General features: G+C 29.8%; 51 protein-coding genes (1 of these 51 running past the window's edge). 8 read left to right on the forward strand and 43 right to left on the reverse strand.

Annotation, left to right across the window (positions count from 1 at the left end; genetic code table 11):
- The 3 genes from BR69_RS22240 to BR69_RS0118845 all read right to left on the reverse strand — a co-directional run.
- Nucleotides 1-209, reverse strand: a 209-nt coding sequence (locus tag BR69_RS22240; RefSeq protein ID WP_423219695.1) for a rubredoxin-like domain-containing protein, incomplete at its 3' end; no start/stop codon positions are given.
- Between the two features lie 185 nt (nt 210-394).
- Nucleotides 395-2,023 (reverse strand): chaperonin GroEL, encoded by a 1,629-nt coding sequence (groL, locus tag BR69_RS0118840; protein ID WP_027634584.1) that lies wholly within the window; start codon nt 2,021-2,023, stop codon nt 395-397.
- Nucleotides 2,024-2,059: 36 nt separating this feature from the next.
- Nucleotides 2,060-2,329 carry a co-chaperone GroES gene (locus BR69_RS0118845; RefSeq protein ID WP_027634585.1) on the reverse strand — a complete coding sequence of 90 codons (270 nt, stop codon included), beginning with the start codon at nt 2,327-2,329 and terminating at the stop codon, nt 2,060-2,062.
- A gap of 362 nt (nt 2,330-2,691) precedes the next feature.
- On the opposite strand from BR69_RS0118845, the gene BR69_RS0118850 reads away from it, so the two are divergent.
- On the forward strand, nt 2,692-3,336 hold the full coding sequence (locus BR69_RS0118850; RefSeq protein ID WP_027634586.1) for a TIGR01906 family membrane protein: 645 nt from the start codon (nt 2,692-2,694) through the stop codon (nt 3,334-3,336).
- Between the two features lie 334 nt (nt 3,337-3,670).
- Here BR69_RS0118850 and BR69_RS0118855 read toward each other — a convergent pair whose 3' ends face one another.
- From BR69_RS0118855 to BR69_RS0118875, 5 genes are all read right to left on the reverse strand, one after another.
- Nucleotides 3,671-5,170 carry a 4Fe-4S dicluster domain-containing protein gene (locus BR69_RS0118855; protein WP_027634587.1) on the reverse strand — a complete coding sequence of 500 codons (1,500 nt, stop codon included), beginning with the start codon at nt 5,168-5,170 and terminating at the stop codon, nt 3,671-3,673.
- 314 nt (nt 5,171-5,484) lie between these two features.
- Complete coding sequence (locus BR69_RS0118860; RefSeq protein ID WP_027634588.1) at nt 5,485-6,408, reverse strand: DNA-3-methyladenine glycosylase family protein; 924 nt, start codon at nt 6,406-6,408, stop codon at nt 5,485-5,487.
- A 403-nt stretch (nt 6,409-6,811) separates the two neighbouring features.
- Nucleotides 6,812-8,194, reverse strand: a complete 1,383-nt coding sequence (gltA, locus tag BR69_RS0118865; protein WP_027634589.1) for an NADPH-dependent glutamate synthase — start codon at nt 8,192-8,194, stop codon at nt 6,812-6,814.
- Nucleotides 8,194-9,084, reverse strand: coding sequence for a sulfide/dihydroorotate dehydrogenase-like FAD/NAD-binding protein (locus tag BR69_RS0118870; protein ID WP_027634590.1), 891 nt, complete (start codon nt 9,082-9,084; stop codon nt 8,194-8,196). Before BR69_RS0118870 ends, gltA begins: the two co-directional genes overlap by 1 nt.
- Nucleotides 9,085-9,294: 210 nt before the next feature.
- Nucleotides 9,295-9,756, reverse strand: a complete 462-nt coding sequence (locus BR69_RS0118875) for a hypothetical protein (protein WP_027634591.1) — start codon at nt 9,754-9,756, stop codon at nt 9,295-9,297.
- A gap of 280 nt (nt 9,757-10,036) precedes the next feature.
- Between BR69_RS0118875 and BR69_RS0118880 the strand changes: the two genes are divergently transcribed.
- The gene (locus tag BR69_RS0118880; RefSeq protein ID WP_027634592.1) at nt 10,037-10,720 is read left to right on the forward strand and encodes a hypothetical protein; all 684 of its coding nucleotides are present in this window, start codon (nt 10,037-10,039) and stop codon (nt 10,718-10,720) included.
- A gap of 59 nt (nt 10,721-10,779) precedes the next feature.
- Here the strand turns inward: BR69_RS0118880 and BR69_RS0118885 are convergent, their stop codons facing one another.
- The 7 genes from BR69_RS0118885 to BR69_RS0118915 form a co-directional block, all read right to left on the reverse strand.
- A complete protein-coding gene (locus BR69_RS0118885; protein ID WP_027634593.1) occupies nt 10,780-11,628 on the reverse strand; it encodes a 3-hydroxybutyryl-CoA dehydrogenase in 849 nt (282 codons plus the stop codon).
- Nucleotides 11,629-11,649: 21 nt separating this feature from the next.
- Nucleotides 11,650-12,654 carry an electron transfer flavoprotein subunit alpha/FixB family protein gene (locus tag BR69_RS0118890; RefSeq protein WP_027634594.1) on the reverse strand — a complete coding sequence of 335 codons (1,005 nt, stop codon included), beginning with the start codon at nt 12,652-12,654 and terminating at the stop codon, nt 11,650-11,652.
- Nucleotides 12,655-12,670: 16 nt separating this feature from the next.
- Entirely contained in the window at nt 12,671-13,450 is a 780-nt protein-coding gene (locus BR69_RS0118895) for an electron transfer flavoprotein subunit beta/FixA family protein (protein ID WP_027634595.1), read from the reverse strand.
- Nucleotides 13,451-13,462: 12 nt separating this feature from the next.
- Nucleotides 13,463-14,602: an acyl-CoA dehydrogenase gene (locus BR69_RS0118900; RefSeq protein WP_027634596.1), complete on the reverse strand. Its 1,140-nt coding sequence runs from the start codon at nt 14,600-14,602 to the stop codon at nt 13,463-13,465.
- A 22-nt stretch (nt 14,603-14,624) separates the two neighbouring features.
- A complete protein-coding gene (locus BR69_RS0118905; protein WP_027634597.1) occupies nt 14,625-15,407 on the reverse strand; it encodes a short-chain-enoyl-CoA hydratase in 783 nt (260 codons plus the stop codon).
- A 226-nt stretch (nt 15,408-15,633) separates the two neighbouring features.
- Nucleotides 15,634-16,275 carry a redox-sensing transcriptional repressor Rex gene (locus BR69_RS0118910; protein ID WP_027634598.1) on the reverse strand — a complete coding sequence of 214 codons (642 nt, stop codon included), beginning with the start codon at nt 16,273-16,275 and terminating at the stop codon, nt 15,634-15,636.
- A 585-nt stretch (nt 16,276-16,860) separates the two neighbouring features.
- Nucleotides 16,861-17,142, reverse strand: coding sequence for a hypothetical protein (locus tag BR69_RS0118915; RefSeq protein ID WP_027634599.1), 282 nt, complete (start codon nt 17,140-17,142; stop codon nt 16,861-16,863).
- A gap of 233 nt (nt 17,143-17,375) precedes the next feature.
- On the opposite strand from BR69_RS0118915, the gene BR69_RS0118920 reads away from it, so the two are divergent.
- From BR69_RS0118920 to BR69_RS0118930, 3 genes are all read left to right on the forward strand, one after another.
- Entirely contained in the window at nt 17,376-18,098 is a 723-nt protein-coding gene (locus BR69_RS0118920; RefSeq protein WP_027634600.1) for a glycerophosphodiester phosphodiesterase, read from the forward strand.
- Nucleotides 18,099-18,350: 252 nt separating this feature from the next.
- Entirely contained in the window at nt 18,351-18,860 is a 510-nt protein-coding gene (locus BR69_RS0118925; protein WP_027634601.1) for a ferritin, read from the forward strand.
- Nucleotides 18,861-19,118: 258 nt separating this feature from the next.
- Nucleotides 19,119-19,949, forward strand: coding sequence for a phosphatase PAP2 family protein (locus BR69_RS0118930; RefSeq protein ID WP_027634602.1), 831 nt, complete (start codon nt 19,119-19,121; stop codon nt 19,947-19,949).
- A gap of 50 nt (nt 19,950-19,999) precedes the next feature.
- Here the strand turns inward: BR69_RS0118930 and BR69_RS0118935 are convergent, their stop codons facing one another.
- The 15 genes from BR69_RS0118935 to BR69_RS0119005 all read right to left on the reverse strand — a co-directional run bounded on the left by BR69_RS0118935 (nt 20,000) and on the right by BR69_RS0119005 (nt 39,844).
- Nucleotides 20,000-20,737, reverse strand: coding sequence for a LytR/AlgR family response regulator transcription factor (locus tag BR69_RS0118935; protein WP_027634603.1), 738 nt, complete (start codon nt 20,735-20,737; stop codon nt 20,000-20,002).
- A complete protein-coding gene (locus BR69_RS0118940; protein ID WP_027634604.1) occupies nt 20,734-21,090 on the reverse strand; it encodes a hypothetical protein in 357 nt (118 codons plus the stop codon). Before BR69_RS0118940 ends, BR69_RS0118935 begins: the two co-directional genes overlap by 4 nt.
- Before the next feature lie 18 nt (nt 21,091-21,108).
- On the reverse strand, nt 21,109-22,092 hold the full coding sequence (floA, locus tag BR69_RS0118945) for a flotillin-like protein FloA (protein ID WP_027634605.1): 984 nt from the start codon (nt 22,090-22,092) through the stop codon (nt 21,109-21,111).
- Nucleotides 22,093-22,143: 51 nt separating this feature from the next.
- Complete coding sequence (locus BR69_RS0118950; protein WP_027634606.1) at nt 22,144-22,638, reverse strand: NfeD family protein; 495 nt, start codon at nt 22,636-22,638, stop codon at nt 22,144-22,146.
- A gap of 115 nt (nt 22,639-22,753) precedes the next feature.
- On the reverse strand, nt 22,754-23,632 hold the full coding sequence (locus tag BR69_RS0118955) for a sensor histidine kinase (protein WP_027634607.1): 879 nt from the start codon (nt 23,630-23,632) through the stop codon (nt 22,754-22,756).
- 146 nt (nt 23,633-23,778) lie between these two features.
- Nucleotides 23,779-26,193: a heavy metal translocating P-type ATPase gene (locus BR69_RS0118960; protein WP_034850156.1), complete on the reverse strand. Its 2,415-nt coding sequence runs from the start codon at nt 26,191-26,193 to the stop codon at nt 23,779-23,781.
- A gap of 13 nt (nt 26,194-26,206) precedes the next feature.
- Complete coding sequence (locus tag BR69_RS0118965; protein ID WP_027634609.1) at nt 26,207-26,563, reverse strand: ArsR/SmtB family transcription factor; 357 nt, start codon at nt 26,561-26,563, stop codon at nt 26,207-26,209.
- 358 nt (nt 26,564-26,921) lie between these two features.
- The gene (locus BR69_RS21315; RefSeq protein WP_027634610.1) at nt 26,922-27,623 is read right to left on the reverse strand and encodes a LytR/AlgR family response regulator transcription factor; all 702 of its coding nucleotides are present in this window, start codon (nt 27,621-27,623) and stop codon (nt 26,922-26,924) included.
- 533 nt (nt 27,624-28,156) lie between these two features.
- Nucleotides 28,157-31,153, reverse strand: coding sequence for an SH3 domain-containing protein (locus BR69_RS0118975; protein ID WP_027634611.1), 2,997 nt, complete (start codon nt 31,151-31,153; stop codon nt 28,157-28,159).
- 136 nt (nt 31,154-31,289) lie between these two features.
- Nucleotides 31,290-32,537, reverse strand: a complete 1,248-nt coding sequence (locus BR69_RS0118980) for an amidase domain-containing protein (protein WP_027634612.1) — start codon at nt 32,535-32,537, stop codon at nt 31,290-31,292.
- Between the two features lie 214 nt (nt 32,538-32,751).
- The gene (gene proC / locus BR69_RS0118985) at nt 32,752-33,564 is read right to left on the reverse strand and encodes a pyrroline-5-carboxylate reductase (RefSeq protein ID WP_027634613.1); all 813 of its coding nucleotides are present in this window, start codon (nt 33,562-33,564) and stop codon (nt 32,752-32,754) included.
- Between the two features lie 61 nt (nt 33,565-33,625).
- A complete protein-coding gene (hypD, locus tag BR69_RS0118990; RefSeq protein ID WP_027634614.1) occupies nt 33,626-35,989 on the reverse strand; it encodes a trans-4-hydroxy-L-proline dehydratase in 2,364 nt (787 codons plus the stop codon).
- 3 nt (nt 35,990-35,992) lie between these two features.
- A complete protein-coding gene (locus BR69_RS0118995; protein ID WP_027634615.1) occupies nt 35,993-36,892 on the reverse strand; it encodes a trans-4-hydroxy-L-proline dehydratase activase in 900 nt (299 codons plus the stop codon).
- Nucleotides 36,893-37,265: 373 nt separating this feature from the next.
- Nucleotides 37,266-38,690, reverse strand: coding sequence for a sigma-54 interaction domain-containing protein (locus BR69_RS0119000; protein ID WP_027634616.1), 1,425 nt, complete (start codon nt 38,688-38,690; stop codon nt 37,266-37,268).
- 362 nt (nt 38,691-39,052) lie between these two features.
- Nucleotides 39,053-39,844: a hypothetical protein gene (locus BR69_RS0119005; RefSeq protein ID WP_027634617.1), complete on the reverse strand. Its 792-nt coding sequence runs from the start codon at nt 39,842-39,844 to the stop codon at nt 39,053-39,055.
- A gap of 150 nt (nt 39,845-39,994) precedes the next feature.
- Here BR69_RS0119005 and BR69_RS0119010 point away from each other — a divergent pair, with 150 nt between their 5' ends.
- Nucleotides 39,995-40,324: a replication initiation protein gene (locus BR69_RS0119010; protein ID WP_027634618.1), complete on the forward strand. Its 330-nt coding sequence runs from the start codon at nt 39,995-39,997 to the stop codon at nt 40,322-40,324.
- Between the two features lie 221 nt (nt 40,325-40,545).
- On the opposite strand, the gene BR69_RS0119015 is transcribed toward BR69_RS0119010, so the two are convergent.
- Entirely contained in the window at nt 40,546-41,082 is a 537-nt protein-coding gene (locus tag BR69_RS0119015; protein ID WP_051623697.1) for a nucleoside-triphosphatase, read from the reverse strand.
- A 711-nt stretch (nt 41,083-41,793) separates the two neighbouring features.
- Here BR69_RS0119015 and BR69_RS0119025 point away from each other — a divergent pair.
- Nucleotides 41,794-41,985: a hypothetical protein gene (locus BR69_RS0119025; RefSeq protein WP_027634620.1), complete on the forward strand. Its 192-nt coding sequence runs from the start codon at nt 41,794-41,796 to the stop codon at nt 41,983-41,985.
- A 234-nt stretch (nt 41,986-42,219) separates the two neighbouring features.
- Here the strand turns inward: BR69_RS0119025 and BR69_RS0119030 are convergent, their stop codons facing one another.
- The 7 genes from BR69_RS0119030 to BR69_RS0119060 form a co-directional block, all read right to left on the reverse strand.
- Nucleotides 42,220-43,287, reverse strand: a complete 1,068-nt coding sequence (locus BR69_RS0119030; protein ID WP_027634621.1) for a mannose-1-phosphate guanylyltransferase — start codon at nt 43,285-43,287, stop codon at nt 42,220-42,222.
- A gap of 137 nt (nt 43,288-43,424) precedes the next feature.
- Complete coding sequence (locus tag BR69_RS0119035; RefSeq protein WP_027634622.1) at nt 43,425-44,528, reverse strand: ABC transporter permease; 1,104 nt, start codon at nt 44,526-44,528, stop codon at nt 43,425-43,427.
- On the reverse strand, nt 44,525-45,640 hold the full coding sequence (locus BR69_RS0119040; RefSeq protein ID WP_027634623.1) for an ABC transporter permease: 1,116 nt from the start codon (nt 45,638-45,640) through the stop codon (nt 44,525-44,527). Before BR69_RS0119040 ends, BR69_RS0119035 begins: the two co-directional genes overlap by 4 nt.
- A 12-nt stretch (nt 45,641-45,652) precedes the next feature.
- Nucleotides 45,653-46,399: an ABC transporter ATP-binding protein gene (locus BR69_RS0119045; RefSeq protein ID WP_027634624.1), complete on the reverse strand. Its 747-nt coding sequence runs from the start codon at nt 46,397-46,399 to the stop codon at nt 45,653-45,655.
- A gap of 362 nt (nt 46,400-46,761) precedes the next feature.
- Nucleotides 46,762-47,604: a M55 family metallopeptidase gene (locus BR69_RS0119050; protein ID WP_027634625.1), complete on the reverse strand. Its 843-nt coding sequence runs from the start codon at nt 47,602-47,604 to the stop codon at nt 46,762-46,764.
- An 832-nt stretch (nt 47,605-48,436) separates the two neighbouring features.
- Nucleotides 48,437-49,771 carry an APC family permease gene (locus BR69_RS20900; RefSeq protein ID WP_051623698.1) on the reverse strand — a complete coding sequence of 445 codons (1,335 nt, stop codon included), beginning with the start codon at nt 49,769-49,771 and terminating at the stop codon, nt 48,437-48,439.
- Nucleotides 49,772-50,335: 564 nt separating this feature from the next.
- Nucleotides 50,336-52,111 (reverse strand): M3 family oligoendopeptidase, encoded by a 1,776-nt coding sequence (locus BR69_RS0119060; RefSeq protein WP_084315581.1) that lies wholly within the window; start codon nt 52,109-52,111, stop codon nt 50,336-50,338.
- Between the two features lie 462 nt (nt 52,112-52,573).
- On the opposite strand from BR69_RS0119060, the gene BR69_RS0119070 reads away from it, so the two are divergent.
- Nucleotides 52,574-53,383, forward strand: a complete 810-nt coding sequence (locus BR69_RS0119070) for a ZIP family metal transporter (protein ID WP_027634627.1) — start codon at nt 52,574-52,576, stop codon at nt 53,381-53,383.
- A gap of 346 nt (nt 53,384-53,729) precedes the next feature.
- Here BR69_RS0119070 and BR69_RS0119075 read toward each other — a convergent pair whose 3' ends face one another.
- From BR69_RS0119075 to BR69_RS0119095, 5 genes are all read right to left on the reverse strand, one after another.
- Complete coding sequence (locus tag BR69_RS0119075; protein WP_027634628.1) at nt 53,730-54,821, reverse strand: DUF871 domain-containing protein; 1,092 nt, start codon at nt 54,819-54,821, stop codon at nt 53,730-53,732.
- Between the two features lie 63 nt (nt 54,822-54,884).
- A complete protein-coding gene (locus BR69_RS0119080) occupies nt 54,885-55,184 on the reverse strand; it encodes a PTS sugar transporter subunit IIA (protein WP_027634629.1) in 300 nt (99 codons plus the stop codon).
- A 76-nt stretch (nt 55,185-55,260) separates the two neighbouring features.
- Entirely contained in the window at nt 55,261-56,559 is a 1,299-nt protein-coding gene (locus BR69_RS0119085; protein WP_027634630.1) for a PTS sugar transporter subunit IIC, read from the reverse strand.
- A gap of 94 nt (nt 56,560-56,653) precedes the next feature.
- Entirely contained in the window at nt 56,654-56,956 is a 303-nt protein-coding gene (locus tag BR69_RS0119090; RefSeq protein WP_027634631.1) for a PTS sugar transporter subunit IIB, read from the reverse strand.
- 261 nt (nt 56,957-57,217) lie between these two features.
- Nucleotides 57,218-57,671: the end of a sigma-54-dependent transcriptional regulator gene (locus BR69_RS0119095; protein ID WP_027634632.1), read on the reverse strand. Its footprint extends 2,297 nt past the window's final position; 454 of the gene's 2,751 nt are visible here — the last part of the coding sequence; its start codon lies off the right edge, out of view; it ends in the stop codon at nt 57,218-57,220.

The following is a 57,671-nucleotide window of genomic DNA, read 5'->3' on the forward strand; positions in this document are numbered from 1 at the left end:
CATTCTCCCATGAAGTTTTGTTGTAATCCTTCTATTATTCTTGGATCTACATCCTTTGCAACTCCTATTCTGTGCTCATCTGCCCAAGACATTTCCTCATCTGACTTCTCTACGAACTTAGAAGCTGGCGCCTTACATTGTGGACACTTTTCTGGTGCCGCTTCCCCTTCATGAACATATCCACATATTGTACATATAAACTTTTTCATAATATATAACCTCCTAGTATTTTAAAATATCAAACTTTCTCTCTTTAATATTCGGATAATTTATATCCATTAATAACTATTATATCATATTTTTGTAATATAATCAATGATTTTATATAAATTGTATAAAATCATATTGTTTATAAAATTTAAAAGAGGCTATCATAAGATAACCTCTTTTATTTTTAGTACATTCCGTCCATTCCCATTCCTGGTGCAGGCATTGATGGTTGTGGATTCTTTTCTGGTATATCAGTTACTGCTCCTTCTGTTGTTAAGAAAGTAGCTGCAACTGAAGCTGCATTTTGAAGTGCTGATCTTGTAACCTTAGTAGGATCAACAATTCCAGCCTTTAGCATATTTACGTACTTATTATTTAATGCATCATATCCTATTCCAGCTTCACTATTTCTAACCTTATCTATTATTACAGAACCCTCAACTCCAGCATTTATAGCTATTTGTCTCATTGGTTCTTCTAAAGATCTAGCTACTATATTTATACCAACTTGTATATCACTGTTTTCAGATTTTAGGCTTGCAACATCATTTAATACGCTTATAAATGCTGTTCCACCACCTGGTACTATTCCTTCTTCAACTGCTGCTTTTGTAGCTGCTAAAGCATCCTCTATTCTAAGCTTTCTTTCTTTAAGCTCAGTTTCAGTAGCTGCTCCAACCTTTACAACTGCAACTCCACCTGAAAGCTTAGCTAATCTTTCTTGAAGCTTTTCTTTATCAAAATCAGAAGTAGTCTCTTCATATTGAGCTCTTATTTGGTGAACTCTATTCTTTATGTCCTCACTGCTTCCTCTTCCATTAACTATTGTAGTGTTTTCTTTAGTTATCTTAACACTTTCAGCTCTTCCTAAGTCTTCTATAGTTGCATCCTTTAAATCACGTCCAAGATCTTCTGATATAACAGTACCACCTGTAAGTACAGCTATGTCTTGAAGCATTTCTTTTCTTCTATCTCCAAAGCCTGGTGCTTTAACTGCTACACAAGTGAAGGTTCCTCTTAGCTTATTAACTACAAGCGTAGCCATAGCCTCTCCTTCTATGTCTTCAGCTATTATAAGTAACTTCTTACCTGCTTGAACTATTTGCTCAAGTACTGGTAGGATATCTTGAATATTAGTTATCTTCTTATCTGTTATTAAGATAAATGGATCATCTAGGTTAGATTCCATCTTCTCAGCATCTGTTACCATGTAAGGGCTTACATATCCTCTATCAAATTGCATTCCCTCAACAACATCTAATTCTGTTCCCATAGACTTAGACTCTTCAATAGTGATAACTCCTTCGTTACCAACCTTCTCCATAGCATCAGCTATAAGCTTACCTATTTCTTCATCTGCAGCAGATATAGCTGCTACTCTTGCTATGTCTTCTTTTCCTTCTACTTGTTTAGAAAGGTTCTTAAGCTCTTCAACTGCTTTCTCTACAGCTTTATTTATACCCTTTCTTATAAGCATTGGATTAGCTCCAGCTGTAACATTCTTTAATCCTTCTCTTACTATTGCTTGAGCAAGTAATGTAGCTGTTGTAGTTCCATCTCCTGCTACATCATTTGTCTTAGTTGCAACTTCTTTAACAAGTTGAGCTCCCATATTTTCATATGCATCTTCAAGCTCTATTTCTCTTGCTATTGTAACACCATCATTAGTTATTAATGGTGAACCAAATTTTTTATCTAATATTACATTTCTTCCCTTTGGTCCTAAAGTAACCTTTACTGTGTTTGCAAGGATATCAACACCTCTTTGCATAGATCTTCTTGCTTCTTCACCTAATATTATGCTTTTAGCCATTTAAAATTCCCTCCTAACAAATAAATAAATTTATAATTATTCTACTACTGCTAATATATCTTCTTGTTTAACTATAATGTACTCATCAGCTGCAACCTTAACTTCTGTTCCAGCATACTTAGAGAATAAAACCTTATCTCCAACCTTAACTTCCATAGTTACTTTTTCTGTTCCTGGTCCTACTGCAACAACTTCAGCCTCTTGTGGCTTCTCCTTTGCATTACCAGTAAGTATAATTCCGCCCTTTGTTACTTCTTCTGCTTCTAATCTTTTTATAACTACTCTGTCTCCAAGTGGTCTTATCATGTTTACCCCTCCTTAAATATATATGATAATATTAATATACTTTTCTAAACATCTGTTAGCACTCTATACTATCGAGTGCTAATTCACCTATAATGATAAAGTATTCTTAAGGTTACTTCAAATTTAACAAATTATCTTAAAATTTGATTATAGGCTCTATACTTCGTTTTTTTGCCATTATTAGCTTAAAGCTCATTTTTTCATTATTTTATTAAAAAAATCTTATGTTTTTATTTTTATGTTTTCCTTTTCTTAATTTTCTCATATTATTATCTCCAAAACTCTATTTAATATATATAATTTTTTATATAATAACTCTATAAGAAAATATAACTTAATTTAAGAGGAGTTTTAATGATTAAATGAAAAAATTATTATTTTTATCTGGTGTACTATGTATTTATCTTGCTATTATATCTTCTAGCATAACCATGTCTATAAGGTTTAAGCCTCTATTTTTATATGATGTGAAAAAATTTGATATCCCAAACACTATTGGTGTTAGCTATGATAAAATAGTTAAAAATTATGATGAACTTATGAATTATTTAAATAATAGAAAGGTTCCTACCCTATCTATGTCTGATTTTAAAAGTTCTGAGGAAGGATTAATTCATTTTAAAGAGGTTAAAAAACTATTTTCTCTAAACTACACTATTAATGTTATTTCTCTTTTAGGATCTTCTATATTTTTAATATATTTATTTATAAATGGCATAGTAAAAAAATTAAAGAGACCCCTTATAATACTTTTTCTATGCCCAATTATACTTACATCCATCTTTCTTTTAAATTTTGACAGGGCCTTTACTATGTTCCATAAAATCTTTTTCAGGAATGACTACTGGCTTTTTGATCCTGATCTTGACCCTATTATAAATATTCTTCCTCAAGAATTTTTTATGCATAGCTTTATATTTATAATAATATTAATAGAGCTATTTGTATTAATTCTTTTAGTAATAAGTAAAAAAATTAATGCAAAACCCTTAAATAAGTATAAGTAAACTAACTTTTAATTAACCTAGGCTTTTATTTTTACCTATACTTACATAAGCCTATTTTAAAACTTTACAATATCCATCCCATAACCTTACCTATGAATATTATAAAGTTTAAAGATGAATAATTTCCTTCATCATTAAATACCTCTAAATAAAATCCCTTATCTATTTAGAGGTATTTTAATATTTCCTTTATAAAAAAGCTCACTTACCTTTTTCTTATATTTAACTATAGATAAAAAAATTAAGGCTTCATTACTAAGAAATATATTTATTTCCTATAAAAGCCTTAACTATTAATATGTTTTATTATTACTATATATATTTCTTAACTTTTCTATTCACAATGCCTTTCTAAGTTAAGCTTAAGGTACTCTTCTAGTGTATCATTTGATAACACAGACCTTTTAGTGGATTCATTATTAAATTTATTCATCACAGGCTTTCCTTTTAACTGAGAAACTAAATTTCCTGGTCCTCCTATACAGCCGCCCATACAAGCCATTCCTTCAATAAAGTTCCCATCAATCTTAAGAACCTTTGCCATTGTCATGGCCTTTTTAACCTCTGCTCCTCCACTAACCTTAACTGGCTTAAAATCAACATCTATATTTTTATCCTTTATATAATTCTCTATGGCAGCAGTAAGTCCTCCCCCTGCAGCAAAGCCTCTTCCATAAATAGATCCTTCATCTAATACATCCTTTTCACATTTTTCTATATCCACATTAAAAGCATCTAATAGGGCATAAAGCTCTTCAAATGTTAGAACATAGTCAACATCTCCCTTAAGTTCCCCTCTCAATGCTTCCATCTTCTTAGCTGTACAAGGTCCAATAAACACTACCTTTGCATCCTTATCCTTAGATTTTATATACCTAGCTGTTGCTATCATAGGTGATACAGTGGAAGATATATTTTTCACTTCTGATCCAAACATAATTTCTATATATTTCATAAAACCTGGACAGCAAGAACTAGTCATATATTTATTTCCCTCTTTTATCCTATGAACAAATTCATTGCTTTCAAAAGCTGTAACTGCATCTGCCCCTTCTGCCACTTCCTTCATTGTAACAAACCCTATTTTTTTCACTGCAGTTTTTACTTGATCCATAGATATCTTAAATCCAAATTGTCCTCCTATGGCTGGTGCAACTATAGCATATAATTTCTCTCCTTTAGAAAGTTCCCTAGCTACTTGTCCAATAGAACTTTTATCCATTATAGCTCCAAAAGGACATACTGCCATACAATTCCCACAATTTATACAAAGACTCTCATCAATTATAGCCTTCTTGTCTTCTGAATCCTTGCTAAAGCTTATTGAACCTGTTGGGCATACTGCCCTACATGGCCTCCCTACCACAGATATAGCATCATAAGGACAAGCCTTTTTACACATTCCACACTCTTTGCATTTGCTATCATCTATGTAGGCACTTCCATCTACCCTTGATATGCACTTAGCTGGACATACCTCCATACACTTATGTGATATACATCCACGACAAGCATTAGTAACCCAATACTTCTTTGTAGGACATCTATCACAAGCTTCATCTATAACATAAATTATCTGATCACTGTCAGATATATCTTGAAACTCATCACTATTATTCCTGGTTATATTGGAACTTAAAATTTTAACCGTATCTAATATAACCTTTTTTTCCTTGTTAACTGTGTCTCTATAATTAGGTTTATCATCTTGAAATATTATCCCTGGTATTTTTATAAGCTCTTCCTTTATAAGCCTATCTTTTATCCCCAGACAAGCTATATTCTTTAAAATCTCATGTTTGAATTTTTTTAATTCAGTTTCAAATGTAAGCATATTTATCCCTCTCCTAAAATCTTTCAAAACTTTTTTAACCCCTGTTTTAAAGTACAATGTTACAGTTTAACCTAGAAAAATCAAAACACTTATGCTTACATTATAACAGAAAATACTTATAATGTAATAAGCCCTATTTTATTACTTTTCATTAAATTCATAGTAATATTATATGAAAATAATAACTTTTTAAAATTATTAATATTAATAGAGCAAAATATAATGACTCCTTCTATAAATTCCTAGAAGGAGTCATATTTTTGTAATTTTACCTTTATTCTATTTAAATCTATATTAGAAAGTCTAATAATAAATTATATCTTAATATTATTTTCCCTAGCGTAGTAGAAAAGATATTGCTGTGCGAATCCTGATAAGTCGCCAAACTTATCCCTTGCAAAATCTCTCATCTTTTTTAATGATACATCAGGAGCTAAATAGAAATGCTGCATAGCTCTTTTAACCCATACATCCACTGGGAATGCAGAATACTTCTCCATGGAGAAAAGCATAATACAGTCTGCAACTTTTGGACCAATTCCTGAAAAGTTTTGAAGTGCTTTATGGCATTCATCATCACTTAAGGATTTTATATAACTTAAATCCCAATTAATCTCCCCTTCTGAAAGCATCTTACAAACCTTTGCTTCTTCCTGAAATTTATATATCTTACTTATAGTATCATGTATGTATTTTGCTCTAAATCCAACCCCACAAGCTTCAATCTCCTCTAAAGATAATTTACTAAGGTCTTCTAATGTTGGAAATGCATAATATGTTTTCCCGTTGTAAGAAAGAGTTTTTCCCCATTTGCTACTTATGGTATTAATAGCCCTTCTTATCATAGGTATCCTATTATTAGCTGATATAATAAAACTAATAACAATTTCAAAAGGATCCTGTTTTAATAGTCTTATACCATGACCAAACTCAACAGATTTCTTTAAAATTTCATCATTAGATAATTCATTTTTTATATCACTATAATCCCTATTTAAATCAAAGAATTCAAGCCATATATTATTAAAATCGTCCTTAGTTGCATTATAAATATAAACATCATTGCCTCTCTTTTCTACCTCTATAACACGTTGAAATGCCACCCCTATGTAATTGTCATTTTCTTGTCTTTCCCACCTAAAACATTGTCCACAATCAAAAATATGAGGAAGCTCAAAGTTCTTTACTTCCTTTATTATAACTCCATCCTTAAATTCTTCTATATATTTAAAATCCATAATTTCACCTTCTTAACAATAATTTATTTTAATTAATATTATATAATATTAATTATCTAAAGTTAATGCTTTTTTCTATTAATAATTATCTATTAATAATTTATTAAATATAACTCCTATAATATTTACTTAATAACTTATTAAACTACTTTAGTTTATGTTTAGTTTTTTATTTTATACTTTTCTATATTATTTTATTGTATTACTTAAATCTTAAATGAATTTTAGCTGTTAGATAAACTTATACAAAAATAAAAAACCATGGATAACTATGAAAACACTCTTAGCTTACCTCCATGGCTTTTTATTACAATTTATAAATATAGATCTAATAAATTTAACCTAAGTCTATTTTAGTTTTCACTATATTTCTATAACATAATCTTATTCTATAACATAATACCTATTTACTTAAAAACTCATCTATTGCAGCTGCTGCTTTCTTCCCTGCTCCCATAGCAAGAATAACTGTAGCAGCGCCAGTTACTGCATCTCCTCCTGCATAAACTTTCTCTTTAGTAGTAAGTCCTGTCTCTTCTTCTGCTATTATACATTTTCTATTATTAATATCTAATCCTTTTGTAGTACTAGATATCAATGGATTTGGAGATGTTCCAAGGGACATGATTACTGTATCCACATCTATTATAAATTCTGATTCCTTAACTTCTACTGGTCTTCTTCTACCTGATGCATCTGGTTCCCCAAGCTCCATTTTTATACACTTAATACCTTTAACCCATCCTTTTTCATCAGATAAAATTTCTACTGGATTGGTTAAAAGATCAAAAATTATTCCCTCTTCCTTAGCATGATGAACCTCCTCAACTCTTGCTGGAAGTTCCTCCTCACTTCTTCTATAGATTACATGAACCTCTGCTCCAAGTCTTAATGCAGTTCTAGCAGCATCCATAGCAACATTACCGCCACCAACTACAGCCACCTTATTACCAACTCTTATTGGAGTTGAATACTCTTCCTTAAAAGCTTTCATAAGATTACTTCTAGTTAAAAACTCATTAGCTGAACATACCCCATTAGAGTTTTCTCCTGGTATCCCCATAAACTTTGGAAGTCCAGCTCCAGAACCTATAAATACTGCATCAAAACCCTCTTCATTTAAAAGAGCATCTACTGTTACTGTTCTTCCAACAATAACATTAGTTTCTATTTTAACTCCTAACTTCTTTATATTTTCAATTTCATGCTTAACTACTGTATCCTTAGGAAGTCTAAACTCTGGTATTCCATAAACTAAAACTCCACCAGGCTCATGTAGTGCTTCAAATATTGTTACATCATAACCTTTTCTAGCTAGGTCTCCAGCACAAGTAAGTCCAGCTGGTCCACTTCCTATAACTGCAACCTTCTTTCCCTTACTTTCTTCTTTTTCACAAAGGGATATGTTATTTTCCCTAGACCAATCTGCAACAAATCTTTCAAGCTTCCCTATAGAAACTGACTCTCCCTTTATACCTAAAACACACTTTCCTTCACATTGACTTTCTTGAGGACATACTCTTCCACAAACTGCAGGTAATGCTGAATATTTAGCTATGGTTTTAGCAGCCTCTTCAAAATTTTCCTCTTTAACATGGCCTATGAATTCTGGAATATTAATATTTACTGGACACTTAGTAACACAGTGAGGATTTTTACAATTTAAACATCTTGAAGCCTCTTTAACAGCCTCTTCTTCATTATACCCATAGCAAACTTCCTCAAAGTTTTTTGCCCTAACCTTTGGATCTTGTTCCCTTACTGGTACTCTCTTAAATCTATCCATTACTTGTCACCTCCGCAACCACAGCCTTTTCTATGATGAGTATCTCCCTCTTCTTTCTTAAGAACTTCTCTTCCTTCTTCAGTTTTATACATAGCTTGTCTTCTCATAGCCTCATCAAAATTAACAAGATGACCATCAAACTCTGGTCCATCTACACAGGCAAATTTAACCTCATTTCCAACAGTAACTCTACAAGCACCACACATACCTGTTCCATCTACCATAATCGGATTTAAACTAACAACTGTCTTTATATTTAGTTCCTTAGTAAGTAATGTAACAAATTTCATCATTATCATAGGACCTACAGCAATACATAGGTCATATTTTTTGCCCTTATTAACAACTAAATCTTTTATTACATCTGTAACTAAACCATGAGTTCCATAACTTCCATCATCAGTAGCTACATAAAGATTTCCTGAAACCGACTTCATTTCATCTTCTAGTATGAGGGTTTCTTTTGATCTGGTACCAACTATAACATCTGCCCTAACTCCATTTTCATGAAGCCACTTTACTTGAGGATAAACAGGTGCTGTTCCAACCCCTCCTGCAACAAACAATATGTTCTTTTCTTTAAGACTATTTAAATCCTCATGAACCATCTCTGATGGCATACCAAGAGGTCCTACAAAATCTGAAAATACATCTCCTTCTTCATAGAGTGCCATTTTCTTAGTTGAACTCCCAAGAGTTTGAAATACTATGGTAACGCTACCTTCTTCCCTGTTGTAATCACAAATGGTTAAGGGTATTCTTTCCCCTTTTTCATCCATCTTTATTATTACAAATTGTCCTGGATAACATGACTTTGCTACTCTTTTAGCTTCTACATCCATAAGGTATATATTCTGAGCTAAAAGTCTTTTTCTTAAAATCTTATACATATTAATCCCCCCACTAAAATTTAAGCATTGAAAAAATAATTAGATAAAATATCCTGCACATTTCTATTACAATATAATAGGCTATACTGTTCTATATCCTATTACTTTCTGTAATAAAAGTTAGGCTAATTCCTAATTACTTTTTAATATATATAATTATTGATTATATATATCCCCTAGAATATATAATCAATATATTATTTATCGTCTTTAAAATAAAAATAGAATAAGAAAAACAATTATCATACCTATTAATAAGCTTTTTTTTCTATACCCTAACCAATCATCACTTGTAGTCATTGCATATACCTCAACTAAATAGTTAGCTATAATAAAAATTATAAAGATAAGAGAATATTTTACTGAATATCCCACTTCCATAAACTTATAGGCTAGATAAAGCACTAAACCCCCTATCAAGAAATAAGAGTATGGATTCTCCTTTACATATTCCTTAAAATCCTTGTCCTTTTTTTCATAGGCTATGTATCTATCTATATTTTTAAACCTACTTATAGCATGAAACATTTCCTTATCTTTAATATATATTATTCCAAGAAATATATATGATAAAGATATAATAATAAGGGTTCCAGATATTCCTATAAAATAAGGTAATGCTCCAATATTAATAGCTAATAAAAGTGAACTCCCAATTCCCCTTAAAGACATATTATCCTCCTTATTAGTTCGACTTTATTTTCTCTATATAATTTTATCACATCCTATACTATTTGTGTCATATATTATTCTAATAATTCTTAATAATTAAAATCTTTAGTCATATATCCAAACTTATAATTATTTTTTTCTCCTTAAAATGCTTTGTTAAAATACATTTATAATATAATTTCATACCTTTCTATCCCCTAAAACTCAAAGAAACTTTTAACATATTTTCAAGTTTTGCATATTGTAATATTATAGCAATTATTATCTCGGAGGAGGTATAGTGTTTAATACTATCTTAAAACCCTTTAATGCAGAGATTAAAAATCTACTAAACACCCACATAATAGGTGTAGATATATTAATCGATAATTCTTCTCTTAATCTAGAAAACTTTAATTTAAAAGAACTTGAGCACTACATTAATTCCAAAAAAGGTATATTTAATGCCTCTTGTTTATGCACAAATGAAGAACTTACTTTTAGACTCTATTTAAAAACTTTATTTAATTTAAAAAATAAAGATACATTTTCCATTAACTTAACTATAATTCCTTGTGGAAATTATAGCGGTACTATCCATTTCATACCATACTTAACAAAAGATATAGTAAAGGAAACATCACCAGGGCTTAACACCCCTTCAATAGTATCAAAAGATATATCTAGTAAAGGTGCATACATGTGTTTTATAGATAATGAATCTGTTCTTACTTATGCTATGAAATGTGAAGTTTATGAAGGAGATTTTAAAAAAACCTCCTTTAATACTGAAAAATCTGACCCTAACAAATTATCCTACTCCTTAAAAGCTAAGAGCTTAGCTGGAACCCCAGTTATGCTAAATAAATACTGTTCTCTTATAAAAGGTTCTATTGGATGTGAAGATGATTTAAATAAAAGAGCTTTAGATCTTGTTAAAAAATCTTGTATAAAAGGCTTCGATAATATAAAAAGAGGTTGGTAAAATAGGATGGTGCTGAAAAACCATAGGTTTTTCAGTGCCATCCTATTCTACTAACCTTTTTATTTTTTATAATTAAAGAATCCTCTACCTGTTTTTCTTCCTAAATATCCCGCTCTTACATATTTCTTTAATAAAGGACATGGTCTGTATTTAGGATCTCCTGTTTCACTATATAATACTTCCATTATAGCTAAAACTATATCATTTCCTATAAAATCTGATAATGTTAATGGTCCCATAGGATGATTAGCTCCAAGCATCATAGCTTTATCTATATCTTCTTCACTTGCAGTTCCTTCTGCAAGAACACATATAGCCTCATTTATCATAGGAATTAAAATTCTATTTACTACAAATCCTGGTGCTTCCTTAACTTCAACAGGATCTTTTCCTATGGATAGTGATAATTCCTTAACCGCATTAAAACTCTCTTCTGAAGTAGCTATACCTCTAATTATCTCAACTAATTTCATAACTGGAGCTGGGTTAAAAAAGTGCATTCCTATAACCTTATCTGGTCTATTAGTTGCTGTTGCTATCTCTGTTATAGAAAGAGATGATGTATTAGTTGCAAGAATTGTTTCTTCCTTACATAATTCACCTAATTCCTTAAATATCTCTCTTTTTATTGCCATATTTTCTACAGCTGCTTCCACCACTAAGTCACAGTCGTGAGCTAACTTAAGGTCAGTAGTTCCTTTAACTCTTGAAAGTATCTCATTTTTAGCCTCTTCTTGAAGTCTTCCCTTTTCTACAAGTTTACTTAAACTTTTAGTTATTCCAGCAATTCCTCTTTCAACAAATTCATCTTTTATATCTCTTATTATAACTTCATATCCTTTAACTGCAAAAGCTTGAGCAATTCCTGCTCCCATAGTTCCTGCCCCAAGTACAAATATCTTCTTCATATATGACCCCTCCTTATTTTCTTAATTATTCATAGCCTTAAACTGAGCTATAAGTTCTGGTATAACTTTATTTAAATCTCCAACTATTGCGTAATCTGCCATTTTCATTATTGGAGCATCTGCATCCTTATTTATAGCTATTATAACGTCACTGTCCTGCATACCAGCTACGTGCTGTATTGCTCCTGATATACCGCAAGCTATATATACACTTGGTCTTACAGTTTTACCTGTTTGTCCTACTTGATAATCCTTTTGAAGCCAATCATTATCAACAGCTGCTCTTGATGCTGAAACTATTCCTCCCATAGCATCTGCAAGATCATAAAGAAGCTTAAAGCTTTCCTTGCTTCCAACCCCTCTACCTCCGGAAATAAGAATCTTTGATTCTGATATATCTTGAATTTCTTTATTTTCCTTAACTATCTTAAGTATTTTTGTCCTTATATCTTCTTCCTTAATATCTATATTTACTTTTTCTATATTTTTTTCCATCTCTTCATTTCTTGGAAGCTTACTAAAAACTCCTGGTCTTACTGTAGCCATTTGAGGTCTATGATCAGTACAAGCTATAGTAGCCATTAGGTTTCCACCGAAAGCTGGTCTTGTTGCAAGAAGATACTTTCCTTCTTCATCTATATCAAGAGATGTACAATCTGCTGTAAGTCCTGTGTTAAGCCTTGCTGCTACCCTTGGTCCTAGGTCTCTTCCTATAAAAGTAGCTCCTATAAATATAATTTCTGGCTTTCTTTCCTCTACTAACTCACATATAACCTTTGTATATCCATCAGTTGTATAATTCTCTAAAGTTTTATCCTCTACAAGAAGAACTTCCTCTGCCCCATGATAGGAAAGTATGTCCGCTAAATCTCCTACATTATTTCCTAAAAGTAAAGCTGTAAGCTTAACACCTAACTTATCAGCAAGTTTTTTTCCTTCTCCTAAAAGCTCTAAAGATACCTTTTGAAGTTCTCCATCCCTTTGCTCTGCAAATACCCAAACACCTTTATATTGTTCTAAGTTCATCCTTCTTACCCCCTTATTAGATGTAGTGCTTTTCTTTTAATTTAGATAATAAATATTCCACTGCTTCTGGTACTGGCTTATTAATTATCTCACCTTGACCTTTAACTTCTTTAGTCATAGATTTTTTAACCTTTGTTGGTGAACCTGGTAGTCCAAGTTTATTTTTATCTACATCTATGTCGCCCGCAGTCCAAACTTTTATCTCTTTATCAGCTGATGAGAATATATCCCAAGCATTCATATACCTTGGCTCATTTAATTCCTTTATAGCTGTTAATAAAACTGGTTTATTAACTTCTATTATTTCATATCCGTCCTCTAAAGCTCTATTTATAAGAAGTTTATCTCCTTCTTCTTTAACCTCTTGTACATAGGTTACTTGAGGTATGTTTAAATGTTCTGCTATTTCTGGTCCTACCTGAGCCGTATCTCCATCTATAGCTTGTCTTCCTGCAAGTATTATGTCATAGTCTAGTTTTCTTATAGCCCCTGCTAGTGCATAAGAAGTTGCTAAAGTATCTGCTCCTGCAAATGCTCTATCTGTTATTAATATAGCCTCATCTGCCCCCATAGATAAAGCTTCTCTTAAAGCGTCCTTTGCTTGAGGTGGTCCCATGGTTATAACGGTTACACTTCCACCATTATTTTCTTTTAATGTAATAGCTTCCTCTAAAGCATGCTTATCCTCTGGATTTATTATAGAAGGTACTCCATCTCTTATTAATGTACCTGTTTTTGGATCTATTTTAACTACAGTAGTATCTGGAACTTGTTTAATACAAACAACGATTTTCATAAGTCTTCCCCCTTATTTTAAAACACTTCCTGAGATAACCATTTTTTGAACCTCTGAAGTTCCTTCATATATCTCAGTTATTTTAGCATCTCTCATCATTCTTTCTAATGGATATTCCTTAGTGTATCCATATCCTCCAAGAAGTTGAACACACTTAGTTGTTACTTCCATTGCAATATCTGCTGCAAATAACTTTGCTCTTGCAGCCTCTACAGAGTAAGGAATTCCTTTATCCTTATTATAAGCTGCCTTATAAACAAGGTTTTTAGCTGCTTCTATTTTTGTATCCATTTCTGCTATCATCCATTGAAGTCCCTGGAAGGCAGCTATTGGTCTTCCAAATTGTTTTCTTTCTTTTACATATTTTATAGCTTCTTCAAAAGCTCCTTCTGCTATTCCTAAAGCTTGAGCAGCTATTCCAATTCTTCCTCCATCTAATGTTTTCATTGCTATACCAAAGCCTTTCCCTTCTTTACCTATTAGGTTTTCCTTTGGCACTATACAATTTTCCATTATGAGTTCTGTAGTTGAGGACGCTCTTATGCCCATCTTATCTTCAAGTTTTCCTATGGAGAATCCTTTAAAACCCTTTTCAACTATAAATGTAGATATTCCTTTAACCCCTTTACTTCTATCTGTCATAGCAAATATTATGAAGGTTTCTGCAACACCACCATTAGTTATAAAGATCTTGCTTCCATTTAATATATAATTATCCCCATATAAAACTGCTGTAGTTTGTTGACCTGAGGCATCTGTTCCAGCATTAGGCTCTGTTAGTCCAAAGGCCCCAATCTTATCTCCATTTACAAGAGGAACTAAATATTTTTGTTTTTGCTCTTCTGTTCCAAATTGATCTATTAATGATGCACATAAAGATACATGAGCTGATAATATTACCCCAGTTGATCCACACACCTTAGATAACTCTTCTACAGCTAGAATATAAGATAAAGTGTCTCCCCCTGCTCCACCATATTCTTTCTTAAAAGGAATTGCCATCATTCCATACTTACCCATAAGCTTTGCATTTTCCATAGGAAATCTTTCTGTCTCATCTATTTCTGCTGCTATAGGCTTTACCTTGTTTTCAGCAAACTCCCTAACCATTTGCCTTACTAATTCTTGTTCTTTTGAAAGCTTAAAATCCATTATGCTTACCCCCTCATTTTCCTTAATTATTCTTAAAAGTCTTATCTCTCTTTTCAACAAAAGCTGTCATTCCCTCTTTTTGATCCTCTGTTGAAAAACATTCTCCAAATACTTCAGCTTCATACATTAAAGCTGTATCTATATCACACTGCATTCCTCTATTTATAGCTGCCTTAGAAAGTCTTATAGCAGCTGGTCCTTGAGATGCAATTAAATTTGCCATTGCTTTTGCTTCATCTATTAAGTTTTCTAGAGGTACTATTTTATTAACAAGTCCTATATTATAAGCCTCTTCAGCTTTTACAATCCTTGCTGTAAATATAAGTTCCTTTGCACGTCCTTCGCCTACAAGTCTTGGAAGTCTTTGAGTTCCTCCAAAGCCTGGAGTTATTCCTAAACCAACTTCTGGTTGTCCAAATTTTGCTTTCTCAGAAGCTATTCTTATGTCACAAGCCATGGAAAGTTCACAGCCTCCACCAAGAGCAAATCCTGGTATAGCCGCAATAACAACTTTTTCGATATTTTCTAATCTTCTGAAAATTTTGTTTCCTAAAATTGAAAATCTTCTTCCTTCTAATGCACTTAAATCTTTCATTTCTGTTATATCTGCTCCTGCAACAAAAGCCTTATCCCCTGCACCTGTTAAAACTATAGCATAGATTTCATCATCATTTTCTATAATATCTAAAATATTATCTAGCTCTTTTAAAGTTTCTGAATTTAAGGCATTTAAAGCCTTAGGCCTGTTAATAGTTACAATAGCGATTTTTCCTTCCTTTTCAAAAAGAACATTTTTTAGTTCCATTTGTATCCCCCTTTATTTTTAATACATTAAAATACGAGTTTTGTGTTATTATTTCCAGGTAAATTCTTATGATTTCTTTTATTCTTTGTTAAACATGTAACAATTGATAATAAAAAATAATTGAAGTATGATACTTCAATTATTATTATATAGCCCATTGGATAATATTTCAATAACCTTTGAAAGTTTTTTGAATTTTTAAACATTCCTATGTTTTTATAACAGATTATTCTTCTTCTTCCACTTCATTTAACAAATATGCAAGAGTAAGTAAACTATCACTTAAATGAACATTCTCAATTATTACGTCCTCCGGAACACTTAAATCTACTGGTGCAAAGTTCCATATTCCCTTAACTCCATTATTAACTAGTAGGTTACAAGTTTTTTGAGCATTAACCTTAGGTACGCAAAGCACTCCTATATCTATATGACTTCCCTTTAAGAATTCTTCTAGGTCATCTATATCTTTAATCTCTATATCTCTTATTTTCATACCTACTAACTTAGGGTTAGCATCAAATATTCCTTTTAGAGTAAATCCTAACTTTTCAAATTTGTTATAGTTTGCAATAGCCTGACCTATGTTTCCAGCTCCTATGATTATAGTGCTATATTCTCTTGTTAATCCTAAAATAGTACTTATCTGATTATAAAGCTCACGTACATTATAGCCATATCCTTGCTGGCCAAAATCACCAAAACAATTTAGGTCTTGTCTTATTTGAGAAGCTGTAAAACCTATTTTTTCACTAAGTTCCTTAGATGAAATTCTATCCACATCATTACGTAATAATTCCGATAAGTATCTATGGTATTTAGGCAGCCTCTTAATTACTGCCATAGATATATTTTTCTTTTTATCCATCTTAACACCTCTTCTATGTTAAAGTAATGTCTTCCTAATTAAAAATTTCATGTTTTAATTATATATTTTTTCACAATATAATTACAAGAAAGTTTTTATTACTTTAATTTATATTATACTAATTTTTATTTATATTAAATTAAACCTATTAATATTTCAAGGTTCTTCCTATAAACTTCTAAATATTATTATAGCTTATATATGTAAGTTATATAAGTATTTTATGAAAATTTTAAGTTTCATTGATAAAAAATAAACTTTTTTTAAAAAATCCTCTTTCTTTAATTATTCCAATAAACCTAAATCCTACTCATAATCTTTTATTTTATCCATTTTTTCTTTGAAATTAAGCCAACTCCTTTAACTTCTAAAAAACCACAGGATTTTCAGTTTAAAGATTAATTTATATCCATTTATAAATCAAGGATATTGCTAATTAGTAAATTAAGTATTTATGTTAAAATATCACAAAAATATTCTGTCATTAATCTTAATTAGTAACTAATAAAGCCTTCCTATATTTTTATTTCCATGGCTATCATAAAGATAAAAAAATGTTCCTGCAAATGCAGGAACCAATTGGGATTATGAATCTTTATAGTCAACATCTATAATTATCTTTTCCTTTTCTTTTTCATCCTTAAAAGGAAAATCATCATTATTATATGTTTCCTTAGATTCTTTATTATATATATTTGATTTATTGGATTTTTTAAATCCACCAAATTCCTTCTTTAAATATTTGAATAAAAAGTATCCCCCTATACCTATTATTATAAAAGGGATTAAGAAAAAAGTAATTTTTATAACTACTAATGCTATAACTATGATTAAAGCTATAGTCACAACTTTATTAATACTCTTCATACACTTCACCCTATTCTGATATTCATATCCTCTCTTCAAATTAATATCAACATAACTTATAACTATATATTATCACATATTACTAAAAATAGTCTTAAATAACCCTTAACATTTTCTTAAGTTTTTGTAAAATATATTTATATCTTATACTAATCTATTCATTAAACCAAGAGTTAATTCTATAATAAAGACATAGTTTAATAATATTTTATAATGTGCTAAAGGAGATTTATATGAATAAAACTTTAAATATTGCTCATAGGGGCTTTAGTGGAGAATATGCTGAAAACACCATGGTTGCCTTTGAAAAAGCCTTTGAAGCTAAATGTGATGGTATAGAAACGGATGTTCAATTTACAAAGGATAAAATACCTGTACTATGTCATGATGAAACCTTAGATAGAACCTCTAATGGCTCTGGTTATATAAAAGACTATACCTATAAAGAACTTCTAAACTTAGACTTTAGTTATAGATTTAATTCTGAGATTAAAAATATAAAAATTCCTACCTTAGAAGAATTATTGATCTTTGCAAAGGATCAGTCTCTCCTATTAAATATAGAACTTAAAAACACGGAAATTCCTTACAATGGATTAGAAGAATCTGTTATAAATTTAATCTATAAATATAATTTAAATAATAATGTAATTCTCTCCTCCTTTAACCACTACTCAATGGCTCTAGTAAAAGAAATAGATAAATCTATAAAAACTGGTCTTCTTTATGATGGTAATCTCTATAAGCCTTGGGATTATTGCACCATGGTAGGAGCTGATTGTCTTCATCCTCAATATTTTAGTATTATGAGTAAGGAAATTGTAAATACTATATTAAGTAAGGATATAATGATTAACACCTATACAGTAAATAATATAGAGCACATGAAAAAACTTAAGAGTTTTGGTGTAAGTAGTATAATAACTAACTTTCCCCACATACTAAATAAGATTTAATTATAGCATATTTCAGTATAGCTATAGATAACCCCAGTAAAATCTTAACTTATACAAAAAAACTTTCACCACCATTTTTAAAGTTTCTAAAGAAAATTTTAGGAACTAATTTACTGAAGAAAACTCCCAGGAATAATTGTCCAGTATATTTTACATATTTATACATATATTTGTGTATAATTTGCTAATATATATATATATTGTTATAATAATATGTATTAGGAAATAATATTTTAATTAGGAGTGATAAACATGCTAAGTGATAAACTTTTGAAAGCTTTAAATGATCAACTAAACTTTGAATTTTTCTCTTCTTATACTTATTTAGCTATGGCATCTTATGCAGATGGTCAAGACTTTGGTGGTTTTGCTAACTTCTTTAGAGTTCAAGCTCAAGAAGAGTTATTCCATGCTATGAAGATCTATGATTACATAACACAAAAAGGTGGAGAGGTTAGCTTAGACTCTATAGAAAAGCCTGTAGCTAACTACGAGAGCGTTGTTGACCTATTCTCTCATGGATATGATCATGAAATGGCTGTTACAAAAAGAATATATAAGCTTGCAGACCTTGCTAATGAAGAAAGAGAGCATGCTACTATTAGCCTTTTAAAATGGTTTATAGACGAGCAAGTTGAAGAGGAAAATACTTTTAATACTATATTAAAGAGATTAAAGAGAGTAGATGGAAATCCAACTGGATTATATATGCTAGATGATGAACTTGCAACTAGAACATTTACCCCTCCAGCAGCTCAATAATTTTACTTTTTAAAATATTGTAGAATATTATATTTTAAAATAAAAAAAGACTTATGTATTCAACTCTAATACATAAGTCTCTTTTTATTTTTTAAGTCAATGAAATAAAAAATAAAATACTATCAATATTAAATCCCTAATGCCTAAAAGTTCTCAAATTACAATGTTAAGTATATTTAATTTTTTTTATTTTGTCAATGGAATTTTATGCTTTATAATATAATTATAAAATATTTTTTGCTAAAAGGAGCTTGATATATGAATATTATTACTTGGATTCAACAATTTTCTTCACCATTTTTAGACATATTTTTTAATGCATTAACTATTTTAGGGGAAGAAACATTAGGCATAGCTATATTTATTATTGTTTTTTGGACTATGAATAAAGATTATGGATATAAACTTCTATTTGCTTACCTTACAAGCATGAGCCTTAACGGATGTGTTAAGGATTTCTTTAAAACACCTCGCCCAATAGGTACTGAAGGTATAAGAAGTCTTAGAACTAAAACAGCCACAGGATATTCATTCCCTAGTGGCCATACCCAAGGTACAACTACTCTTTGGACATCTCTCTCAATTATTATAAATAAAGTATGGTTTTATATTTTATGTGGCTCTATCATTGTATTAGTTGGATTATCTCGCCTATATCTTGGTGTACACTGGCCAAAAGATGTGTTCTTTGGAATAATATTTGGTATACTCTCAGTACTCTTATCTAACTATATATATGTTAAGGGGAAAGAAAAAAATAATCCTTATTTATTTCTTTATATCCTTATCCCACTTTTAATAAGTCTTATTTTTTTTAATAGTACTGATTCAATTAAAGCTATTGCTGGTTTTTCTGGGGCCTTTATTGGTTATATATTAGAGATAAAGTATATAAACTTTACTATTCCTAAAAACATGTATAAGAAAATAATTAGATTGTTAAGTGGAATTATTATAATACTTTTTATAAAGTCTGGTTTAAAATTCTTTCTACCAAATATGGCACTCTTTCATTTTATAAGATATTTTATACTTACCTTTTTTATAGTATTCCTAGGTCCTTTAATATTTAAAAAGCTAAAAATTTAAAAATCCATGGAACCATATTCTATAATATAGTTCCATGGATTTTATTATGCCTATGAAAAAAGCCTTTTTATATCTTCATATTTTTCATGAGTTAAAAGTGCATCTTCACCTATATTTTTAAGTTTAACAACATAAGTCCATCTCCCATAGGGATAAATCTTATTTATTTTTGTTAAATTTATTATATAGGACTTATGACTTCTAAAGAATACTCTCTTATCTAACTTTTCCTCAATATCTAAGAGTCCCTCAGATGTTGTGTAGCTACTACCATCTTCTAGATATATAACAGTAGACCCCTGTTCCCTTTGTACAAGAATTATATCCTTCATGTCAAGAAAGTTTATCCCATCCTTGTTCTTTATAATAAGTCTTGTAAATCCCAACTCTTCTTTAAGAACAGGTAACTTAGGCACTTCAATTTCCGTAAGATCCCTTATTCTATCTAAGGTCTTATATATTCTATCTAGCTTAAAAGGCTTCACTATATAATCAAAAGCATATAGTTCAAAAGCTTCTGTCATATAATCACTATAGCCTGTTGCAAATATTATCTTTACAGAAGAGTCTATGTCTACTAGTATTTTGGCACACTCTACGCCATTCATCCCATCCATTTCAACATCTAAAAAAACTAAATTAGGTTTTTCTCTCTTAAAAATTTCTATGGCTGCGTCTCCTGTTGAAACTTCTCCAACAATGTCAAATCCTTTAGATTTTTCTACTGCTTTTTTAAGAATTTTTCTCATTGCTTCTTCATCATCAACTATTAGAACTTTTAAACTCAAAGTCTCTCACTCCTAAATGGACTTTTTCTTCTACTTCGTCTTTTAGCTATTCTCTTATTGTCTAAAACTTCCTTTAAAATAATGGCATTTCTTAAAGAATCCTTATCTAGGGTTATTCCTTTAGGTTCTTCTAGGCTTATATTAGATAAACTAGGTGAATTACAAACTTTTTTTTCTTCTTTCTTAAAGATATTATCTTCTTCACATTCACTATCACTTTTCTTAATCTTATCTTTCTTTAACTTAGTTATATCTTTATTAAGTCCTTTAAGCCCTTCTTTTCCAATCTTATTAATACCATTAGCTAAAAAATCTTCACTAAATCCTCCAAAGAACATTTCTAAAAGTCCCATAACTATCACCCTTTATAATTAATTATCCCTTTTATCATTTGAAGAGTTTATTTCTGATCCACCATCAGACTTTGATATACTATTTCTCATGTTTGTATCTGCTACAACATTTTGCATATCATAATAATCCATTATTCCAAGCTTTCCTTGCCTTAAGGCATCTGCCATTGCCCTTGGAACTTCTGCTTCTGCTTCTACAACAGCTGCTCTCATTTCTTGTTCACGAGCTACTGCCATTGCCCTTCTTTCTTCCGCCTTAGCCTGTGCTATATTCTTATCAGCTTCTGCTTGAAGAGTTTGAAGCTGAGCTCCTATATTTCTTCCAACATCTACATCTGCTATATCTATAGATAAAATCTCAAAGGCTGTTCCTGCATCTAATCCCTTAGATAAAACTACCCTTGATATTAAATCTGGGTTTTCAAGAACCTCTTTATGGGCTGATGCACTACCTACAGTAGTTACAATACCTTCTCCTACTCTAGCAAGAACAGTGGCTTCTCCAGCACCTCCTACTAACCTTTCAAGATTAGCTCTTACTGTAACCCTTGCCTTAACAAGAAGCTCTATTCCATCCTTAGATACTGCTGATACATTAGGTGTTTCTATAACCTTTGGATTAACACTCATCTTTACAGCCTCTAAAACATCACGGCCTGCTAGATCTATGGCAGCTGCTTTTTCAAATAAAAGTTCTATATCTGCTCTTTGAGCTGCTATTAATGCATCTACTACTGTATCTACATTACCACCTGCTAAATAGTGAGCTTCTAATTGATTAACACTGATTTGAAGTCCTGCCTTAGTAGATTTTATAAGTGGTAATATTATTCTACTAGGAGAAACTCTTCTAAGTCTCATACCTATAAGGTTTAAAATTCCTACCTTGACTCCTGCAGCAGCTGCTGATATCCAAAGTCCTAGTGGAACAAAAGTAAAGAAAAGAATTAAAAATATAATTATTACTGATGCTAAAATACTAATTCCTACTATACTGTCCATAATTACACCCCTCTTTTAATTTATTTTTTGGTTTATAATTTATTTTATTATTTATAACTTTTTTACAACTATTCTTCTTCCTTGAACTTTTATAACTTTTATTTTTTCATTAAGTTCTATAAAGTCTCCTTCAGAAACCACATCCATTCTAACTCCTTGAAAATCTGCTGTTCCAGAAGGCCTTAAAACTGAAGTGGTAGTTCCCTCTTTGCCAATAAAGTAATCTAAATCTTCTGTTCCTATATATCCTCTTTCTTTGTCTAACTTCTCCTCTAATACAACATTAGTTATTTTTCCTTTTGTAAATAGAATTAACACTATAGTAAAGGCTATACCTAATATTGCTAATATTATAATTGTAAGAATTATCATCTGGGTCACAGTATTAGCTGTTAATATTATTGCAGCTAATAAAACAATTCCTCCAAGTATTCCTGGTATTCCAAATCCTGGTATGAACATTTCTAGTATAACCAAAGCTATTCCTACAAGAAACAATATACCTTGTACAATAGTAATGCTTCCTACTAATGTTTCTATTACCATCCTCACACCGCCTCTCTTATTTAATTATTCTTTTCTTAAGTAAATAATACCTTTATTTAAATATTTTAAAATCCTTTTTCTTTAAACAATACAGTTTTAAACATTAAATGTCTAATTAACCTATTGTACTTTTAGGAAAGAAACCTTTAAATGTAGTAATAACTTCATCACTAAAAAAACTTATTTCTCCGTTATATTCTTCCACTATGTCCCTTACAATAGATAACCCCATTCCAGTCCCTTTCTCTCCTTTAGTTGTAAACCCTGTATTAAAAATCTTCCTACTTTGCTCTTCTGATATTTTAGGACCATTATTAGAAATAAGAAACTTATAGTTCTTTATATCCTCTAAAATTTCAATGGTAAGCTCCCTATTATCTTCCTTAAGATTTAAGGCATATATAGCATTATCTATTATATTAGAAAGAACCCTACAAAACTGCCAATCTGGAACTGAAAGTTCCTTAAGGCTTGTGCTTACATATAGGTTCACATTTATATGATTTTTTTCTCCATGAATAAGTTTTGCTTGAAGCAAGGCATTTATTGCTGGACTCTTAGTTTTAAGTGCCTTATTTACTCTTATTACATCTTCATATACCTTTTCTATATAATCCTTTGCTTCATCATGCTCCTCAAGTTCCATAAGGTTGTATATTATTTGAAGATGATTCACAAAATCATGCCTTTGTCCTCTTAAAGTTTTATTTAAATTACTTAAATCCTCTATAGTCTCTATAAGACCTTCACTTTTCCCACTTCTAAAAATAAATGAGTATAAAAATTTAATAGTAAAATACACATTAATTAATACTATAGATATTATTATATAAAATATGATTCCTCCACTTATATAGGTGAAACCATGATAACTTTCTTCTCCATAGGAAACTAAGTTATATAAAGCTATAATAGCCAAGGTAATTACTAAAATTAGGTTTACTATTATTGATGCAATTAATAATTTTTTTACACTTGCTTTATTTCTTTTCATATGTCACCTCTTACATAAAGCGCTTACTACTTTAATTCCTATTAATAAATTCTATTAATTGTTTACATTATTATAACATATGATTTAAAAATAGTTTGTCTAAAAAAAGGAAACCTAACAAAAGATAGGTTTCCTTTTTACTTATATTATTTTATTTTCAATATTCTCATAGAATTTAGTACTGCAATTAAAGTTACTCCTACATCTCCAAATACAGCTTCCCACATAGTAGCATACCCAAAGGCACTTAAAATTAATATTACTCCTTTAACACCTAAAGAGAATATTATATTTTGCCATACTATATTGCTGGTTTGTTTAGCTATTGTTATAGCTCTTGCTATTTTAGAAGGTTCATCTGTCATTATAACCACATCTGCTGCTTCTATAGCTGCATCTGATCCAACACCTCCCATAGCTATTCCAACATCCGCTCTAGCTAAAACTGGAGCATCATTTATTCCATCTCCTACAAAGGCTATTTTTCCATTCTTAGACTTTCTACTATCTATTTCTTCTAATTTTTCAACCTTATGCTGTGGAAGAAGTTCTGCATAGAATCTTGTAAGTCCTAGGCTCTCTGAAACTATCTTAGCAACCTTTAAACGGTCTCCTGTTAACATTATGGTGTCTTTAATCCCCAAAGACTTAAGCTTACTTATAGCTTCTTTTGAGTCTTCTTTTATTTCATCAGATATTAAAATATATCCTCCATAAACTCCATTTATAGCAATATGAATAACAGTTCCTGGCTCTTCTACTTCTTTGTATATTATTTCTTCCTTCTTCATAAGCTTGTCATTTCCAGCTAGTATTTTCTTTCCATTCATTATAGATTCTATACCAAGTCCTGAATGCTCGTAAAATGCGCTTACCTTATTCTTATCTATATTTTCTCCAAATTCAGCTACTATAGATGTTGCTATAGGATGGTTAGAATAGCTCTCTGTATAAGCAGCATATTCTAATAGTTCATTTTTATTTATCCAGTCCTCATTATTTATTTTAGTTACCTTAAATACACCTTTTGTTAAAGTTCCAGTCTTATCAAATACTACAGCTTCCACATTTTTTAATGCCTCTAAATAATTTCCACCCTTTATAAGAATACCATTTTTAGATGCTGCCCCTATACCTCCAAAGAATCCTAAAGGTATAGATACAACTAAAGCACATGGGCAAGATACCACAAGGAAAACTAAAGCTCTATATAACCACTGACTAAAATTACCATCTCCTGTTATAATAGGAGGTAAAATTGCTAATATTAATGCACATATAACCACTACTGGAGTATAATATCTAGCAAATTTAGTAACAAATTTCTCTGTAGGTGCTTTTTTAGCTGAAGCATTTTCAACTAAATCTAGTATTTTAGATATAGTTGACTCTCCAAACTCTTTAGTAACCCTTATTCTTAATATACCATTCTTATTAATAAATCCACCTAAAATCTCATCGCCTTCCTTAACATCTCTTGGAAGGGATTCTCCTGTTAATGCTGAGGTATCTACTTGAGCATTACCTTCAATTATTTTTCCGTCTAGAGGTATCTTCTCTCCTGGTTTTACTATAATTATTTCTTCTTTATATACATCATCAGGAGATACTTTTAATTCTTTATTATTTCTTATAACAACGGCATAATCTGGTCTTATATCCATTAAATCTGAAATAGACTTTCTTGATTTATTTACTGCCATGCTTTGGAATATCTCTCCTATTTTATAGAATATCATTACTGCTACGGCTTCTGGATATTCTTTTATAGCAAAAGCTCCAAGGGTTGCAATACTCATTAAGAAGTTTTCATCAAATACTTGACCTCTTCCTATATTCTTTGCTGCTTTTAATAATACATCTCCACCTACTAATATATAACTTATAAGAAAGAAAATAGTTGATACCCAATACATGTTTTTAAGAACTAATGCAGCAACAAAGAATGCACTTCCCACTGCAAATTTCATTATTTCTGAATTATCCTCTGATTCTTCCTTAACCACATCTTTCTTTTTACTAACCTTACCTCTAGGATTATTACTTATATTAATAACCTTAACTTCTGGTTCTAACTTATAAACTATATCCTCTATACTTTTTATTAAATCCTCATTTTTTGCACCCTCTTCAAACTTAACCCTAAGCTTTTTAGATACAAAATCTAATGAAGAATCACTTATTCCCTTAAGTCTTGAAACCTGTTTGTCTATTTTTCCTGCACAATTAGCACAATCTAACCCTTCTAAAAGTAAAGTAGCATTATAAGACTCCTTAGCCTTTCCATTAACTACTTTTGTAGGCTTTTTTATTTGAGGTTTTTTAGATGGTTTCTTCTTAGGTATAACCCTAACATCTGGTTCTAATTCTTTTACTATAGATATTATAGCTTCTTCTATATTCTTCGAATTCCCTTCTTCTGTTAATGAAACACTTAAAGTCTTGTTTACAAAGTTTATATTAACATCCTTTGCCCCTTCTAACTTTGATACCTTATCTTCAATTTTCATTGAACAAGAAGCACAATCTAATCCTTCTAAAACAAACTGTTTTTTAACCATTTTTTCCCCTCCTTTACTCCAATATGTGATTTAATCCTTGATGGAATATCTTTTTAACATGATCATCTGCTAATGAATAATAAATAACCTTTCCGTCTCTTCTATTTTTCACAAGTCTTGCATTTTTAAGCACTCTAAGTTGGTGAGATACAGCAGACTGACTTACACTTAAAAGTGATGATATATCACAAACACACATTTCATCTTGAAAAAGTGCACATATTATTTTAATTCTTGTACTATCTCCAAAAACCTTAAACAATTCAGCTAAATCATATAAAACTTCATCTTCTGGTAATGAATTTTTAGCTTTTTTTACAACATCTTCATGTATAATATTACATTTGCAAGCATCTATTTTATTTTCCATATCTCTCCTCCTTTAAACATATGAATATATATTCATATGTTCATTCTTATTATATTACTATTATATTATTATTTCAAGTTTAATTTACTTATATAAATGTAAATTTACTTTAACCTAAATAGGAATGATTCCTATTCGCTCAATAACTTCATATCTCCCTATTATAATCTTTAAGCTAAAAATAAGAATTACAAATATTTTTAAGGTAATATATTATATTTATAGATATCCTCTAATTTTAAGAAAGATTTTCTATAAATTACTTTTAATTCATTAAATAAAAAAGATGAAATCACCTTATATGCTTATGCCTTATGCATATAAATAATTCCATCATTTTAAACTTATATTGTAATTTCTAATTATTAGAAAGCACATACCTTATTCTTTTAACATAAGCTTTACTTACAGGTATTGTTTCATTTAAATCTTTTAAATTAACTTGTTGATTCCTATAACTATATATTCTCCCTTTACTTAATATAAAACTCTGATGACATTGGACAAAATATGATAAATCTAATTGATCTTCAAGTTCTTTAAATGTTCCATAATATTCTAATACTCCATACTTATGAACTACTCTTATTTTTCTTAAAATTTTTTCAAAATAATAAATATCTTTATATTTTAATTTATACAGGTTATCTTTAGTATTTATTATAAAGTTTCTATTATCTAAATTTAAAACCTCTAGGCTACTTATCCATTTTTCTCCCTCAGTCATAACCTCAATTATTGACCCTTCCTCTAAAGGTTTCATAATATATTGAAATGATCTAATTTTAAAAGCTTCATAGGCATATTCCCTAGTTGAACTTACTATTACTATCAATGCATTATTATTATACCTTCTAAATTCCTTTAACCTATTTATTATTTCTTTGTTATGATCCTCTAATTCTAGAAAAATCATATGTATAGTTTCTTTATGTTTTAAAATAACTTCATTAAAATTTGTGAAAAATTCAGCCTTCCACATCCTTAAATCTTTATCATTTAATATCAAATTCTCTATTAATCCAAGATTCTCTCCTATTATTAAAGCTTTACGCCTCATATATCCCCACTCACCTCTTTACCGAATGAAACTAAAAATCAAATTAAATTATTTTCATTTAATGTAAACTTAGCTATTTATTTCCCAAGATAATTATATCAAATTTTTCTAAAGTTTTACATATTTTAATTTAATATGTAATGTCCTACATATTATCATAACTTTTAATCTTAATTTCTTACCTTTTTCTTTGAAACTCCTCTAAATCTCCTAAGTTTATACCTTGTAATTTCCCACATAATAACATTGCTATTTAATTAGTTTTATACAATATTTTTAAGGTAACTATTATTTAATATCCTAAGTAACACATTAAACTATGTTTTTAATATAAAACTATGAGTTATGATTACAATAAAAAAAGGTTATCCTAAAATGCATAGATATGCATTTTAGGATAACCTTCTCTTAAATAAAATTAAACTACAATTCATGTGAAGTTTTCCCACTTGATTGTAGTTTAATCTCTCCTTTAAAATTTACATCCCTTATACCACCTAATAAAAAAATATATTGGAATTGTAAATCCTAAATTAATTTATAACTCTATTAGCCTGTATTTTAACTAATCCATAGGTAGATAACTTAGATATTTTAACACTCTCTCCTGGTTTTGGAGAATGTATAAATTCATCATTGCCTATATATATACCAACATGGGTAGGATTAGTAGGGTCACTCTTAGTTCCAAAGAAAATAAGATCCCCTTCTTTTACTGCACTTATATCTATTCTTTTTCCATTTTTTATTTGATCCCAAGTAGTTCTTCCCACTTGTATTCCAAAATGATTTAAAACATACTTAGTAAATCCTGAACAGTCAAATCCACTTGGCGTTGTTCCTCCCCAAAGATACGGAGTTCCTATAAATTTCTTTCCATAAGCCACAATCTTTTTACCAAGTTCATTCCCAGTTTCTACTTCATGATATTCTTCAACATAATCTTTATGAACATATCCTTCTTTTTTCACATCATAAGTATCAAATCTTATATTATACCAATCACCTTTTTTAGATAATATATCAAAGGTAGCCCCTGGAGTTAAATATCCTATAACAGTGCTATTCTCACTATTGCTTGACCTTACTCTTAAAGATGTTGATACATTTACAACTTTTCCTCTTTTATTTATAACAATAGTATCTTCTTTTCCCTTATCCTCTGAGCTTCCATTATTAGAATTTGAAGAACCTTTAATCTCTTCTACATAATCCCCATGGATAAATCCTGTAATAGAATTGTATTTTATCTTATACCATCCATTAGCTTTCTCAAGTATTTGAAACTCTGCTCCATTTCCTATAAATCCTAGAATACCAAAATTAGTTCCTGCATTTTCTCTTATCCTAAGTACTGAGGAAATATTTTTTACTTTTCCCTTAGAAGCTACTGAGTTATTACTATTATTGTTATTGTTGTTATTATTATTTCCTGTACCTACCTTATTACTAACATAATCTTTATGAATATATCCGGTCTTTCCATTCACATCTATCTTTACCCAAGATCCTTCAATTCCCTTTATAGATACAGTTTCTCCATTTTTAAGCCATCCTACTACATCATAGTTTGTACCAGCTCCTGATCTTATTCTTAAACCTGATGGTGCATTTTCAATTATTCCTTCACTACCGCTTTCTATAGTTCCAGATCCTTGATTTCCGCTATTGTTTCCTGTAGAAGTATCTCCACCTTGGGATATCTCTTTCACATAATCCCCATGTACATATCCTACTTTATTCTTATACTTTATCTTATACCAACCATTTTCCTTACCTAATATATCAAAAGTATCATTTTCACTTAAGCTATCAAGAATTGAAAAGTTGGTTCCTGCTCCACTTCTCATCCTTAATGCTGAAGTTACATTAACAACTTGTCCTTTACTTTCTTTATTCTCTACTACAGGTGGTGTCACTGGAGGTGTTGTTATTTCTGATCCACCATTTTTTATTATTTCTACATAGTCTCCATGTATATATCCTTCGACTCCATTCTTAGATATACGATACCATTTATCATTTTTCTCTATCACATCAAAGGTATCATTAGGATATAATACTCCTACAACATCATAACTGGTTCCAGGTCCTTTTCTCATTCTTAGGTTTGTAGTTACATTAACAACCTTTCCTTTTCCACCTGTTACTGTATTAGAATCATCTTGTCCACTTTCTATAGGCGTAAGATATTCTCCCTTCATAAACCCAGTCTTACTCTCTCCATTAATGGTTTTAAAGGTTACATTACTCCATTCACCCTTAGTGAAGTTTATTCTTACTTCTTCATCCCTATATACAAGTCCTAATATTCTACTTTCTGCTGTTGCTTCTTCTCTAACATTCACCGCACTTGCATTAATAACCTTAGCTCTTTTGTTAATCTCAGTTATTTCTCCCCTATCTTCTTCTGAAGATATTTGAAGAACCTGCTTATTTACAAATCCACTTTTTATCACTGATCCAGAAACATAACTTATATTTGCCCACTGATTAAAAGTATAATTAAGGGTTACATTAACCCTAGGATTTATTGATTCTACATATGTATTATTAAAATCCTTATAAACTGATGCTGGTGATGAGGACATTATAGTAGCCTTCTTATTAACCTTGTTAACTCCATCTATACTAAGATTGTCTACTTTTACAAATCCAGTTTTACTTCCACCGGAACTTGTCTTAAAGGTTATGTTAGCCCAGTCACCTTTAATATAATTAAGTTGCACTCTCTCATTGTTATATACAACTCCAATACTTTCTGAAGATACAGTTTTATCTCTATGAACACTTAATGTTCCTGAATAATTTACAGAGGCTCCTACGTTTCCTATGGCTCCATATATTCCTTCATTAACCTCAGTGGTAACACCACCACCATCACTCACTCCTACTGCAGACTTGAAATTTTTCCAAAGATAAGGCTTATCTTGTATCATCATCCTTGGACATATCTTTCCTGTAGCATCGTTATGAGTTATTATATTTTCTGCTGGAATATTATGTTTTTTCATAAGATATTTAGTAAGCTCTATAGCATTTTTCATAGCTACATCAAATGTACTATCTGGATTTACAGTTATCTCTATCCCAATAGTATTACTGTTATTGGCTTCTGGTCTGTTAGGCTTTACTCCCGCATATCTGTCTCCAATATGCCAACCTCTCCAGTTATCTTCTAAAACCTGAACTATATTTTTATCATCAACAGTATAATGAGCAGAAGCTTGTGCGCTTGGATGATTTGCAAAATAGTTTCTATTGGCTACAGCTCCTGCACCATAATTCCTATTGTCAGTATCATGAATTACAATATATTTGGGTTGCGTCACTACTCCTTTTGAGTAGTTTATGTCAATTAACATCTTTTTTACTTCTAATCCATTAATAAATATATTGCTCTTATAAGGATTAGAATTTAGTTTTTTATTATCTTTATTATCTTTAATATCATTTGGCATAGCACTTGCTGCTGCAGTTTGTGCTAATGTTGCTGCTAAAACTAAAGACGTGATTCTTTTAGTTTTCACTTGTCTCTCCCCTCCTTAATACTTTATTGTAAAATAATTACATTTTTAATACAGAATATTTCAATCCTATTACATATAGATAATTATACCATCTAAAGTTTTAAATAACATTAAATTCCGCAAAAAAAAATGTAAATTATTTTATAAAATCGAAAAATGTTATTTTCCTTATATAACATTCTTCATTTCCCCATGAGTTTACTAAATCTATAAAAAACCTGTTATACTTGTCGTAGGAATGTTGTGATACAAATATTCCTTCGAACCCACTATTACTAGGAGATATATAAGTTACTACTACAGAATGTCTATACCTTGTGTCAGCTTTTTTTCTTACCTGTAGCACATCCCCTATTTTTATATCACTAGGATCTAAATCAGTATAAGGTTTATGATTATTACTACCTATTCCTCTAGGTCCCTTACCAGAGCCTGTAGTTAACCTCCAAAATTCTTCTACATTTGCCCACCCTAAGGTTCCCCCATAGGTATTTCCATGCCATATTCCTTTTACCATATTAGCTCCACTATTTATATTAGATTTAGTTTTTTCTAGCTCCTTAGGTATATATCCTCCAAGAGCTGCCCATATACATTGAGATGTAAAATTTGTACAGTCATTTTCATTTACTGTATAAAATAACCTCTTCTCTAAAGGCGCTAAGGAATATTCTCTTGCATAGGATAAAAGTAAGTTTTTATTATAAAGCTCTCTTTCCTCATTAAATAAGTCTCTAAAGTTTATTTCGTCCGTTTTATTCTTTTTATTAATAATATTCTTATTATTTTCTTCATTATCTATGTTAACTTTTTTTATCTTTCTAATTTCTTCCTCCTCAACATCCTTTATGGCCTTAGTTCTACTTATTCCATCCCTTGAACTTGTTCTTCTATCCACCTTATTTTTGAAGTCATTAAACTCATCAAAAGAAGTTACTATTCCGGTTATTATCCACTTTTTTTCTTTTTTTAAAAGTTTTATTCTGTAGTCTACATTATACATACCTGAAGAAACATCTTTTGGTACATTGCTATAATGATAATCTACATTTAACATAAGCTCTACCTCTGCCTTATTTTTATCTATATTTATTTCACCTATATCTACATTAAATTCATAGTCAGTAATACTTATATTCATAGCTTTATATCTTTCTATATTTACATTATGTAATGCTGTATAAAGAAGGGTATCTTCATTACTTTCCATAATATCCTTGCAGCCTTCACAATTTAAAATCTTAAAACTGTTAAAATAGTTATTAAAGTAATTATCTATAGTTTTTACTATTTCACTTTTATCATTGCTCTTGAATCCACTAAATATAATAATAAATATGCAAGTAATAGAAATAAGAAATAAATATTTTATATTTTTATTCATCTTTTTCTCCTTGTAATTTATAGTATTTTATATTAAGCTTTGCAGATAACCTAAAAATTATGTATTCCAATAAAAAGTTATTGATTTTAATAAAAAAATATTTTATAATAATCTTGTGAAAACGTTTTAGAGTCTCTTTAAGTCAACATTACTTCCTAAAAACAAAATCCAAATACCTAATAAAACTAAAAGCTGAGGCATCGCCTCAGCTTTATTATTTCTCTGACATTTCATTAGCTTTTTTAGTACACTCTACCATCGCTTCTATGACAGTTCCTCTGAAATTATTTTTCTCTAAACTATACACTGCCTCTATAGTTGTTCCTGCTGGAGAACAAACCATATCTTTAAGCTCTCCTGGATGCTTTCCTGTTTCTAAAAGCATTTTTGCAGCTCCTATCATAGCTTGCGCCGCCATTTTATATGATTTATCTCTAGCTATTCCTTGGAGAACTCCACCATCTCCCATGGCCTCTAAAAACATATAAATATATGCTGGTGAAGATCCATTTACACATATAACTGCTTCCATAAGTTTTTCCTCTATGGTTTCAGTTTTTCCTATCCCCTCGAATATATTTATAATCTCCGTGAATTCCTTATCACTAACCTGTGTATTTTTACACAATGCAGTCATACTTTCTGATATTAATGCTGCTGTATTTGGCATCGTTCTAACAACCTTTATTTCTCTTCCAAAGCCTTTCTCAACAAAATCTATACTTATCCCTGCAGCAATAGTAACTATTATTACATCCTTTTTTACATAATCTTTTATTTCTTCTATTACATCTCCATAGACATTAGGCTTTACAGCTAAAATTATAATATCTGCTTCCTTTGCTACTGCTAAGTTGTCCTTAAAAGCTGTTCTTATCCTAAAAGCTTCCTTACACTTATCAAGACTACCTTGAAATCCATCAGAAGCTATTATGTTCTCTCCCTTAGCTATTCCACCTTTAACTATACCTCCAATTATTGCACTTGCCATATTTCCACAACCTATAAATCCTAGTATCTTACTCATTTGCACTCTCTCCTTTATATTAACCCCTATGAAGTCAACTAAGACTCCATAGGGGGCTTTCTTAAAATATCTCTTGTTCTGTTCTATTTATTATTTCATCTTGCAGGGCTTTTCCAAGGTCACAGAAATAATCACTATATCCAGCTACCCTAACTATTAAATCCTTATAAGACTCTGGTTTCTTCTGCGCTTCTTTTAAAGTATCCTTGTTTATTACATTAAACTGTATATGATGTCCATCCATCTTAAAATAAGCCCTTATTAAATGACAAAGTTTTTCAAGTCCCTCATCACCTTGAAGTACACTTGGAGTAAACTTCTGATTCAAAAGAGTTCCTCCTGTTTTTAAATGATCCATTTTAGCTGCTGATTTTATAACAGCTGTCGGTCCAAGCCTATCAGCTCCTCCAGTAGGAGATATACCTTCTGATTGTGGCTCTGAAGTAAATCTTCCATCAGGTGTTGCTCCTGTAACTTCTCCAAAGTATATATGACAGGTAGTTGGAAGCATATTTATTCTATAAGTTCCTCCTCTTATGGATTTTCTTCCATTAACTTCATTATAGTAAGTCTCAAAACAAAGCTTCATTATATCGTCTGCATAATCATCATCATTTCCATACTTAGGAGTCTTATTTAAGAATAATTGTCTTAGAGGTTCTTTATCTTTAAAGTTATTCTTTAAAGCCTCTAATAAATCCTCCATAGATACCCTCTTTTTATCGTAAACATTATATTTTAATGATGCAAAACAATCTGTTAAAGTTCCTATTCCAACTCCCTGAATATAATTAGAATTATATCTTGCTCCACCACTATTATAATCTCTTCCCTTTGTTATACAATCATCTATTACAGTAGATAAGAAAGGACATGGCATCTCCTTCATATATAATCTCTCTATTACATTATTTCCTCTTATCTTTATATTTATGAAATGATGCAGTTGAATTTTATATGCTTCAAATAATTCATCAAAAGATTTAAATTTCTTAGGATCTCCAGTTTCTATTCCTAGTTTCTTTCCTGTCATAGGATCAGTTCCATTATTTAAAGTAATCTCAAGAACCTTAACTAGATTAAAATATCCTGTTAATATATAAGCTTCTTTACCAAAAGCTCCTGTTTCTACACAACCTGAAGTTCCTCCTTCTCTTGCATCCTCTATTCTCTTTCCTTGTCTTACAAGTTCTTGACACACGGAGTCACTATTAAATACAGGTGGCTGTCCCCAGCCTTTTCTTATTATCTCTGTTCCTCTTTTTATAAAATCATGAGGGTTTTTCTTTGAAAGCTGTATATTACTATTAGGTTGTAACAATTTCATTGAATCTACTACATCTAATAGAATATAAGATACCTCATTTACTCCATCTCCTCCATCCCCACTTAATCCACCTATATTTATAGTAGCAAAGTCAGTATAAGTTCCACTTTCCTTTAATGTTATTCCAACCTTTGGAGTTGATGGCTGATTATTAAACTTAACCCACATAGATTGAAGAAGTTCCACTGCATCTTCCCTATTAATAGTTCCATTTTCTAAATCTCTTTTATAGAATGGATTTAAATGCTGATCAAACCTACCTGGACTAAAAGCATCCCATATATTCATTTCTGTTATTATTGTTAAATGTACAAACCAGTATCCTTGGATGGCTTCATGTAATGTTTCCGGTTTATTTCCTGGAACCCTATAACACACCTCAGCTATTTTTAAAAGCTCTTCTTTTCTTTTTTCATCCGTCTCTTTCTCTGCCATTTCTTTAGCTAAATCACCATGTCTTCTAGCAAAAGTCATAACTGCTTCACAGGTTATTTTCATAGCTTTAAGCTCTTCTTGCTTATCATAGGCATCCTCATCATTTAAATAGTCTAATTCCCTTAACTCCTTATCAACTAAATCTATAACCTCATAGAATCCCCTATTAAATATTTTCTTATCTCCAACTGTATGCCCTGGTCCTCTTTGCTCCATAAATTCTGTGTATACTCCAGCATAATAGCAATCCTTCCACTCCTCAGTCATTTCATTTAATATTTTATTCCTTATAGATTTACCATTCCAATAAGGAATTATTTCTTTTTCTTGTATCTCATATATATCTTCTGAAACTTTAAAAAATGTTTTTTCACGACTATCCATAACTTTTAAGTCTTCTAAAGTATGACAACATATTTCTGGATAAGTTGGCGTAGCCTTAGGCTTTGGACCTCTTTCTCCAACTATTAAATCATCCTCATCTATAAATATAGTCTTTTTTTCACATATATCCTTTAAACTTAATGCCCTAAGAACAGGTATTGATACCTTTCCATGATAAGTCTTATAAGTCTCTGTAATTATTCTTGCTCTTTCAATGGAAATACTAGGTACTGCTTCTAAGCTCTTTTCTCTTAACCTTTTAATTCTTTCACGCATAATATTTTACCCCCCAATTTTTACTTTAAAACCATTTTTCTCAAAATCCTCTTTTATTTCATCTAGCATCTTTTCACTAGGTACTTCTACATCCTTTAGTTCATATTCCTTATTTAATCTATTGTATTTTTCACTAGATATATTATGGTAAGGAAGAATGTCCACCTCCTCTATTCCTCCTGTTTCTTTTAAAAATTTTATATAATCTTCTATATCTTTTTTATTGGTATTTACTCCTGGTATTAAAGGTATTCTTACAAACACCCTTTTATTTAACTTAACTAAGATTTTTAAATTTTCTAGTATTATTTTATTATCTACTCCTATATACTCCTTATGCTTTTCATTATCTATAACTTTTAAATCATATAGAACTAAATCTACATTCTCACATACCTGTTTTAATATTTCTTCACTGGCATATCCACTAGTATCTAATGTTATATGAATTTTTCTTTCTTTACATTTTTTTATAATATCTATTAAGTCACTTCCTTGACTTAATGGCTCTCCACCTGAGAAAGTAACTCCGCCCTTTGATTCATCATAGAAAATCTTATCCTTTAGGATTTCATGAAAAACCGCGTCTGTAGTCATATGTTTTCCAATAAATTCTCTAGCATTAGTTGGGCATACTTCACAGCACTTTCCACAGCCTAAACATTTTTCTTTATCAAAAACTATATTGCCATCCTCTAAATATAATCCTCCATTTTCACACTCATTTACACAATAATTACACCCTATACATCTATCTACATAAAACATTATTTCTCTTTCAAAACTTTGACTTTCTGGATTATGGCACCACTTACACTTTAAAGGACATCCCTTAAAAAATACTGTACTTCTTATTCCTGGTCCATCATGAATTGAATACTTTTGTATATTAAAAATTATGGACATACTTCTCCCCCCAAGATTTTTATAAAAATTTACCCTATTGCCTACAATACTAATTACTATACCTACTTAAAGCCTAAAAAAATTCGTAAAATCTCAAAACTTACTTACATAGAGTTTCTTTATATTAACTCTCTATGTAGATTAAATTTATATATCTATCTCTTTAATAATATTTAAAGCAAGGTATATGCCAATTATTTCGTAACATTGATAAATAATTAACTATATTGTACAGCCCTAGTTTTTTATCACTTTAATATTTTTATAGGTATTATTTTAACTATTTCATTTAAATTACACAAAAATAGTATATATTGCATAAAATAAAGTCCCAAATTTAATACTTAAATGTATCAAATTTGGGACTTTGCACTTATTTTAATACTATTTCTTTTTCTATATTATACTTTTTCACCTTATTCTGAAAAGTTTGCTTTGGTACTTTCAACAATCTAGCTGCTTTAGAATAATTTCCCTTAGCATCTATAATAGATTTTCTTATTATCTTTTCTTCATATTCTTTTAATGTAGAAGCTAGTCCTTGTTCATATATTCCTTCATACTTAGAAAGCCTGTTATCCATATTACACTCTCTCTTTTTAACTTTTATAGAAATATCACTACTAGTTATAATGTTGTTCTCACTCCAGTTCATTGCTCTTTCAATAACATGTTGAAGTTCTCTAACATTTCCTGGCCAAGGATATTCATTAAACAAATCTAATACTTCTTCATTAACTCCCATAATACCTTTATCCAATGTGATGTTATACTTATCTACAAAAAACTCAGTTAGGACCTCTATATCTTCCTTCCTTTCCCTTAAAGGTGGTACCTCAAGAAAAATTACATTTAATCTATAATAAAGGTCATGTCTTAGCCTACCTTCTTTTAATAACTTTATGGGCTCTTCGTTAGTTGACGCAATAATTCTAACATCTAGAATCTTGGTATCCTTACCTCCAATTCTTCTAACTTCTCCTTCTTGTATAAACCTAAGAAGTTTTCCCTGAAGTTCTATATCCATAGAGTTAATCTCATCTAGAAATAAAGTTCCTCCACTGGCAAGTTCTAAAAGTCCCATATTACTCTTTGCCCCTGTGTAGCTTCCTTCTTCCGTTCCAAACAATATGGCCTCTAACAAATTATGAGGAATAGCTGCACAGTTTTGAGCTATAAATGGAAACTTACTTCTTAATTTATTCCCATTATGAATGGATTGCACAAGGAGCTCCTTTCCTGTTCCTGTCTCACCATAGACTAAAACAGGAGATGGACTTTTACATATCTTTTTACAATCTTCTATAAGATTTTTCATTACATGGCTTTTATAAATTATATCTTCAAAATTATATTTAGCCCCAGAAGTATTTTTTTCTTTTCTCTCTCCCAATCTCTCTCTATTAATTTCTTCTTCAAGACTAAGTATTTTTTGAGATAATTCTGATACTAAAGTAAAATCCTTAAATATTTCAAAGGCTCCTATAAACTCTCCTTTTTCAAAAATAGGTATGGTGGAGGTAACAACACTCACTGTTTTCCCTAAATTATTCTTATATTTTTGTATCCTATTTATAATAGGTTTATTATTCTTTATTACTTGGTAAAAGGAGCTTGTTCCTTCTGTTAAATAAGGAAAGATTTCAAGTATATTTTTCCCTAAGGCTTTTTTATTTCCTATACCGGTTATGTTATTTATGGATTCCTTATAAAATGTTATACCCCCTACCTTATCCGTAATTATTATTCCTTCTCCTGAGTTTTCCACATAAGCCTCTAATATGTTTTTATAATCCACCTTTTATCCACTCCATTTTAAATTACTGCTTCTAAACTTCTATAAAATAATACTAAATCCTTTATTAACTAAAAATTTATTAATAAGTCTTAAATTCTGTAGGGTTTTTGATCAAAACTTATCTTATATACTACTTAATATCTAAGATTTTAAAGGATTTAAGTGCATATATAAGTCAATATTCAAGCTAAAAACCCTATATATATGGTTTTTTAGTTTTAAATTTAATTCATCTCCCTAAGTATCTCAAGATAAATCAAGGATATCCTGAATAAATAAGTTAAAGAATTATATTAAAACCCTATAGCCTTAGTATATACATTGTTAACTCCTATAACCTTACCTTTATTTCCACTTATATATTAATGCTTTTTAGGAAAATCCGTCTCTAAAATACTTCCCCTAAGTCCATCTATTAAAATCCAACTATTACATCTACTTTTTACTATAAGCTCTTCTTTAATTGGATTTATAAGAACAATAAATTTTATTAAATTTGGGTTCATCATTACATCAATTGGTAAATTCACCTTTGTTTTTTGGTTAAACAAGTAATTTACTACAAAAACATGATTATAAGCTACAAAATAGGTATCTATTAAATTTAGATTTCTATACTCCTTAATAAAATTTAATTCTTCCCCAATCTCTTCATAGGATACTTTAAAATACCTCTTCCTTAAAAGTTTATCTACTTCCTCTCTTATTAAACTCCTATAATCTTGGGTAAAAACTATATTACTATTAGAGTTTATGAATTTCTTTATATCATTTAAAAATAAGGCTGCTACTTTTCTAATATCATGTATTTCTTTTCTACTTCCTAAGTTTTTATTATCTATTCTTGTTCTTAGTATTATGTCTTTTTTATACTGATCAACGAGTTTTATATATCTCTTTATTTCTTCTATTCCTTTTAATATATCTTTTTTTATAATACCGTAACTTAACACTAAGGTTAAATCATATACACTCTCTCTTACCACTTGAAAAACTTCCTCTTCTGCGTCATACAGTAATAATAATATGGTACATACTTCTCCATATATTATAAATCCATCTTCTTCACTATTCTTTACAAATTTTATCTTATGGCATTTTAAAGCTTCCTTTAATATCTCCTTTGGTAAAAATAAATCTTCAATTTTAGCCACGGAGTCCCCCCCAATCATTTTATTGCTAATATATGTATATGACTAATTTGGTATTTAAATTTATATATTTGAACATAATTTATATATATCTATATACAAATTTAAATTTTCCCCTTATAATAATATGATAAAATTTAAAGTGGTGAAGTTATGATAAAAAAAGTATCAATAAATAGAAAAAACAAAAGTTCAAACATCAATTTACCTACTCCAGAATTTCAATCTGTCTATGGTAAATTACTATTCCTATACCTAAAAAGACACTGCCGTACTGGTAATACTCAGGTATATTTAGAAGACCTAAAGGAAATTTTAATGGCTCCTAAATTAGCTCACACTTACTCTAACTTAAGGCTTAGAGTTTTAGATAGAATAATAGTTGAGTTCGATGAAATAGATAGTCCTTTAAAATTTCAATATGAAATTTTAGAAGAAGGTGAAAGGGTATTAATTAAGTTTAAAATACTAGGAGACTTTTAATAAAAATAAATCTACCTATATATTAAACTTAACTTATACCTTTAAATGATACTTGAACTAATAAAAAGAGATTAACTCTATTAAAGTTAATCTCTTTTTATTTTGCTAAGTGTTATGTTTTCTCTACCTTTAGGTATAAGCAATATGGCTCAAATCACTTATACCTTTAAATGCTAAACCATTATTAAGGCTTTATAGTATCCTCTTTATAAATAAAGAAGCTATAAACTAAAATTAATATTTGATTTTTTAAGAATTTCCTTGATTTCATCTTCTATATATTCCCTATTACTAAGAGTAACCTCTATAGTTACTACATCTTCCCTAGATTTTATCTCCTTTAGGAATCTTGTATCAAAAGGTTTAATTACTCCTAATACTACCTTATTACTATTAAGAACCTTATTTACCATAGCTTTAAATTCTTCTGCTCTGTCTTCTAATCGTCCAAGCTCGTCCATAATTATTAAGTCCTTATTTAGACTATTCATTAAAATATCTACTCCTTGGACATTAAAAGTTCTATCCATAGAAATTAATTTATAACTTCCATCTATATATTTAAATTCACCTATTGTTCCCTTTATTTCTCCATCTAGCATGGATATTATATTAAATGTTTTCTCTTCACCATTTAATATATGTTCTTCTTTAAATCCGCCTATACTACATGAAACACTATTTACTATTTTATTTATTATAGTAGATTTTCCTACTCCACTACTTCCATAGAGAAAAACATTCTTAATGTTTCTCACTCCTTTTTATAAATAAGTTTAATATACTTATATTTATATTGTTTTTACAAGAAAATATTAGCATATTCTCAATAAAACTTCAATGTTTTTTGTAAAAAAAGTAAAAAATATGAAAAATATTGTGACATCTATATTTTTCGTTCATTTTATAAATCCCCACTTTTCTCTTTATATCCCTTAGTATATCTTCTTTGGTAATTATTTTTATACAGAATATTACTAAGGAACTGATTATTATTATTCTTATAAACTAATAACCCATTATGAGAAATTCTTTTAATATATCCCTCTCCCATCTTCTATATTAAATTTCTTACGATTATAAAAAAATTTTTTAATAGGTTTAATTTTAATATTTTTGTCAATACTCTTAGATGGATAATTCCCCCTATAACCTAACACCAATAGGCATATGAAAATTTTAATTTTCATATGCCTATTCCTATTTCTATATATTATTACTTTTACCTATGCCGTATATTTCTATAATTTATCGAATATTCATATGTGTTTCAATGAATACTGATATACTATAAAGCATATGAGTATTCATTAAAATTTTTATTATTATAATAAAATTACCCCTCCTCATTAATTGTTTAATAAAAATATTTCAATTTTATTAAAAGTTTACAAATTTCTTTTATCAACTTTTACTGATTTCATGGTAAAATAGTATTAAGAAAGTATTTTAAAAGGTGGGTAGATTATATGTATAGATGTCCTGAATGTTATAATGAAATGGTTTTTAAATCAGAACATCATGGGGTAAAAGGAACTAGTGATAAATATATAGTTTTCACTTATCATTGTCCTGACTGCACTATAACCTTAGAAAAAATTTTTTATCTAAATGAAAGTAATCTTATCTTTGATGATTACGCACTAGAAAGTATTATTTAATTTTTATTTTTAATATCTAGGGATAATTTAGATCTTAATTATAGATCTTTTTAATTCTTATTAATTATGTCCTAATAGGTTTAGAGACTTTGCAATTCTTATATTTCTTTTAATACCTTATCATATTATATTTTTAAAGTCTCTTTAGAATTATTTAGTCTATAAGTCTTACTTTTGTTTTAATTAAACTATAAAACACGACATTTTAGACATGTCGTGTTTTTATTTTTAATACTAACTATACCTAAAAAACTCTGGAGAATCTTTTATATCATTGAAAAGATGTTTTATTTCCTGATCCTTATTTTTATCCATAACAAGAATAACATCCCCTGCATCCACTATTACGATATCCTTAAGACCAAATCCTATTATGAGCTTCTCTTTTCCAAATATTGCACAATTTTCACTTTCCTCTAAATATACCTTATCTGATATAAAGTTCCCTCCATTTTCCCTTAAAAACCTTCTAAGGGAATTAAAACTTCCTATGTCATCCCAAACAAATTCACACTTTATAACATAAGCTTTTCTTGTTCTTTGCATTATTCCATAGTCTACAGATATTCCCTCAATAAGGCTATACTGATCTTTTATAACCTGACTTTCATCTTCTTCCCCAATTTGCTTATATATAGTCATTAGTCTATCATACATTTTAGGAAGGTATTTTGATACTTCTTTAAGAAACTCTGAGGCCTTCCATATAAACATTCCTGAATTCCAAAGATACTCTCCACTTAAAATGAAATCTTTAGCTACCTCTAGGTTGGGCTTCTCAGTAAATCTATTAACCTTAAAGGTAGGTATATCTCCCTTAAACCTGTCTCCTACCTGAATATATCCATAACCTGTTTCTGTCCTTGTAGGTACAACACCTATTGTTACAAGAGCCTTTCTTGAGCTTGCAAGGTCAATACCCTGTTTTAAGGTTTGAATAAACTGCCCCTCACCTTCTATATAATGGTCTGAAGGTAGAACTACCATAACAGCCTCACTATCCTTTTTCATAAGCTTAGCTGCCGAAAGACCTATACATGTGGCAGTTTCTTTATTATAAGGCTCCACAAAAATATTATCTTCATCTATCTCTGGTAGTTCTTCCTTTACTTTGTCTAAATACTCTTCATTGGTAACTACATATATATTTTCTTTGGGGATTAAAGGTTTTATCCTCTCTACTGTATTTCTTAAAAAGCTTTGGTTATTCACTGTCTTAAGGAACTGTTTAGGATGATTTGATCTAGAAAGTGGATATAAACGAGTGCCCTTTCCTCCAGCTAGTATTAAACCGTAGATCACATTAATCCACTCCATATATTGTTACACTTTATACTATGAAATCCATATTACTTATGTGCAATAAAAGTATTTTCACCCAAATCATTACTAATATTAAATACTTTTCTCTATGCTTTACTTAAAATACCTTAAGTTATTTAATTATTATTTTTTAATTTTCTTCCAGATAAAATTAATAATATCATAGTTAATAATACTAATAATAAAATACTATTCATTACTGAAATTAGTGACTCCCCATATAATATTTCAGTGGAAGCTTTGTTTATCCAAGTAGTTGGAATAAACTCTGAAATCTTTTTTAATATATCTGGCATTATCTCTCTTGGCCAGAAACATCCACCAAGCATTGCAAAAGGTATATTTATAAGTCCACTTAAGGCTCCTGACTGCCTTAGCCCATTTGAATGAGTAGTTATAAATAATCCTAATGCCACAGTAAATAATGAAAATATAATAAACATTAATAATAAACTTAAAGGGGACTCTCCTAGGTTAAACTTAAATAAAAATTTCATTACCCCAAAGAACAATATTACTTGTCCTATAGATATTGTTAAAAAACTTAAAAGATTTTCAATTATATATCTTCCCCTTGTTAATGGAGTAGTAAAATATCTGGTAAATAAGTTATTCTCCCTATCTTTAATTATCATGCTTGTAGTTGAAGTTGATAAAAATAACATATTCATAACTATAAATCCAAGGGCTGCTGAAGTTTTTGATTTATTCCCTTCTCCCTTATCTATACTTACATACTGGCTTTCATAACTTCCATTTTCATAATAAGATAGTCCTTTATAAAACTCCTCTTCATTTCCCTTTGTAGCAGCTGATATTTTCTTTATATTATTTAGATACTCATCTATAAAAAGTTTAATTGAGTAACTAGAATTCCCTTCCTTAACCTCATAGGTTGTTAAGGGAATATCTTGTCCACTTATAATATCCTTTGTATATCCCTCTGGTATCACAATAGCATAGTCTGTTTTTCCATCTACTAATGCTTTCTCTATCTCATCTTCCTTATTAAAAACTATATTGGCTTTCTTTTCTATGTTTTTTATAATGGTTTTTGAGAACTCTGTATTATCTTTATCTAATATTGATACTGTTAATGCTGCTTCCCCATTAGATCCTGAAAAAGCTATTAACATAAATATTAGAGGTAATGCTACTATGAAGATTAAATTAACCTTACTCCTAAAAAGTCTCTTTAAATTAGTAAAATATATTATCATAAGACATCTCTCCTTCCTACAAATTTAGCTCCTAGGAAGAATATAATAGTTAAAATCCATATTCCTAAAATATTCATATAAATTGAACTAGCAGTTCCTCCATACATACTATTAAATATGGCACTTTGAGCTAAATAGTTAGGTGTAATATGAGATAAGCTTCCAAGGAATCCATCTCCAAAATCTACTTTTACAAATCCTCCTCCAAGGAAGGTAAATATAGGAACTAATATATTTAGTAAAGCTAATCCTATTAACCCCTTCTTAGTTGCCATACATGCAAATATACCCATCATTGTAGACATTACCGCTAAAGATAATGTTGCTATTATAATTACTGGAAGGCTTCCTCCAAAATCTACCTGAAATACAAATCTACCAACCAATAAAAGAATTGCTATTTGCCATGCTAGTGTAAACACTACTCCTATTCCTTCTCCAAGAAATACTTCCCAAAGTTTTACTGGTGCTGTTTTTATACGTCCCCCAACTGTACTATAGTAATCCTTATCTATGGCAAAGTTTGCATATATAGATCCAAATAATATAGTCATAATGAGCATTGTAATAGAGTAATACTCCTTAGCTGAAGGTTTTTTACCCGTAAGAGTTATAGAATCCTCCTTAATATTATTATATTTTTTCATAGAAAAATCTTTTGAATTTAATTTATTTAAAGCCTCAATGCTATTTGCTTTATTAGCATAGGAATCCATTATATTCTTAACTATAGATACTTTTAAACTATTATAGTCACTACCTATAACTTGAATTTTACTGTCACTGTCCTCGTCATAAATAACTAAGGCCTCATATTCTTTTTTTTCTATAAGTTTTCTTCCTTCACTAATATTATCTATTTTAGTAGCAGTAATTAAATCTGAAAGTTCTGGCATATTCATAAAATTATCAAAGTTATTATTACCTTTTATATTATTAACATAAAGAACCTTTATGTTTCCTATATTTTTTCCTGAAAAATCTTCGCTACTTCCAAGGGCTGTTCCTAGTATAGCCATTAGAATAATAGGTATAACTAACATGGATATAAAAGATTTTTTATCTCTTAAATACTGTATTATCCTATACCTTGCTATGGTAAGAAAGTTCATAAATACTCCTCCTTAATCTCTTAATTTTCTTCCAGTTAAAGATAGAAATACCTCTTCTAATGTAGCTCTTTCTCCATCTTCTCTTTTAACTAAATCTTTTAAAACTTCCTTATCCCCTCTTGCAATTATCTTTCCATGGTCTACTATACATATATCTGAACAAACTGCTTCTATCTCTTCCATGTAATGAGATGTATATATTATTGTTGAACCCTGTTCATTTAACTTCTTAACTGTGTCCAAAATATTATTTCTAGACTGGGGATCAATTCCTACTGTTGGCTCATCCATTATTATAAGTTTGGGTTTATGAACAATGGCACAAGCTATATTTAATCTCCTCTTCATTCCTCCAGAGAACTTTGTTGAAAAGTCATCTTTTCTATCCCATAAGCCAACAAATTCTAATGTCTCCTTAACAGAGTCCTTTAATTTACTTCCCTTAAGTCCATATAATTTAGCAAAGAAAGTAACATTCTCATAAGCAGTTAAGTCTTCTACTAAAGCTAAGTCCTGTGGTACTACCCCCATATTCTTTTTTATATAAATGGAATCACCTTTAATATCCTTATTAAAAATTTTCACCTCTCCATTAAATTTTGTATATAACCCACTTAATATATTTATAGTTGTAGTTTTCCCTGCACCATTTGGGCCTAGAAATCCAAAAATTTCACCTTCTTTTATGGATAGTTCATTAATATCCACAGCCTTAAAACCCTTATATTCCTTTACTAGGTTATTTATATTCACTATCATCTATACTCCTCCTTATGAACGTTGTTCATTTAAATTCAAATAAATAAGAAAGGTCATCCCTCTCCTATTTATTATTATGCTACATAAAATAACACTTATCAATAACTAATAATTGTTATTTTATACGAATATCTTAATATTATTTTATTCTTTCTTCTATTTACTATAAAATTTATATATTTTAAATTTTCTCCTAGAAATTATTATATTGGAAAAATTGAGTTTTGTGTTTTTAATTCAATATGATTAGATGAAAAACTTATTGGATTCATCTTACCAGAATATTAGTTTAATAAAAGATATCATCTCTTTTATTTCTAAATTACAATATCAAATTAAACTATTTTCTATTTAAAAAAATACTATAAATTATCTTTTACAATATATTCCCTTACAAAATTAAATATTTCTAATCCTATCTCTACACTTGGTGCTTCCCAGAAGGCTTTACTCTTGTTAAATGCTCCTTTCCAACTAACTCTTTCTGGAATATTATAAATATACCCTTCTGTTAATGTCATAGAAAACTCATATGACTCTGCTATTTTTACCGTCTTCATTTTATCTATATTTCTCAATGCTTCTAAAACACCCTTTTTAATAATTGGGAATGTTTCTTCAACATTTGGTTCCCAACCTTTTTCCTTGTCTTTTACTGAAATAGTAGCAACAGTATCACTTAGTTCCTTTGCTTCTTTCATAGATGATTTGCATCCTACGTTTGCAATATACCTTGTGTCTTGAAAATTAAGAACAGCAGTCCCAATCTCTGCAATATGTATACCATTAAAAGTTATCTCCTTTATTGGTGGGCTCTGAATTGTGTGAGGAAAATAAGCATTTTTTTCACCATATCTCGCATGTTGACCTACTGTAATTATTCCGTATGGTTTCCAATCTGCTTGTCCTCGAATTCTTCTCCACCAAAAACGTCTTTGCGGTGTATCAAAGAATCTTACATTTGATGGTAACTTATCTATTATTATATTGTGTTCTGGATCTCCTGCATAATGTCCATCATAAATTAATATTTCATCAATTCCAGATTCATTTGCTGCCTCACAAACTGCTAAAACATCAGATGTCATATATTCTCTTCCTATACTTCTCCATTCATCTGTACCATGCACCATAGCCTTATAATTTTCTTCAAAAATTCCAGTTGCCCCTTCCATATCTGTACAAATAATTAACTGCTTCTTCATTGAATCGCCCCCTACCACTAATGCTATACATTTTTTCCATGTATTTCAATATAAAACTTAAATGTTTTTCATCTTAATTTAATAATATCTAGAGTTTTCTTAGAAGGTATTTTAAGTTTTATATAGATAAATTTTTTATGTCAACCTTATAAGCTATTTCGTCATATATATTTCTATAAAGACATAATTTCCATTATGATACTAATTGAATTTTATTTTATAATTAACTAATTCTTTTAATTATTTCTTCTTTATATGTATATATTATTTTTTTTTGGTAATAATTTTAAATGTAATCCCCCATTTAAGTTACTGTATAAATCATAGGGTATAAATAGAACCATATGATTTATATAGTATATATTAACCCTATTGATACTATAGTAATCCCCCATACCTCAAATATAGTTTCAATATAAAAGAGGAAGCCTTGGCTTCCTCTTTTGTTTTATTTATATTATATAATTACAATTTCTTTTAGCTCTAAAATTTAACAATAATAAGAAACTAAGCTTCTAGTCTTATGTACTAGGTAACTTTTAATTTATATATACTTAATCTCCCCATAGATTAATATATCTCTTTATTAAAAACATATTTATAATAATCCTACTTAGTAAAAATCCTATATAAAGTTAAAAGATTTAGGTTATTACCTAAATCTTTTAGGGAAATTTCTTAAATTGTTAAGCTTAATTATAAAGTATAAGTTTAGGAGTCTTATTAGTTTTTGTACTCAACCATTGTACACTTATATTTTATAATACCGCTGTAACCTTATCCATTGATTTATATTACAAAATATTTTTTTAACCTTACATAATCGTAAGGATTAATTAATACTTAAATTATTTTCCCCTTCTAACGCCCTATCTTTTTTCTTAACTAGATAATAAACAGGTAGTCCAAGTAAAGTTATAATAACACTAGTAAGTGCATTAACTGGACTTGTTACCACAGTATTTATTAAAACAAATCCTCCTCCAATAAGCCCTATTAAAGGTACTACTGGATATAAAGGTACTTTATAGCTTCCTTGCATTTCTGGATGTTTCCTCCTTAATATAAACACTCCAAAGACTCCTAGTAAAAAGAATATCCAAAGAGAAAATATTACAAGTTCTGTTAACATTTCAAAAGAACCTGTTATTATATAAGCTATCCCTATGGTGCTAGACACTAAAAGAGAGTAAACAGGTATAACATCTTTTCCATATAACTTTGTAAGCTTATCTTTAAATGGGAATAATTTATTATCAGCCATGGCATAAGGCATTCTAGATCCTGCCATATATTCCCCATTTAGCGCTCCAAAAACTGATATTAATATTCCAATAGATATAAAGTCTGATGCTATGTCCCCAAATAATACTCTTGCTCCATCCTCAGCTACTTTATCTGACATGGCCAATACATTAAAAGGTAATACCCTTGATAAAGAGTAACTAAACAGAACATAAACCACTATAACTATGGTTAATCCTATAAATATTGACCTTGGTACATTTTTTCTAGGCTCTTTGATTTCTCCTGATAAGGTAGCTACACCTATCCATCCATCGTATGCCCAAAGTGTTGCAAGAAGAGCACTTCCAAATCCAGAGGCATTAAAGGTCACTACAGACATTGATGATACTTCTGTCTTACCTCTTAAAAGAGCAAAACCTATTATAAGAAATAGAGGTATTAGTTTTCCAATAGTCACTAAAATTTGCATCTTTCCTACAGCCTTTGAAGCAAATATATTTATTAATGCTAAAAAGAATATAAGACTTACTGAAAAAATCTTAATATAAGTTCTATTTATAGGCAATAAACTTGCCAATTGATCTATCAAAATAATTGCGCCTGCTGCTACAGTTCCTGGAGAGGCTATTGTAACTTGTACCCATCCAAATAAAAATCCAACTTTTTCTCCGTATATTTCTTTCAAATATACAAATAACCCTCCTGTTTTAGGAATAGCTGATGCTATTTCCGCTATAGTAAGTCCTGCACAAATAGTTATTATTCCACCTAAAATCCAAGCTAGTATTCCCATTTTAATTGTTCCTGAAGACTTAAACACTGCTGATGCCTTAAAAAATACTCCAGAACCTATAACCATTCCTACAACAAATGATATCCCTTCTTTAAGACCTAGCTTTTCTGTTAATTCCCTTGACATATCCCATCCTTCCTCTCAAAACAAATTATTTATTACTGATTATTTATACAGATGAATTATATATTATACAAATAGTAATTTCAATAACTTTTTTGTTGTTTTTCTTTATTTTTTATTAATTTTATTTAATATCCACGATTAATATAACTTAGTTTAGAAATACTATACTTTTTGCATGTTTTACTCCATTTTACTACATTTATTATTAACTAATATAGATAATTAGATATGAATCCATTTGCATTTTTATACATATTTTAACTAAAATTTATAAGTATAATAGGATAATATTTATGGTGCAAAGTTATGATTTATATATTAAATTATAAAAATTTTTTCTTACTTTATAGATTCATATGTATTAAAAAGCTTATCCTAAATCCTCACTCTAACTTTATAATCTTATTTATGTATTCATATAGATTTTAAAAAACTAATTCTATATTTTGCTTTATTCCTCTTCCTTTATCTATAGATTCATACATATTTTATAGACTCTAGTAATTAATTCAAATAAAATAAAAAGAAACCCAAAAGGTTTCTTTTTATTTTATTAAGATTATTTTAAAGTTCTAAAAACTTATTTATATCCTCTATTATTATATCTAAGGATTCTTTAAAGAAATCCTTATTATAAAGATCTATACCTATAAATTTAGCCACATCATAAATAGATGCTTTTCCTGTTAATCTTAATAAGGAGTTATACTTATCTATAAACACTTCTCCTTCTTTAAGATACATATTATATAATCCTTTAGAAAATAGAAGTCCAAAGGCATAAGGGAAGTTATAAAAATGTCTTTCTGTGAAATAGTAATGAGGCTTATGAATCCAAGCATACTTATCCAAAGTACTCTCATCTATTGCATCACCGTAGGCTTCTTTTTCTGCCCATAACATTATCTCATTTATCTCCTTTGAAGAAAGCTTTCCTTGTTTTCTTCTTTCAAAAACTTCTTTCTCAAATAAAAATCTTGAATATATATCTACTATAACCATACTAGAATTTACAAGTTCAGCATCTAATATAGCCATTGCCTCCTCTTTACTTGCTTCTTTTAAAGCAGCATTTCTAACTAATGTTTCACAGAATATAGATGCAGTTTCAGCTAAAGGCATAGGATATCTTGTATTTAAAACACTTTCACTTCCTAAAACATGTCCATGATATGCATGCCCTAGTTCATGAGCTAGAGTACATACATTTTTCAAGCTTCCATTATATGAAGATAATATCCTACTCTCCTTTATACAATGTAGGTTAGAACAAAATGCTCCCCCTCTTTTTCCTTCCCTAACCTCTGAGTCTATCCACCTATTTGAAAAAGCTCTATAAGCTAAGTCTCCCATATCCTTTGAAAAAGAATTGAAGTGTTTAACTATAAACTCCATGGCTTCCTCATAGCTATATTCTTTTTTACTTTCTCCTATAGGTGCCATTCTCTCATAATAAGGTAGTTTTCCTTCATATCCTAAAAGTTCTGCTTTCTTTAAAAAATATTTTTCAAAATGTTTTAATCCATCTCTCATAACCTCTAGCATATTATCTAATATTTTTTCATCCATCCTTGAATCTATCAAGGTTTTCTGAAGAGGTGAATCATATCCTCTAATATTACATAAAGTTATGGCTTCTCCTTTAATACCATTAAGACAGGAAGCTATGACTTCTTCTATTCCTTCATTGCTTTTTTCCTCTCCTTCATGAGCTTCTTTCCTAAGATTTTTATCATAACTAAATGCCATATTTTTAACTTCATTTATGCTCTTTCTTTGAATCTTATCATCTATATTAACATCTACCATGTGATTGGCTGTAATATTATTTCTAAGGTCGCTCCATGCACTTCCACCTGTTAAGGACATATTCGCAATTAATAGTTCTTCTTCCTCACTTAAAATATACCTTCCATTGTTTCTTATTTCCTTAAGTATAAAGATATACTCTTTAAACTCTTCATTTTCCTCTAAAATCTTATCTAAATCTTCTAAGGTATTAATCCATTTTGTAAATTGTACATTTAAAGTCGTAACTTCTATCTGTAGTTTATCTATTTTATCCATTTCTTTTTTAGCTATATTATCCTTAGAATTAGCCGAAATGCTAAGACTAGAAAAAGCATAAAGTCTTCCCATAATATTTGAAAAGTCCTTTTTATATCTTAAAAAGGCTTCTATTTTTTCCACTGAATTATCCACATTAGTTAAAAACTTCTCCCCAAATTCCTTCATATTATTAATAATATGAACTACCTCTTCCATATGAGATTTGTATTCCTTAGAATCAAATCCAGTATAAAGCTCATTTAAGCTCCATGTCATATTTAACTTTTCCATGTAATAGCCCCCTTTTATTCTTTTAATTTATTTATAAAACTTATACTTCTAATCTTCTAGACACCTTAATCTTTAAGATAAGAAATATAGAGTCTTGAAACTAATTAATTTACAATCTGATTTGAATAAAACCCTCTACCTAAACTACTCTTATTTTAGGAATGTTTTAATAATAAAGAGTAAAAGATAACTAGTGTATTTATATCAATAAAATTTTTAGTTATATTTTTAAAGTTTTATAAGCAATAATATACTTTAATTTATATAAATATATTATATCAATAAATACAGAAATTTTATTCCCACTTAGCACAGTATCTATTTTATCCATAACAGTTTATAACTTATTTTACTCACCACCATATTATTCATTGTATAAAATAATATGGATATTTTATAATCATTGTGATAATATATTGTTATTAATAAGTAATTATTATTCGTTAGGAGTTGAAATTTATGTTGGATTACTTTAAAAACTTAAGCCCAGTACTCCAAGCTCTAGTTGCAGCTTTATTTACTTGGGGAGTCACAGCTCTTGGGGCGGCTTTAGTTTTCTTTTTTAAAACTATAAATAGAAAAGTATTAGATGGGATGTTAGGATTTGCTGCAGGAGTTATGATTGCTGCTAGTTTCTGGTCCTTACTTGCCCCAGCTATAGAAATGGAAGAAGCAGCTGGTGGAAAGGCTTGGATTCCGGCCGCAGTAGGTTTCTTACTTGGTGGATTATTCCTATTTGCAGTAGATAAAATTCTTCCTCATCTTCATCTTGGTTTAGATACCAGTGAAGCAGAAGGTATAAAAACTAGCTGGCAAAGAAGTGTTCTTTTAGTTCTTGCTATAACCCTTCATAATATACCAGAGGGTCTAGCTGTAGGAGTTGCCTTTGGTGCCCTAGGAGCTAACTTAGAAGCAGCTTCATTTGCTGGTGCTGTGGCTCTGGCCCTTGGGATAGGACTTCAAAACTTTCCTGAAGGAGCTGCTGTATCAATACCATTAAGAAGGGAAGGTCATTCTAGGTTTAAAAGCTTTATGTATGGTCAAGCTTCTGGTATAGTGGAACCTATTGCAGCTGTAATAGGTGCGGCAGCAGTTGTTCATATAGAAAGAATGTTACCTTACGCCTTAAGCTTTGCAGCAGGTGCTATGATATACGTAGTAGTTGAGGAACTAATTCCTGAATCTCAAGCTGAAGGTAATACTGATCTTGCTACTCTAGCTACCTTAATAGGATTTACTATTATGATGGTTCTTGATGTAGCTTTAGGATAAATAAAAAAGTAGAGATAATACATTTAATAAAAGTATTATTTCTACTTTTTTTATTACTTTACCATACTATCACAAGTTTTTAATATAACCCCTTAATTTGTTCATTAAAAACTTCTTTAATTTATAGCATTTCAATTAGATGTATAAATTAAATTATAAACTTAATGTTCTATATAATATATTCTACTCCTTAACCCTTACAGGTAGGGAGTAAGAATATATTATAAGACTACTTTTCCTCTGTTAAACTTCACTTTAAGCTAAAGGGATCTTAATATGCATTATCACATCACTAAATAATAAATATAAATATAACTTACCTTCTATTTATAACCCCAAATACACATTACTTTTTATTAATAAACCCAAATTTACCCCATGGTTCTAAATAATCTAATAAAAATATTTCCTCTTCTACTATGCTTCCTATAACATTAGTTTTTCCAGAGTTCTTCATATCCTTTAAAGCTACTTGAAGCTCTCCTGCATATCTAGTATAAAGATCTGATTCCACAAGGATATCTCCTCTTTTTATATCCCTTGTGTTAAAAACTTTAAACTCATGTCCTTTATATTTAACCCTACTTTGAGTGGAACGAACCATGTATTCTGATACATCTCCCCTGTTGAAATGGAATTCTTCTAGAGCTATTTTCTTTTGAAGCTCTGGTACCCCGTCTACAAATTCCACTTCAAATTTAAGCATATCCTTATTTAATTCACTAAGAGCTTTAAGCTCCTCTTCAGATGCAAACATATTAGCTATTATTACATCATCTATTAAATCCGTAGCAAATAAGTGTTTTCCTTGAACTGCAATAGGAAGATCTCTATGACTCTCTAAAGTACATAATCCTTCACTAACTGGCCATGGTCCAAATTCTGCTGATGGAGCATTTACAAATGCTGCAGTCTTTATTCCTAGTTCCTTAAATTGCTTTGAAGATTTTATAAAATGCTCATAGGAAAGTCCTGTATAGACATGAGGATAAAAGTTATGACATCCCCAAATATTCTCTACATTTGCCTTATAAGATAATATATTGTCAGCATACTTTGTTCCATTACTTATATTAAGTTCTATCTTAAGTCCATAAGTATTATAAGTCATTATAGACTCTTCAATGCCGCTAAATCCACTATCTAACCTTATACCTTTTAGTCCTAAATCATAAAAGAATTTTAAATCCTTATAGTCTGCCCCAAACTTTTTAAATATACTTGGTTCAACATCTGCAATAACTTCCATGTTCTTTTTATTAGCAACAGAAACTATTTCCCTAAACTCTTCTATGACCTTTTCTATATCTCTATCTTCTTGAGAAATTAAACATGTAAATATTCTCTTAAAGCCATATTTTGCTGCAAGCTCTATGTAGTTTTTAATCTCCGCTAAGCTTCCATTACTTGGATAAATTGATATTCCTAATCTTTTCATGGCTTTATTCCTCCTTAAAAATAAACCCTGATGAGAAACCTCATCAGGATTTATTTAATTTTATTAATTTAATCTTTCATATATGTCTACTATTTCCCCTGCTAGGTCCTTTAATGTTATAGTAGTCATTAAATGATCTTGAGCATGAACTAATAGTAGTGAAAATTCTGCTTTCTGACCACTAGCTTCTCCTTGGATTAAAGTAGTTTGCCCATTATGAGCAAGAGCTAGCTTTTCATTGGCTTCCTCTAAAAGTGTCCTTGCTTTTTCTATATCTCCTGCCTTAGCACTTTGAATAGCTTCCATAGCACTACTTCTAGCATCACCACTATGCATTATTAGTTGAAATATTACCTCTTCCATGCTCTAACACTCCTTTACTTCTGTTTCTGTATATTTCCTATATATTCTACTATGATTGAGTTATTTCCTCTTTTTTCTACCTTGAAACACTTCCATCAGCTGTAACCTTTTCATCGTGTCCCATAAATGCAAATGGTAGGTAGATTACTATTGATATTAAAAGGTTAACTGCTGCTAATATTCCACCTGCTATGGAGTTAGTAGCTAACGCTCCTCCTATTATTGGTGGTATTGTCCAGTGTGTTTGAATATAAGTTAATGGAACTAATCCACTAGACATTGCAAAATAAGTTGTTAACACTAATATGATTGGTGTTATTAAGAATGGTATTAATAGTCTTACGTTTAAAACTATTGGCATACCAAATACTACCGGTTCATTTATATTGAATAATCCAGGGCCAAATGCAACCTTAGATACTGCTCCATACTGCTCCATTAAAGCAGACTTTCTTCTTCTTGAAGCTATGAATATAGCAATTAATAATCCTAATGTTGCTCCTGATCCCCCAAGATATACAAAGTTATCAAAGAAAGAACTTGTGATTATATTTGTAGCATTTCCACCTGCTTGAACAAGCTTCATGTTTTCTTCCATAGCTGGAGTATATAAAGCTGAAGTTATAGGTAAAATGATGTTTGGTCCATGTAATCCAAAGAACCATAATACGTGAATTATTAAAGCAACTATTATTGCTGATCCAAGACCTTGAGCTAATCCTTGTAATGGTGCTTGTATAACATCATATACAACTTGGTGAAGACTTGGTCTTCCTACTGTAACTAATACACACTTTAATATAGCAAATAAACTTATTACTATAACTGCTGGTAAAAGCGATGCAAAGGATCTAGATACTGCTGGTGGCACTGAATCTGGCATCTTTATAACCAGCTTCTTATTTCCAAGTAATTTTACAAATAATTCAGTTGATACTATAGCTACTAATATTGCAACGAATAATCCAGTTGTTCCTGCAAAACTAAAGAATGTAGCATTTTCATATACTATTATTAATGAAGCGAAAGATATAAGTGCTGCTGCTAAAGAATCTGAATTATATGATTTTGCTAAGTTATAGCTTAGTGCTATACATAGAACTAATGACATTACCCCAAAGGTTCCATTCCATAAAGTTCCTCCGAAGCTATGGAAATAAGGTGATCCATCTGCAGCTGCTCCAAATATAGATTTCATTAGATCTTGGTATCCTGGAAATTGGAATTGGTTAAGCATTATTCCTAAGGATCCAATTAAAATTAAAGGCATAATTGCAACGAAACCATCACGTATTGCCACTAGATGTCTCTGACTTCCAAACTTAGATGCTATAGGCACTAAATGTTTTTCTAGGAAGTCTATAAGTTTATTCATAAAAACCCCTCCTAAATATAATTTCATTTATATTAAATTTCTTTAATATACAAACTTAAAAATTTATATTTTATAAATTAATAATTATTCTATATTATCCTAGTAAAGTTAATGCATGATTTAAAACCTTTTCTCCATTCATCATTCCATAATCCATAGTGTTTATTACATCTACTGGTATCTTACCTTGAACTTGTTCCTTAACCTTTGCTAGTATAAATCTTACCTGTGGTCCAAGAAGAACTACATCTACTTCATCTATGTGATTTTTAAATTCAGCTTCTGAAACTGCATTTATATTAACTTCTATTCCTTTGCTTTCAGCTGCTTTTCTCATCTTTGTAACAAGTAAACTTGTTGACATTCCTGCACTACATACTAACATTATTCTTTTCATAATAATTCCTCCTAAAATATATAATTGCTTATTTTATGTTTTATATTGTTCATCGTTTACACTTATATATAAAGCAAGTGTGATGCCAACTTTTAAAACTTATATCTTTTTTTATTTTATTTTCTTTCCTCCTCTAAACCCTTTATAATAAAGCATTTCATCATAACCTTTTACTATATAAAGAAAAAAATAGTGTGTAACATTTCATTACACACTATTTTTTGAAGTTTTTACACACTACAATCACTTTACACAGTTACACTAATTATTTTCTAAAAGCATCCTTACTAGATGAGCTAAGTCATGTTCTCCCACATTTATATTATGTCTTATTTCTATATTTTTTATAATTTGTTTTATTATTATAAACTTCTTACTATGTTCAGCCCTATATTTATTTAACTCTACAAATTCAGGTTCCTTTTCTCCCTTTTTAATTCTATCTACCATAAAGCACATATGCATTATTATTCCTGACATAGTTTCACTGTTAACATTTATGTTAAGACTTTCCTCTGCCTCTTTTATGCAATGTATTATGTCTTCTACTAACCCATCTATATCACTAACATTTATGTGGTTTCTTAGGGAATTTTTAATATTCATATATCTTTCTTCATTATTTACAATGTCTATTATCTCCCTTATACCCTCTCCAGTTAATATTTCTGGTGCAGGTATAAATGGAACTCCTTCTATGCTTATATTTACTGTT

Origin of the sequence: Clostridium hydrogeniformans DSM 21757 (assembly GCF_000686705.1) — a bacterium.
In the GTDB taxonomy this organism is placed as follows: Bacteria; Bacillota; Clostridia; order Clostridiales; family Clostridiaceae; genus Clostridium_Z; species Clostridium_Z hydrogeniformans.

Excerpts from the sequence above, each read along its gene's own strand:
- BR69_RS0119040 (WP_027634623.1), bottom strand. The coding sequence starts at position 45,640 with ATGAACTTTCTTACCATAGCAAGGTATAGGATAATACAGTATTTAAGA.
- groL (WP_027634584.1), bottom strand. The coding sequence starts at position 2,023 with ATGGCTAAAAGCATAATATTAGGTGAAGAAGCAAGAAGATCTATGCAA.
- BR69_RS0119025 (WP_027634620.1), top strand. The coding sequence starts at position 41,794 with ATGTATAGATGTCCTGAATGTTATAATGAAATGGTTTTTAAATCAGAA.
- BR69_RS0118855 (WP_027634587.1), bottom strand. The coding sequence starts at position 5,170 with ATGCTTACATTTGAAACTGAATTAAAAAAATTCAAACATGAGATTTTA.
- BR69_RS0118920 (WP_027634600.1), top strand. The coding sequence starts at position 17,376 with ATGAATAAAACTTTAAATATTGCTCATAGGGGCTTTAGTGGAGAATAT.
- BR69_RS0119035 (WP_027634622.1), bottom strand. The coding sequence starts at position 44,528 with ATGATAATATATTTTACTAATTTAAAGAGACTTTTTAGGAGTAAGGTT.
- BR69_RS0119090 (WP_027634631.1), bottom strand. The coding sequence starts at position 56,956 with ATGAAAAGAATAATGTTAGTATGTAGTGCAGGAATGTCAACAAGTTTA.
- BR69_RS0118950 (WP_027634606.1), bottom strand. The coding sequence starts at position 22,638 with ATGGTAATAGAAACATTAGTAGGAAGCATTACTATTGTACAAGGTATA.
- BR69_RS0118905 (WP_027634597.1), bottom strand. The coding sequence starts at position 15,407 with ATGGAACTAAAAAATGTTCTTTTTGAAAAGGAAGGAAAAATCGCTATT.
- BR69_RS0119080 (WP_027634629.1), bottom strand. The coding sequence starts at position 55,184 with ATGGAAGAGGTAATATTTCAACTAATAATGCATAGTGGTGATGCTAGA.
- BR69_RS0118870 (WP_027634590.1), bottom strand. The coding sequence starts at position 9,084 with ATGTATAAGATTTTAAGAAAAAGACTTTTAGCTCAGAATATATACCTT.
- BR69_RS0118860 (WP_027634588.1), bottom strand. The coding sequence starts at position 6,408 with ATGGATTTTAAATATATAGAAGAATTTAAGGATGGAGTTATAATAAAG.
- BR69_RS0119050 (WP_027634625.1), bottom strand. The coding sequence starts at position 47,604 with ATGAAGAAGCAGTTAATTATTTGTACAGATATGGAAGGGGCAACTGGA.
- BR69_RS0118965 (WP_027634609.1), bottom strand. The coding sequence starts at position 26,563 with ATGGAAAATAAAATAGATGCTTGCAAATGTAATATTATACATGAAGAT.
- BR69_RS0119045 (WP_027634624.1), bottom strand. The coding sequence starts at position 46,399 with ATGATAGTGAATATAAATAACCTAGTAAAGGAATATAAGGGTTTTAAG.
- BR69_RS0118980 (WP_027634612.1), bottom strand. The coding sequence starts at position 32,537 with ATGAATAAAAATATAAAATATTTATTTCTTATTTCTATTACTTGCATA.
- BR69_RS0118955 (WP_027634607.1), bottom strand. The coding sequence starts at position 23,632 with ATGAAAAGAAATAAAGCAAGTGTAAAAAAATTATTAATTGCATCAATA.
- BR69_RS0118845 (WP_027634585.1), bottom strand. The coding sequence starts at position 2,329 with ATGATAAGACCACTTGGAGACAGAGTAGTTATAAAAAGATTAGAAGCA.
- BR69_RS0118890 (WP_027634594.1), bottom strand. The coding sequence starts at position 12,654 with ATGAACTTAGAACAATATAAAGGTGTTTGGGTATTTGCAGAGCAAAGG.
- BR69_RS0118850 (WP_027634586.1), top strand. The coding sequence starts at position 2,692 with ATGAAAAAATTATTATTTTTATCTGGTGTACTATGTATTTATCTTGCT.
- floA (WP_027634605.1), bottom strand. The coding sequence starts at position 22,092 with ATGGACAGTATAGTAGGAATTAGTATTTTAGCATCAGTAATAATTATA.
- gltA (WP_027634589.1), bottom strand. The coding sequence starts at position 8,194 with ATGGATAGATTTAAGAGAGTACCAGTAAGGGAACAAGATCCAAAGGTT.
- BR69_RS0118895 (WP_027634595.1), bottom strand. The coding sequence starts at position 13,450 with ATGAAAATCGTTGTTTGTATTAAACAAGTTCCAGATACTACTGTAGTT.
- BR69_RS0118960 (WP_034850156.1), bottom strand. The coding sequence starts at position 26,193 with ATGGTTAAAAAACAGTTTGTTTTAGAAGGATTAGATTGTGCTTCTTGT.
- proC (WP_027634613.1), bottom strand. The coding sequence starts at position 33,564 with ATGAGTAAGATACTAGGATTTATAGGTTGTGGAAATATGGCAAGTGCA.
- BR69_RS20900 (WP_051623698.1), bottom strand. The coding sequence starts at position 49,771 with ATGTCAAGGGAATTAACAGAAAAGCTAGGTCTTAAAGAAGGGATATCA.
- BR69_RS0119060 (WP_084315581.1), bottom strand. The coding sequence starts at position 52,111 with ATGGAAAAGTTAAATATGACATGGAGCTTAAATGAGCTTTATACTGGA.
- BR69_RS0119085 (WP_027634630.1), bottom strand. The coding sequence starts at position 56,559 with ATGAATAAACTTATAGACTTCCTAGAAAAACATTTAGTGCCTATAGCA.
- BR69_RS0118875 (WP_027634591.1), bottom strand. The coding sequence starts at position 9,756 with ATGTCTTTAAGGGGAATTGGGAGTTCACTTTTATTAGCTATTAATATT.
- BR69_RS0119075 (WP_027634628.1), bottom strand. The coding sequence starts at position 54,821 with ATGAAAAGATTAGGAATATCAATTTATCCAAGTAATGGAAGCTTAGCG.
- BR69_RS0119010 (WP_027634618.1), top strand. The coding sequence starts at position 39,995 with ATGATAAAAAAAGTATCAATAAATAGAAAAAACAAAAGTTCAAACATC.
- BR69_RS0118995 (WP_027634615.1), bottom strand. The coding sequence starts at position 36,892 with ATGTCCATAATTTTTAATATACAAAAGTATTCAATTCATGATGGACCA.
- BR69_RS0118930 (WP_027634602.1), top strand. The coding sequence starts at position 19,119 with ATGAATATTATTACTTGGATTCAACAATTTTCTTCACCATTTTTAGAC.
- BR69_RS0118900 (WP_027634596.1), bottom strand. The coding sequence starts at position 14,602 with ATGGATTTTAAGCTTTCAAAAGAACAAGAATTAGTAAGGCAAATGGTT.
- BR69_RS0118925 (WP_027634601.1), top strand. The coding sequence starts at position 18,351 with ATGCTAAGTGATAAACTTTTGAAAGCTTTAAATGATCAACTAAACTTT.
- BR69_RS21315 (WP_027634610.1), bottom strand. The coding sequence starts at position 27,623 with ATGAGGCGTAAAGCTTTAATAATAGGAGAGAATCTTGGATTAATAGAG.
- BR69_RS0118910 (WP_027634598.1), bottom strand. The coding sequence starts at position 16,275 with ATGGATAAAAAGAAAAATATATCTATGGCAGTAATTAAGAGGCTGCCT.
- BR69_RS0118885 (WP_027634593.1), bottom strand. The coding sequence starts at position 11,628 with ATGAAGAAGATATTTGTACTTGGGGCAGGAACTATGGGAGCAGGAATT.
- BR69_RS0118940 (WP_027634604.1), bottom strand. The coding sequence starts at position 21,090 with ATGGGACTTTTAGAAATGTTCTTTGGAGGATTTAGTGAAGATTTTTTA.
- BR69_RS0118915 (WP_027634599.1), bottom strand. The coding sequence starts at position 17,142 with ATGAAGAGTATTAATAAAGTTGTGACTATAGCTTTAATCATAGTTATA.